A 54166-nucleotide genomic window follows, 5' to 3' on the forward strand; every position below is an offset into this window, starting at 1 on the left:
CGACTGGAACGCCCTGACGCTCGCCTGCCTGCTCCTCTTCATGGGCGCCATGGGCAAGTCGGCGCAGTTCCTGCTGCACACGTGGTTGCCGGACGCGATGGAGGGCCCGACCCCGGTCTCCGCCCTCATCCACGCCGCCACCATGGTGACGGCGGGCGTGTTCATGGTCGCCCGGCTCTCGCCGCTCTTCGAGCTGGCGCCCAACGCGCTGATCGTCGTCACCGTGATCGGCGGCATCACCGCCTTCTTCGCGGCCACCGTCGGCCTCGTGCAGAACGACATCAAGCGCGTGATCGCGTATTCGACCTGCTCGCAGCTCGGCTACATGTTCGTGGCGCTCGGCGTCGGCGCCTACTCGGCGGGCGTATTCCACCTGTTCACCCACGCCTTCTTCAAGGCGCTGCTGTTCCTTGGGGCCGGCTCGGTCATCCACGCGATGCACCACGAGCAGGACATGCGGAACATGGGGGCGCTGCGCCGCTACATCCCCTTCACCTGCGCGATGATGGCGATCGGCACCCTGGCGCTGATCGGCTTCCCCTTCACCGCCGGCTACTACTCGAAGGACGCGATCATCGAGGCGGCCTACGCCTCGACCCGGCCGGGCCACACCCTGGCCTTCCTGTGCACGGTGATCGCGGCCTTCTTCACCTCGTTCTACTCCTGGCGCCTGTTCTTCCTGACCTTCGAGGGTCCGGCGCGCTGGGGCGTGCACGCCCACCACGGGCACCACGACGACCACGCCCATCCCGCGGTCGTCCATTCCACGATGGCCCACGAGGCGGACGGCGCGCCGGGCCACACCGAGGGCGTCGCCCACGACGACAAGGGCTCGGACATCGAGCCCGCGCACCACAGCGACCTCGTGGCGGACGACCATCACGGCCACGGCCATCACGGCGATCACACGCCGCACGAGAGCCCGCTGGTGATGACGATCCCGCTCGCGGTGCTCGCCTTCGGCGCGCTCTTCGCCGGCCTGATCTTCAAGAACCGGTTCATCGGCGAGGGCATGGAGGCGTTCTGGGGCCACGCCCTGGCGCACGGCCCCGAGAACCACATCATGCACGACATCCACCACGTGCCGGCGCTGGTGTCCTACCTGCCGTTCATCATGCTGGTCGGCGGATTCGTCGTCGCCTTCTGGATGTATATCTCGCAGCCGAAGCTGCCGGGCGAGCTCGCCGCGCAACAGCCGACGCTGTACCGCTTCCTGCTCAACAAGTGGTACGTCGACGAGATCTACGACACGATCTTCGTGAAGCCCGCCAAGAAGTTCGGCCTCTTCCTGTGGAAGGAGGGCGACGGGCGGATCATCGACGGGTTCGGGCCCAACGGCGTGGCCGCCCGCGTGGTGGACGTCACCCGCGGCGTGGTCCGCCTCCAGACCGGCTACGTCTACCACTACGCCTTCGTCATGCTCATCGGTGTCGCCGGCTTCATCAGCTGGTACCTGATGTCCGGCCTTCCCAAGGGTGGCCACTGATGCGTCGGACTCGGACGGATCGGCCTTCCCTGCGGCAGGCAGAGGGGAATACCAAGTAAATGTTCGGCCTCGGCATCCTCTCCGGTCTGCTGATCGTGCCCCTGTGCGGGGCGGCTTTCATCCTCACGCTGAACGGCGACGAGGAGGCGGTGGCGCGCAACAGCCGCTGGGCCGCGCTGGCAACCACGATCGTCACCTTCCTCCTCTCCCTGGTGGCGTGGTCGCGCTACGATGCCACCTCGTCGAGCTTCCAGCTCGTGGAGAGCCACGTGTGGCTCGCCGAGACCATCCGCTTCAAGCTCGGCGTCGACGGCTTCTCCATGCCGCTCGTGCTGCTGACCACCTTCCTGATGCCGTTCTGCATCGGCGCCTCCTGGCACTCGATCCACACCCGCGTGAAGGAATACTTCGTCGCCTTCCTGGTCCTCGAGACCACGATGATCGGCGTGTTCCAGGCGCTGGACCTCGTGCTGTTCTACCTGTTCTTCGAGGCTGGCCTGATCCCGATGTTCCTCATCATCGGCATCTGGGGCGGTCAGCGCCGGATCTACGCCAGCTTCAAGTTCTTCCTGTACACGCTGCTCGGCTCGGTGCTGATGCTGCTCGCCATCATGGCGATGTACTGGGAGGCCGGCACGACCGACATCCCGACCCTGCTCCAGCACCGCTTCCCGGTGGGGATGCAGTGGTGGCTGTGGCTCGCCTTCTTCGCCTCATTCGCGGTGAAGATGCCGATGTGGCCTGTCCACACCTGGCTGCCCGACGCTCACGTGGAGGCGCCCACCGCAGGCTCTGTGATCCTGGCCGGCATCCTCCTCAAGCTCGGCGGCTACGGCTTCATCCGGGTGTCGATCCCGATGTTCCCGGAGGCGAGCCACGAGTTCGCCCCGCTGGTCTTCGCCCTTTCGGTGATCGCGATCATCTTCACCTCGCTCACCGCGATGATGCAGACCGACATCAAGAAGCTGATCGCCTACTCGTCGGTCGCCCATATGGGCTTCGTGACCCTCGGCCTGTTCACCCTGAACGAGCAGGGCATCCAGGGCGCGATGTTCCTGATGATCTCGCACGGGATCGTCTCCGGCGCGCTCTTCCTCTGCGTCGGCGTGGTCTACGACCGGATCCACACCCGCGAGATCGCGGCCTATGGCGGCCTCGTGAAGCGGATGCCACTCTACGCCGTAGCGATGATGGTGTTCACCATGGCCAATGTCGGCCTGCCGGGCACGTCCGGCTTCGTCGGTGAGTTCCTGTCGATGATGGGGGCGTTCAAGGCCAACCCGACGGTCGCCTTCTTCTCGACCTTCGGCATCATCCTGTCGGCGGGCTACGCCCTGTGGCTCTACGCCCGGGTGATCTACGGGAAGCTGGAGAAGCCCAATCTCCAGGGCATCATGGATCTCGACAACCGCGAGAAGCTCATCCTCGCCCCCCTCGTCGCCCTGACAATCTATTACGGCGTGCATCCTGCGCCCGTGCTCGACGTGTTCGCGCCCTCCACCGAGGCGCTGATGGCGAGCATGAAGGCCGCGCTCGCCAACACCCAGACCGCGGCGGCCGCGCTGCCGGTCCCGCGCTGAAGGCCGCCCCGATGCCGACCGTCCACGCCGCCCTCCCGTCCCTCTCGCCGCTGATGCCCGAGTTGATCCTCGGCATCGGGGTGCTGCTCCTCATCCTCTACGGGGCGTGGCGCGGCGAGCGCTCCGCCGAGAGCGTGAGCGTCGGGGCGCTGGTGCTCCTCCTCGTCGCCCTGTTCGCGGTGCTGTCGCAGCCGGCGAGCGGCCGGGTCACGACCCTGTCCGGCGCCTTCGTGTCGGACCCGTTCTCGAAGGTGATGAAGTCGCTGGTGCTGCTCGGCTCCTCGGCGACGATCCTGCTCGCCCACGACTACTTCAAGCGCGAGCGCATCGACCGGTTCGAGTTCCCGGTGCTGATCGTGCTGTGCACCATCGGCATGATGGTGATGGTCTCGGCCAACGACCTCATCGCCCTCTATCTCGGCCTGGAGCTGCAATCGCTCGCGGCCTACGTCATCGCCGCCTTCCACCGGGACGACGCCCGCTCCACCGAGGCGGGGCTGAAGTACTTCGTGCTCGGCGCCCTCTCCTCGGGGATGCTGCTCTACGGCTCGTCGCTGATCTACGGCTTCACCGGCACGGTCTCCTTCCCCGGCATCGTCTCGGCCCTGAACGACCAGGCGGGCGCGGGCATCGTGCTCGGCATCGTGTTCGTGGCGGCGGGCGTGTGCTTCAAGATGTCGGCGGTGCCGTTCCACATGTGGACGCCCGACGTCTACGAGGGCTCGCCGACGCCGGTGACGGCCTTCTTCGCCGCCGCACCGAAGATGGCGGCGGTCTCCATGACGGTGCGGGTGTTCATCGGCGCCCTGCCGGACGTCACGGCGGTCTGGCAGCAGATCTTCGTGTTCGTCTCCATCGTCTCGATGGCGCTCGGCTCCTTCGCGGCCATCGGCCAGCGGTCGATCAAGCGGCTGATGGCCTATTCCTCGATCGCCAACATCGGCTACGCGCTGATCGGCCTTGCCTCGGGCTCGCAGGAGGGGATCCAGGGCCTCGTCCTGTACATGATCATCTACCTCGCGATGACGCTCGGCACCTTCGCGATCATCCTGTCGCTCCGGCGCCGGAACGTGATGTTCGAGTCCATCGACGACCTCTCGGGCCTGTCGCGGACCCATCCCTGGCTCGCCTTCTGCCTCGCGGCGATGATGTTCTCGCTGGCCGGCATCCCGCCGCTCGCCGGGTTCTTCGCGAAGTTCTACGTCTTCGCGGCGGCCATCAAGGCGGGGCTGGTGACGCTGGCGGTGATCGGCGTCGTGACCAGCGTGGTGGGCGCCTACTACTACCTGCGCATCGTCAAGATCATGTACTTCGACGAGCCGAAGGAGCGCTACGAGGCCATGGCGCCGGGCCTGCGGGTGGTGCTGGCCCTGTCGAGCCTGGTGGTGATCCTGTTCGTGGTGATCCCGGACCCGCTGCGGGCCGCCGCCGCGAACGCCGCGAAGTCGTTGTTCTGAAAACGGGGATCCCAAAGGGCGTCACGCCCTTTGGCGGGTGCAGGGCAGAGTCCTGCGGAAGCCAGGGACCTCGCCCCTGGACCCCACTAAAGGACGTGTCCTTTGGGATCCTGGTATAGGATTGAGAGTGGCCTATCGCCTCGGGGAGGCGGCGCGGGCGGCGGGGCACCGGCTCCACGTCCATGATCGTCTCGGTTCCACCAACACCGAAGCCCTGGAACGGGCGCGCGCCGGGGAAACCGGGCCGCTCTGGGTCGTCGCGCACCGGCAGGAGGCCGGCCGCGGCCGCCGGGGCAACGTCTGGGCGTCCCTGCCCGGCAACCTCACTGCCAGTGTCCTGTGGCCGGTGGCGGGGGTGGCGCCGGACCATCTGGCGGAGCTCGGCTTCGTGGCGGGGGTGGCGCTGGCGGACGCGGTGGAGGCGACCTGCGGCACCCTGCCGGGCTGGGATCGCCGGGATCCCACCCGATCTGTGCGCCTCAAGTGGCCGAACGACCTGCTGCGCGGCGGCGCCAAGCTCGCGGGGCTCCTGCTGGAGGCGGAGGTCCTGCCGGGCGGGCGACGGGCGGTGGTGATCGGGTTCGGCGTCAACGTCGCCGCCGCACCGGAGGGCTTGCCCGTCAAGGGGATACCCCCCACGAGTCTCGCCGCGGCGGGTTACGTCGGCGGCCCGGAAGCGCTACTGAACCATCTCTCCGACCAGATGGCGGCGCAGGCGCGCGCCTGGAACGGAGGCACGGATTTCACCCGCATCCGCGAGCGCTGGCTCGCGCGGGCCGCCGGTCTCGGCTGCGAGATCGCCGTGGCCAGCGGGGAACGGGTCCTGCGGGGCCGGTTCGACACGATCGACGAGGGGGGGCGGCTCGTGATCCTCGGCCCCGACGAGGCCCGGCACGTCGTGACCGCCGGGGACGTACATTTTGGAACGGCCGCGACGGCGGCCTGAGTTTGGACGACGACAGATGGCATCAGGACAGGAGGAGCTCGTCTTCCTGCCGCTCGGCGGCGTGGGCGAGATCGGGATGAACGCGGCCCTCTACGGCTTCGGGCCGGCGAAGGGCCGCAAATGGATCATGGTCGATTGCGGGATGGGGTTCGCGGGTGAAGAGGCGATGCCCGGCGTCGACCTCATGTTCCCCGATCTCTCCTTCATCGAGGAGCGGCGGAAGGATCTGCTCGGCATCTTCATCACCCACGCGCACGAGGACCATATCGGCGCCATCGCGGAATTGTGGCCGCGCCTGCGGGTGCCGGTCTACGCCACGCGCTTCGCCAAGAGCCTGATCGAGACCCGGCGCCTCTCGGAGCCGGGCGCCCCGAAGGTCGACCTGCGGGAGATCAAGCCGGGCCGCCGCCAGACCGTCGGCCCCTTCGAGATCGAGTTCGTGCCGGTGGCCCACTCGATCCCCGAATCGAACGCGGTGGCGATCCGCACGGCGGCGGGCCTCGTGGTCCACACGGGCGACTGGAAGGTCGATCCGTCGCCGGTGGCGGGCAACGTCACCTCGCCGGAGGCCTTCACCGCGCTCGGCGACGAGGGCATCCTGGCGCTGGTCTGCGATTCGACCAACGTGGTCCGCGAGGGCTTCTCGCCGAGCGAGACCGAGGTCGCCGCCACCCTCAAGGACCTGGTCGCGAACGCCCCCCACCGGGTGGCCGTGACCACCTTCGCCTCGAACGTCGCCCGCATCCGGGCCGTGGCCGAGGCGGCTCAGGCCTGCGGCCGCGAGGTCATCGCGGTGGGCCGGGCCATGGACCGGGTGATCGACGTGGCGCGCGAGTGCGGCTACCTCGACGGCCTGCCCGAGTTCCGCCGGGCGGATTCGTGGAAGAGCCTGCCGCGCGAGCGGGTGGTGGCGCTCCTCACCGGCTCCCAGGGCGAGCCCCGGGCGGCCCTGGCCCGCGTCTCCCGCCGCGACCACCCGGACATCTCGCTCGCCGACGGCGACCGGGTGATCTTCTCCTCGCGGGCGATCCCCGGCAACGAGCGCGACGTCGGCGCCATCATCAACGACCTGATCGAGCAGGGCGTGGAGGTCGTCACCGACCGCACCGCCCTGGTCCACGTCTCCGGCCACCCGCGCCGGGACGAGATGGTCGAGATGTACAAGTGGACCCGGCCGCAGACGGCGATCCCGGTCCACGGCGAGGCGCTCCACCTCGACGAGCACGCCCGCTTCGCCCGCGCCCAGGGCGTCGGCAACGTGGTGAAGGCCCGCAACGGCACGCTGGTGCGCCTCTCCCCCGGCAAGCCGGAGGTGGTGGAGCACGTGAAGTCCGGGCGCCTCTACAAGGACGGCAACGTCCTGATCGACGACAAGGACCGGGCGATCCCGGAGCGGCGCAAGCTGATGCAGGCCGGGCTGGTCTCGGTGGCCATCGCCATCGACGAGGACGGCGTGGTGCTGGGCGAGCCGGCGGTGGACATCATCGGCCTGCCGAATCGCGGACGCGGCGGCGACGCGATGATCGACACCGTTGTCGATGCCGTCTCGCAGACCCTGCGCGGCCTCTCGCGGGGCAAGCTCAAGGACTCCGAGGGCGTCGAGAAGAGCGTCGACCGGGCCGTGCGCCAAGCGGTCAACGAGGTGTGGGGCAAGAAGCCCGCCTGCCACGTGCAGGTTGTGGAGGTGTGATAGGCTCGCGCTTCTCCCCTCCCCCTTGTGGGGAGGGGCGGGGGTGGGGGTGGTGCCGGACGAAGCTCGGCGGTGCCGCCTGAACCACCCCCACCCCTAACCCCTCCCCACAAGGGGGAGGGGAAGAGGAACCGACAGGGAGGCAAATGGAATGATCGGCCGGCTCAACCATGTGGCCATCGCGGTGAAGGACCTCGACGCCGCCACCGCGACCTACCGCGACACGCTGGGCGCCACGGTATCCGAGGCGCTGCCGCAGCCGGATCACGGCGTCACCGTGGTGTTCGTGGAACTGCCGAACAGCAAGGTCGAGCTGATGGCGCCGCTGGGCGAGGGCTCGCCCATCGCGGCCTTCGTGGAGCGGAACCCGAACGGGGGCGTCCACCACGTCTGCTACGAGGTCGACGACATCATCGCCGCCCGGGACAAGCTGAAGGCGCAGGGTGCGCGGGTGCTCGGCACCGGCGAGCCGAAGATTGGCGCCCACGGGAAGCCGGTCCTGTTCCTGCACCCGAAGGACTTCCTCGGCACCCTGGTGGAGCTGGAGCAGGTGTGAGCGGGCTGATGCAGGTGTTCGGGCGCTCGACGCCGGCGACCCTGGGGGCGATGACGGTGCTCGTCGCCGCCTTCGTCGCCGTGGGGGTGAGCCTGTTCAAGCTCACGGTGGCGGGCGGCGTCGCCCTCTACTTCGTGATCTGGTGGACGCTGCTCTTCGCGATCCTGCCGATCCGCAACCAAGCGGAGACGAGGCCCGAGCACATCGTGCCCGGGCAGGATCCCGGCGCCCCGGCCCGCCCCAGGCTGCGCGAGAAGGCGATCTGGACGACCCTGCTGGCGGGCGTGGTGTTCCTCGGGGCGCTGGCCGTGTTCCCCCTGGCGGGTCTGTGAATCGGCCGCGTTGACGGCGCCCTCGCCCTCCCACACCCTCGGCGGAAACCTCCCCGCGGCGGGAGGGCAGGGGAGGCAGGGATGGTCGCTCTCGGGGGGGCGCGGACCGGCGCCGCGACGGCGCGGCCGCACGGATCGGCGCAAGGGTCGGTGACGGAAACGAGGGCGGGCTGGCTCCTGCCCCTGATGCTGGCCCTGTTCTTCACCTGGGGCCTCGCCACCGTCCTCGTCGACATCATCACGCCCAAGCTGAAGAGCCTGTTCGCCCTGAGCTATGCCGAGGCGACGCTCACGCAGTTCTGCTTCTTCCTCGCCTACGCGGTCATCTCCCTGCCGGCCGGGGCGCTGGTCGCGCGGATCGGCTATCTCCGGGGGCTGGTGCTCGGCCTGCTCGTCATGGCGGCGGGCAGCCTGATGTTCACCCCGGCCGCGAGGATCGGCGTCTATCCCCTGTTCTTGGCTGCGTTGTTCGTGATGGCCTCCGGCATCGCGGTGCTGCAGGTGGCGGCCAATCCCCTGGTGACCGGCCTCGGGGCGCCCGAGAGCGCGCCGAGCCGCCTGACCCTGGCGCAGACCTTCAATTCCCTCGGCACCACCGTCGGCCCGGCCGTCGGCGCCTGGGCGATCCTGTCCCGGGGCCCGGCGGCGCCCGCCGACCCCGCCTCCCTGACGCCGCAGGCCCTGGAGGCCGCGCGGCTCGCCGAGGCGGCGGTGCTTCAGACCCCGTTCCTGGTGATCGCGGGCGGCCTCGCCGTGCTCGCGGGCGTGTTCTGGGCCCTGCGCCACCGGATGGGGCAGGAGGGCGGACCGGACGGCGCCGAACGCTCCGGCTCCGGCATCGGGCTCGATCTGTTGCGGCGACCGCGCCTCGCCTTCGGGGCGCTGGCGATCTTCCTGTATGTCGGCGCCGAGGTCTCGATCGGCACGCTGATGGTGAGCTACCTGGAGCAGAGGCAGGTGCTGGCGGCGAGCCCCGAGACCGCCGGACATCTCCTCAGCTTCTACTGGGGCGGCGCGCTGGTCGGGCGGATCGTCGGCAGCCTCGCCCTCCGGCGGGTGAGGGGCGCGGCGGCGCTCGCGGCCTGCGCCCTGGCGGCGGGCGGTCTCGCCACCCTCTCGGCGCTCACCGGGGGCGTGGTCTCCGGCTGGAGCCTGCTGGCGGTCGGCCTCGCCAACGCGATCCTGTTCCCGACGATCTTCGCCATGGCGATCGAGGGGCTCGGGCCGCGCACGGCACAGGGCGCGGGCATCGTCTGCGTCGCCATCGTCGGCGGGGCGGTGGTGCCCGTGATCACCGGGGCGCTGGCCGACCGGGTCGGCCTCCAGGCGGCCCTGGCGGCGCCCATCGCCTGCTACGCCTGCATCGCGCTCTACGGGTTCGTGTCGCTGCGGGGGGCGAAGCCGGAGGTCGCCACGGCGTGAGCGTCTGGCCGGACAGGGCACGACGGTCTCTCAGTCGCACGCCGTCCTTGCAAGCGCAGCGAAGCAATCCAGGGATCCGCCAACTCTGGAAGCGTCCCGCTGCCCTGGATTGCTTGGCTTCGCTCGCAAGGACGGTAAGTGAGACGCGTCGTCGTGACCTTTCCGGCCAAGCTCTCAGGACGAGGGGAGAGGGAGGGGCGCGGCGTTTCGCTCAGCCCTCCACGAATTCCCGCATCAGGAAGTGCGCGATGGCCATGGGCGGGGGCGACTGGATGCCCTCGGGATGGGTCCCGGCGAGCATCCCCGCCACCGCCGCGCGGTCGAACCAGCGGGCATCCTCCAGCTCCGCAGGATCGGTGACGATGTCCTCGTCCAGCGCCTCGGCGACGCAGCCGAGCATCAGGGAGGAGGGGAAGGGCCAGGGCTGCGAGGTCCGGTAGGAGACGGCGCCGACGCGGATCCGCGTCTCCTCGAACACCTCGCGCCGCACCGCCCCCTCGATGGTCTCGCCGGGTTCGAGGAAACCCGCGAGGCAGGAGAACATGTGCGGCCGGAAATGCGGGCCGCGCCCGAGGAGGCAGCGGTCGCCCCGGCGCACGAGCATGATCACCACGGGATCGACCCGGGGAAAGTGGTGGGCGGAGCAGGAGGGGCATTCCCGCCGGAAGCCCCCCGCCTTGGCCGCCGTCGCCGTCCCGCATTGGGCGCAGAAGCGATGACGGCCGTGCCAGTCGAGCATCGACTTGGCCACCGCGAGCAGGCCCAGTTCCTCCGGCTCCACCACCCCGTCGGTGGCGATGCTGCGCAGGTCGAGGAGGCGGTCGCCCGCCGTCTCGGCCGAGGCGGCGGCGTCCGCGGGCAGCGCGGCGGCGAAGACCGGGCGCCCGTCCCAGCGGCCGAGGAAGATGGTCTCGGTGCGGTCCCCGGCCGCCGGCAGCGCCGCCGCCGCATCGAGGAGGGCCGTACCGCCCGCCAGAACGAGCTTGTCGCCGGCCATCAGGACGAGGGCGGTGCCCGGCGCGTCGAGGGAGGGCACCGCCTCCTCGGGCTGCTCGGACGAATGCCGCTCGAGCCGGTTGCGGGTGAAACCGAGGGTCAGCAGGGGATCGGTCATCGGGATCAGGCCGCCGCGAACAGGGCGCCGGCGCGCTCGGCGAGCTGGGCGCGGGCGTGGAGGGGGTAGGGGGTCCGGGTGCCGAAGCCCCAGACCGGGCCGGGCCATGCCGGATCGGACCGGAACCGGCCGATCACGTGGACATGGAGCTGGGCCACCATGTTGCCCAGCGCCCCGACGTTGATCTTGTCGGGCTTGGCCAGCGCCTGCATCACCCCGGCCGCCATCCGGATCTCCCGCCACAGGGTCGCGGCCTCGTCCTCGGGGAGGTCGGTGATCTCGCTGGCGCCCGCCACGCGCGGGACGAGGATCAGCCAGGGGAAGCGGGCGTCGTCCATCAGAAGCACCCGCGACAGGGCGAGGTCACCGAGATGGACGGTGTCGGCGGACAGGCGCGGATCGAGGGCGAAATCGGGCTCGGGACAGGCGGGATCGGTCATCCCGCCTGTATAGAGCATTTTCGGCGGAGGGAGGTCCCTCCGCTCCCGCCCTCACAGGGTCGGCACGGTGCCCTGGCGGCCGACGATCACCGTGCCCGCCTCCAGGCCGCCGTCCTTCGCGGAGGTGGTGAAAACCGAGACCGGCGCGCCGGGGACGAGCAGCGCCTTCTCGCCGGGGGCCACCTGCGTCACCGGCGTCCCCTTGGGGATCTCGAAGGCGGTGCGGTCGCCGCTCTGATCGCTCTTGAAGGTCAGGCTGACGCGGCGGTCCTCCGTGCCCGACAGGTCGGTGACCCAGCCGCCGGTGAGGGTCGCGCCGGGCTCCGTGTCCCAGGGCTGCCGCCCCGCCGCGAAGCCGCGCTCGGAGGGGGAGAACAGCGTCACCCGCTGGGCCTTCCCCGTGCCGGGGACATCGATGACGGTGAGATAGCTCTCCGGCTTGATGTCCCGCAGGCGGGCTCCGGTGGCGGTGAAGACCTGGGTCAGGGGGTCCATCGCCACCGTGATGGTGCTGCCGCTGCGCCGCCGGACCGTGAGCATGTCGCCGTCGCGGGATTCCACCGTGCCCCGAAACCGCTGGGTGGAGGGGGCGGGCTTGCCCGGCTGCGCCAGGGCCGGCGTCACGGCGGGGGCGGCGACGAGGAGCGCGGCGACGACGGAGAGAGTGCGGATCACGGTGATTCCTCGGCCTGATCTGGCGGGGCCCGCCGGCTCCCGAACGTGGCCGTCGGCGGGGGGTTCCTCCAGAACGAACGGGGAGCCTGCCTCCGCAATCCCGCCTGCCCTTCGCCCGCCGCCCTCCTGCGACGCGCGCGCCCGCTCAATGCGCCATCAGCACCGGCATGTCCGCCTGGGCCAGGACGTGGCTCGTCACGCCGCCAAAAATCATCTGGCGCAGGCGGCTCTGGGTGTAGGCGCCCTTGATCAGCAGGTCGCAGCCGAACTCCTTGGCCTCGCTGAGGAAGGTCTCGCCGGGGGTGCGCCGCCCGGTGGGCAGGGCGCGGTGGGTGGTGGCGACGCCCTCGCAGGCGAGCGACTGGGCGAGATCCTGGGCGCTCGGGCCCGGCACCATGCCGCCCTCGACGCTGAGCACCAGCACCCGCGAGGCCCGGCGCAGGAAGGGCATGGCGAAGGCCACCGCGCGGGCGGTCTCGGTGGAGCCGTTCCAGGCGATCAGCACGGCGTCGCCGAGGCTGGTCGGCGGGGTCGGCGGGGCCAGCAGGATCGGCTTGCCGCTCTCGAACAGGGCGGTCTCGAAGGTGGTCATCCGGGGGGCGTCGTCCCCCGATCCGGGACGGCCGACGATGGTCGCGGAGAACAGGCGGGCGTACTGCCCGAGGAAGGCGTCGCCGGTGGGCACGTCCTGCCGCCATCGGTAGCGGGGGCCCGCCTCCATCACCTTCTCCGGGTTGCATTGCCCGTCCCGGGGGTGGCGGGGGATGCCGGCGGCGTCCATCGCCGCGATGAAGCGCGAGCCCGCCTCCTCGGCCTCGGCGAGGTCGGCCTCCTCGTCGCGCAGCCACGTCATGCCGCCGACCATGTCGACGGGGACGTATTCGGCCAGCGCCGGACGGAGGGAGACGCCCTCGATCAGGCTGCCGAACCGGCTCGCGGCGAGGCGGGTGGTCTCGAAGACGGAGGGCAGCGCGGCGTGCATCGCCACGGGTACGAGCAGGGTCTTCATCGCGTCGGCCTCCGGCCTGCCATCTCGGGTCGAGTCGTGGTCGGACGCTAGCGATCCCCGGTTCCCATGGGAACTGCCCCGGGCCTTGCCCCCACACGGTTTTGCGGCGGCGCCAGCCGGGCGCGGAGATGGCGGGTGAGGGGCGCCTCGACGACGCGGTGGACCGCCAGCGCGGCGACCACGGCGGCCAGCACCAGCCCGAGGAGGCTGCCCCAGGGATGGAGCGGCCCGGCGAGGCCGAGACGGACCAGCCCCTCCCGTCCGGCCCGCAGGGCGAAGGGGTGGACGAGATACAGGGCGTAGGACGCATCGCCGAGCCGCGCGAGCGCCCGCATGGGGACGGGGAGGGCGGTCTCGGCGGCCGGGGACCGGGCGGGGCCCAGCGCGGCGGCGGCCACGAGGGCGAGGGCCGGCAGGCCGGCGAGCAGCGGCCGGGCGAACCCCGGCACCTCGGCCGCGCCGTCGAGATGCCAGGCCGCCAGGGCGAACCCGGCGAGGCCGAGCCCGGCGAGCCCCAGCCTCACGGGGCCGGGCAGGCGCAGGCCCGCCGCCCGCGCGAGACCGAGCCCGGCGCCGAGGGCGAATTCGAGCACGATCGGGTCGGCCCAGAAGGCCAGGGGCAAGGGGAGGGGAACCATGAGGCCGAGGGCCACGAGCCCTGCGAGCGCGGCCACCAGCCAGCCCACCGCGCCCCGAAGCCCGAAGCCGAGGCCCAGGACGAACAGGACATAGAAGAAGAACTCGGCATTGAGCGTCCAGCCGAGACCGTAGAGGGGCTGCACGCTGCCGTCCGGCCGGGCCATCGGCCAGAACAGGAAGGAGGCCGCCACGAAGGCCGGATCGCGCACCAGCGCCCCCGCCTCGCTGAGCAGACCCGGCGCCGCGAGCGCGAGGCCGCCGTAGAGGAGGGTCGCGAGCCAGTAGAGCGGCACCACGCGGGCGATGCGGTGCGAGAGGAAGCGCCACCGCCCGCCAGGCCGCCCGGCCAGGCTCCGGCTCGCATGGACGATCACGAAGCCGGAGATCACGAAGAACAGGTCCACCCCCGCCCACCACGGCAGGAGAGTCCCCGGCGCGAGGGCGTCACCCGCCCCCCGCGCGGCCATCAGGTCGACCTCGTGCCGCGCGTGGTGCCACACCACCATCAGCGCGGCGACGGCCCGCAGGATCTGGATGGGGACGAGCATGGGGAACGGGGGCCGGACTCCGGGACGGACGGCCCTTGTGGGACGCCGCCCCCGGCCCCGCAAGCCGCCCCGAGACGGTGCCCGCAAGGATGGTGGCGCCCTCGGCCCGGCCCCGTCCTGAGCGTCCGGCCGGAAGGGTCGTCGCTCGCAAAGACGAGGAGGGCTTCCTGGGCCGCCAGGACCTTTCCGGCCAGACACTCAGGATGACGGAGGGGGACGGGGGGACTGACGTGCGGGGCCTTGCCGTAGGTGTGGGACGTCGGCGCCCCGCGACGCTGCCAGACCATCTCATGCGTTGGGAATGCTCATCTTTTTGTCATTCAACTGGCGATTGGGAGAGGAACAATCTCCGATAGGCCCCGTTGACAGGGCATATCCGGCGCCGCGTGCCGGGGACCGCTCGGTTCCGCACGCCCCTCTACCGTCTTGCGCCGGTCCTCTCATACGATGAGGTCTCTTGATGCTCAGGAATACACTCGCCGCCTCCGCGATGGTGCTCGCCATCTCGTCTCCCGCCTTCGCCCAGCAGAGCGATTTCCGGATGGACGCGATGCAGGCGAACGCCTTCGAGGTGCAGTCGGCGCAGATCGCCCTGCAGAAGTCGCGCAACCCGAAGATCCGCACCTACGCCCAGGAGTCCCTGCGTGACCACCGCGCGGCGAACGTCGCCCTCTCCGGCGGCGCCACCGGCGCGATGGCGGACGGCGGCCCGATCGGCGGCCTGATCACGGCGCCCCTCGCGGTGGCCGGCGGTGCGGTCGGCGCGGGCGTCGGCGCGGCGACGGGCGTCGTGGGCGGCACGCTCCAGGGTGGCCCGGTCGGCGGCCTCCAGGGCCTCGGCAACGGCGCGGCGCAGGGCGCGGCGGCAGGGAGCCAGCTCGGTGGCGCGGGCGTGATGAGCACGGGTGCCAGCACGATGGTGGCGCCGAACGCGCAGCAGCAGGCGATGCTCGCCGAGTTGCAGGCGGCTCCGGCCGGTGCCCGGTTCGACCGGCTCTACGTCCAGCAGCAGCTGCAGGCGCACCAGATGGTGATCGGCATGACCCAGGCCTACGCCCAGGGCGGCCCCAACCCGGCCCTGCGGACCTACGCCCAGCAGGCCCTGCCGTCCCTGGAGCACCACTACTCCATGCTGCAGCGGATGCCGCGCTCGATGTAATCGGGCGGTCTCGCTGAAAAACGAGGGCGGCGGGTCGAGGGACCCGCCGCCCTTTTTCCATCGGCCCTTCACCGGAGGAACGGGGGGCGGCGCGCGCCGCCCACCGCCGACCTTTTCGGCCTCAGTTGCAGGAAATGGTGTCGGAGGGGCGCAGCGCCCGGCCGGCCGCGTCCGTCGCCGGGCCGAAATCGCCGGTCTCGGGGTTGCGAACCAGGAGCTGCCCGTTGGCGATGCCGAAATGCGCGCCGTGGAGGTGCAGCTCGCCCGCGTCCATCGCCTCCTTCACGAAGGGGAAGGTGGTGAGGTTCTCCAGGCTCTGGCTCACCATCGCGTGCTCCAAGCGGGTCAGGTAGTCCGGCGCGCTGGAATCACCCGCCTTGGCCTCGGCCGGGGCGACGAGGGAGGTCCACTTGCCGATGAAGTTGCCCTTCGACAGGGGCTCGGCCTTGGTGGCGTAGGCCTTGATGCCACCGCAGGTGGCGTGGCCGAGCACCACGATGTGCTTCACCTTCAGGCCGACCACCGCGAACTCGATGGCCGCCGAGGTGCCGTGGTAGTCGCCGCCGGTCTCGTAGACGGGCACGATGTTGGCCACGTTGCGGATCACGAACAATTCGCCCGGCCCCGCGTCGAAGATCGCCTCCGGCGCCACGCGGCTGTCGCAGCAGCTGATCACCAGCACCTCTGGGGCTTGGCTGGTCGCCAGATCCTGGAAGCGGCGGCTTTCCTCGGGGAAGCGGCCGGACAGGAACGAGCGGTATCCGTCGGTGAGCGCGGTCGGAAACATTGTCTCTCCTCTTGGACGCAGCGTGTGCTGCAGTGCGAATTAGGGGTTGTGCCAGTTCAGAACGGTTGGAGCCGCTTGCGTCATCCCGGAGACGACGTGCGCGACGACACCGGCGAGCCCGGCGGGCTCGATCCGGGCCTGCGTCGCCTGCAATTCGGCCAGGGTCCACCAGCGGGTGCCGACGAGGGGGTTGTCCTCGGTGGCCGCGAGCTGGCTCGTGTCGATCCGGTCGTCGGGCAGGCGGACGAGGAAGTAGCGCTCCCGGGCGTCGCGGGATTGCTTGAACAGGTGGAAGGGCCCGTCGCAGGACGCGACCTGCGGGCCGATCACCGCGTCGCCCCGCCCGATCTCCTCGCCGAGTTCCCGGGCGCAGGCGGTGACGTGATCCTCCCCCGGCTCCAGCCCGCCCCCCGGCATGAACCAGAAATGGAGCGGGCCGCCGTCCGGGCGCGTGGCGTGGACCGAGACGTACTCGATCAGCAGCAGCCGGTCGGCGGGGTCGAGGACGATGGCGCGGGCGATGTGGCGGACGGGCAGGCTCATGGCCGGAATGTAGGGCGGCGGCGGGCGAGGGAAGACACCGTGTCGCGGCCCGCGCGGCGCTTTTTTCACAGGCCCCCGCTCAGGGGGGAAGGCCGCGCGGCGCCGGGGCCCAGATGACGACGGGCAGGCCGTGGCCGTCCCGCTCCGGGGGATCGGGCAGGGCCTGCGCCCGGCCGAGCAGGATGTCCCGGGCGGTGACGAGGCCCGCGAGCGCGTCGAGATGGTCGTCGGCGGGAATGCCGGGCGTCCGCGTGGCGATCAGCGCCGCCGGCAGGCCGGCCCCGGCGAGCAGGTCCCGCCGCAGGGCGAGACCCTCCCGGCGGCGCGGCCCCTTCTTCGGCAGGCCCAGCGGCTTCAGACCGTTGAGCGCGTGGAAGGCGACCTCCGGGTGGATCTCGTGCAGGCGCTCCCGCAGGTCCGGCCTCTCCCGTAGGAGGGTGTCGGCCTCGCGGACGTAGCGGAAGATGTTGAACCCCTGGATCGAGGGCGCGAAGGGCGGCGCGCTCGCGGCGCGCGACAGGGCCTTCGCCCCGTCGTAGTCGGCGGCGTAGACGGCCGCCCGGGGCGGCATCGGGAAGACGCTGGACCGGGCGGGCCCGAGGCGCGCCCGCGCGGCCCGGTCGGCGGCCCGGCCGCCGCCAAGGACGCGGTCGGGCAGGCCGATCGGCACGTCGATGCCGACGATCAGCGGCGCCTCCGGCCCGTCGAGGAGGGCGGCGACCGACTCGAACCGGGCGCAGCGGAAGCGTGCGGGATCGTCGAGGTCGAGGAGCGCCCCCGCCCAGGCGCCCCGGCATCCGTCGAGACCCGCGATCCAGCGCGTCATTCCCGCCTGCTCCTCCTTGCCCGAACCCGGCGCGCCGGGTATGCGCCCGGCGGGACGGGACCAGCCCGTCCGGGAGATCGGTGATGAGCGAGATCCGTCCGCGCCGCAGCGTCCTCGCCATGCCCGGCTCCAACGCACGGGCGCTGGAGAAGGCCCGCAGCCTCCCCGCCGACGTGGTCCTGATCGACCTCGAGGACGGCACCGCCCCTGCCGCCAAGGCCGCCGCCCGCGCGGGCGTCGCGGCCGCCGTCGCGGCCCGGGGCTTCGGCGCCCGCGAGGTGGTGGTGCGGATCAACCCGCCCGAGACCGAGGACGGCGAGGCCGACCTCGCCGCCCTGGCCCCCGCCGGCCCCGACGCGGTGCTGGTGCCGAAGGTGCGCAGCTCCGATGCCCTGATCGCCGTGGGCTCCCGCCTGCGCCGCCTCGGAGCGCCCCCCGCCACCCGCGTCTGGGCGATGATCGAGACGCCGATGGCCGTGGTGAACGCCGCCGAGATCGCCAGCGCCGCCCGCGACGTCGATGCCCGCCTCTCGGCCCTCGTCGTCGGGCCCAACGACCTTCTGAAGGCCGGGCGCATCCCGCCGCCGGGCCGGGCCGCCCTGGTGCCGTGGCTGATGCAGGTGCTCGCCGCCGCCCGCGCCTACGAGATCGAGGCCATCGACGGCGTCTACACGAACTTCAAGGACGAGGCCGGTTTCGCGGCCGAGTGCCGCCAGGGCCGGGAGTTCGGCTTCGACGGCAAGATGCTGATCCACCCGAGCCAGATCGGCCCGGCGAACGCCGCCTTCGGCCCCGGCGAGGACGAGGTGGCCGAGGCCCGCGCCATCGCCACCGCCTTCGACGCGCCGGAGACCCGCGAGTTGGGGGTCATCGCCGTCGCGGGGCGGATGGTGGAGCGGCTCCACGTGGAGGCCGCCCGGCGGACGCTGGCCATGGCCGAGGCCATCGAACGGCTCGGCGGCTGAGGCGATGGAGGACCTGCCCTCGGTCGGGATCCGGCTCCTCGACGAGCGCCTGACCGGCTGGGGCTTTCCGCGATGGGGCTCGGCCGCCGCCGCCGGCCTCGACCTCCATGCCTGCCTCGACGCCCCCCTCACCCTCGAACCCGGCGCGCCCGCCGCGCTGATCCCGGCGGGCTTCTGCGTGCTCATCCGGGACCCGGCGTGGTGCGGCCTCGTCTTCCCCCGCTCCGGGCGGGGCCACCGGGACGGGCTGATCCTCGGCAACGGCACCGGGGTGATCGACGCCGACTACGAGGGGCCGCTGATGATCTCGGCCTGGAACCGCTCGGACCGGCCGGCGCGGATCGAGCCCGGCGAGCGCATCGCCCAACTCGTCTTCACCCGCGTCACGCGGCCGACCCTCACGGTGCTCGACACGGACGAACCGGCCGGCTCCGGGCGAGGCCAAGGCGGCTTCGGCTCCAGCGGCCGATAAGGGATCCTAAGGGACAAGTCCCTTGCCTCGTCCCAGGGGCAGGGCTCAGCCCTGCGGCCCTCCGGACACCCCGTGTCACTCCATCGTCCGGCCCAGGCGACCGGCGAGGTCCTGGATGTATTGGAAGGCTGTGCGGCCGGAGCGGGAGCCCCGGGTGGTCGCCCATTCCAGCGCCTCGGCGCGCAGGCGCTCGGGGGCGATCTCCAGACCGTAGCGGGCCACGTAGGCGTCGATCATCGCCAGGTACTCGTCCTGGCTGCACTTGTGGAAGCCGAGCCAGAGGCCGAACCGGTCGGAGAGGGAGACCTTCTCCTCCACCGCCTCGCCGGGGTTGATCGCCGTGGAGCGCTCGTTCTCCATCATGTCGCGGGCGAGCAGGTGGCGCCGGTTCGAGGTGGCGTAGAACAGCACGTTGGCGGGCCGACCCTCGATGCCGCCGTCCAGCGCCGTCTTCAGCGACTTGTAGGACGTGTCGTCCCCGTCGAAGGAGAGGTCGTCGCAGTAGACCAGCCAGCGGTGCGGGTCGGGCCGCAGCAGCGCCATCAGGTCCGGCAGGGCCTCGATGTCCTCCCGGTGGATCTCCACGAGCTTCATCGGCCGGCTGCCCGCCGGGCGCCTCGCGTTGATGTCGGCATGGGCGGCCTTCACCAGGGACGACTTGCCCATGCCCCGCGCGCCCCAGAGCAGGGCGTTGTTGGCGGGCAACCCTCGAGCGAAGCGCTCCGTGTTCTCCACGAGGGTGTCGCGGGCCCGGTCGATGCCCGTGAGCAGCCGCATCTCCACGTGGGCCACCTGCGGCACCGGCACCAGCCGCCGCTCGGGGCCCCACAGGAAGGCGTCGGCGGCCGCCGGGTCGAAGGGCGGCGGGGCCGGGGGGGCCGCCCGCTCCAGGGCGGCGGCGATGCGCTCCAGCAGGGGGAGCACCGTGTCGAGGCTGGTCATAACGTCCTGGGAATCGGGGGCCGGGCGAGGGGCGGATACGGTCCGGCAGTAAGAGCCGCGCCCCGCCGAGGGCAAGCCCCGCGAAGGCCGCCCGGTCCGCCACCGCGGCGCGGACGGGCCGCAATTAACCACGGGACCGCACCGAACCTTCCCGGCCGGCCGGGGTTCACCCTGCAAGCCCCCCCTGATACTCCACCCCAGTATACCGAGGGGGAGCTTCCCGTCGCTTCCGCGAGGAGAGCCACCCATGTTCTACGTCGACAAGCGCCTTCAGTATCCGGTGAAGGTCGAGAACCCGGATCCCATCTTCGCCCGCATGCTCCAGCAGGCGATCGGCGGCATCGAAGGCGAGATCCGGGTCTGCATGCAGTACTTCTTCCAGGGCTGGGGCGCCCGGGGGCCGACGACCAAGTACCGCGACATGCTGCTGAACACCGCCACGGAGGAAATGGGCCACATCGAGATGCTGGCCACGGCGGTCGCGCTCAACCTCGAGAACGCGCCGACCACCCTTCAGGAGGAGGGCGCGGCCGACGGCGTCGTCGGGGCGGTGATGGGCGGCGGCAACCCGCGGCACACGATCGAGGGCATGCTGCACCGGCACGTCCTGTCGACCGGGCTGGCGGCCTTCCCCGCCAACTGCGAAGGCATCCCCTTCGACATGAGCCACATCTACGCCAGCGGCAACCTCGCGGCGGACATGTACTGCAACGTCGCCGCCGAGAGCACCGGCCGGGTCCTGGCGGTGCGCCTCTACAACGCCGCCCACGATGCCGGCATGAAGGACATGCTGCACTTCATGATCGCCCGCGACACGATGCACCAGCAGCAGTGGCTGGCGGTGATCGAGGAGATGGGCGGGCACGCGGGCACCCTGCCGATCCCGAACTCCTTCCCGCAGGAGAAGGAGGACGGCGAGAACAATTACAACTTCTACGTCAGCACGGTGGACGGCACCCCGCCGGAGGGCGGACGGTGGACCGAGGGGCCGTCCCTCGACGGCAAGGGCACCTTCAGCATGGTCCGCAACCGCCCGATGGGCGAGGAGCCGGTCCTGGGTCCGGCCCGGCCGGACAGCGGGGCGCAGACCGACCAGATCGCCTGAGCCGCCGGGCGTCGCTCCGCCCTGTCCGTGGGCCCAACCCATGATAGGGGAGGACCGGGACACAGGACGGAGCGGCCGACGGTGGCGGGCGAGGACCAGATCGAGGGCCGGGTCGACGGAGACAAGATCCTGCTCACGCGCGACGAGGCGGCCAAACGCCCCCTCGTGCAGCGCCTGAACCGGATCGAGGGTCAGGTCCGGGGCCTGCGCGGCATGATCGAGGAGGACCGCTACTGCCTCGACGAGATCCAGCAGATCAACGCCATCACCGCCGCCCTGCGGGAGGTGGCGCTGACCATCATCGGCCAGCACGTCGCCGCCGGCGTGAGGCTCGCCGCCCGGCCGGACGCCCCGGAAGAGGCGGCCATCGACGACGTGATGCGCGTCCTGCGCGCCGCCATGCGGCGGGAGTGACACCTCGCCGTCATGGCTCGGCCGCACTCGCAATGGCGGGTCGGCCGATGCAATGATCCCCCGGAGGACACCGGGGGCGGACATGGCGGATGCGACGGGGGCGGGGACGGGGGCGGCGGCACGGGCGGAGAGGCCGGGTCTCCTCGCCCCGCTCTTCACCGACATCCGCGTGGCGGCGGTGCTCGGGCTCGGCTTCGCGCAGGGGATGCCGTTCCTGCTCGTCTACTCCACCCAGTCCGCGTGGCTGAGCGAGGCGAAGGTGCCACTGGCGACCATCGGCCTGATGAGCGAATTGACCATCGCCTACAAGTTCAAGTTCCTGTGGGCGCCCTTCCTCGACCGCTACGATCCGCCCCTGCTGGGCCGCCTCCTCGGGCGGCGGAGGGGCTGGATCGTGGCCGCGCAGATCGCGGTGGCGGCGGCGCTCGCGGGCGTGGCCTTCGGCGATCCCGCCCATTGGCTCGCCTGGACGGTGGCCTTCTCCCTGGCGCTCGGCGTCGCGGGGGCGACGCAGGACGTCGTGGTCGATGGCTGGCGCATCGCCGTGGCCCCCGCCGAGCGTCAGGCGCTGATGTCGTCCTGGGCCGAGATCGGCTACCGCTGCGGCAACCTCGCGGCGGGGGCGGGCGCCCTCTACCTCGCCGATGCCTACGGCTGGCGCGCCGCCTACCTGTGCATGGCCGTGCTGATGGCGCCCGGCACCATCGCCGCCCTCCTGGCGCCGGAGCCCTCCGCGGTGGGGCTGCCGGCCCGCGCGGGCCTCGTGGAGACGATCTGGGCGCCGATCCGCGACCTCGTGGGCCGCCTCGGGCCCCTGGCCCTGCCGGTGCTGCTCCTCGTCGCGGGGTTCCGGATGCCGGGCTACGTGTCGAGCGCCATGGCGATCCCGCTGTTCAAGCAGCTCGGCTTCTCGAACACCGACATCGCCACGGTCACGAAGCTGTTCGGCTTCTGGATCGCGCTGGGCGCCACCTTCCTGGCAAGCGCCATCATCCCCCGGATCGGCATGATGGCGAGCCTTCTCGTGGGCACGGTGGCGGGCTCGGCCTCCCACCTCTCGCTTGCCTACCTCGCGTGGCACGGCGGCCATGGCGGCGCCGCCTTCTGGACCTTCGCGCTGAGCGTCGGGATCGAGGGGTTCGCCTACGCCTTCGCCTCGATCGTGCTGATCACCTACATGTCGCGCCTGGCCGATTCGCAGCACGCGGCGAGCCAATACGCCCTGCTCACCTCCCTCTGCGCCCTGCCGGGAAGCCTGCTCGCGGGCTTCTCCGGCTTCGTGATCGAGGCGACGGGATTCCCGCTCTTCTTCGTCGGCACGTCCCTGATCGGGCTGCCGGTGGCGGCCCTCTGCCTGTACGTCGCCCACCGGCACGGGCCGATGGACGGGTAAGGATGTCGGAACGTTTCCTCCAATCCCCGCGACGGCCTTAGGCGGAGATTAACCCTGTTCACCGCTTACTCGGGGCGGTTGAATCCCCCGCATGGGACATCCGGCCCGCCCGGCCGACGACCGCGACCCCATGGCCGCGGCGGAGGAGGGCGGCTGGCCGCGCGGGGCAGCGCAGGGCCCTGTCAGACATGTCCAGCCTCGCCCGAGCCCACACCCAGGCCCGTCGCGCCCGCCGTCGGCGCTCGCCCCTGCCGGCGCTTCTCTCCCTGTCGGCCCTCGCGGCGGCCGGCTGGGCGATCCTGGATCGCCCGCACGGCGTCGCGCTGCTGAGCCCGGGCCAGGAGCACGCCGGGACGGCCGCGGTGGCGTCCCGCCCCGCCCCGGCGCGGCCCGACCTCGCCTGGATGTTCGAGCCCGCGCCCGTCCTGCGGGGGGCGAACGCCCCGACCTTCGCCCCCGACGTCCCGGTCCTCGCCCTGAACACGACGGCGCCCGAGGCGGCCCCGGACGCGGCCCCCGCCCCGGTTCTCGCCGCCGCCCTCTCCGCGCCCGCCGCGACGCCCGCCGCAGCCGCATCCGCCGCCGCGAGCCCGCGGATCCGGGTGGCCTCGGTGGAGCCGACGCTGGTGCCCCTGCCGGTGTCGCGCCCAGCCAACCTCCTCGCGGCGGCCCCCGTGCCGCCGGCCATCGCCCCCCGGCTCGCCGCCCGCCAGACCCAGCCGCGCACCCGCGACGTGTTCCGCGCGGCGATCAAGGAGGAGCCGTCCTTCCTCGACCGCCTCTTCGGCGGCGGCGCCGCCCCGGCCGCCGCCCCTCCGCAGCAGGCCCTCGCCTACGCCAACCCCGACGCGGTGGCCACGCCCCGCCCGAGCCTCGGCCCGGCCCCGACGGTGGACGCGGCGGGCGGCACGGCGGTCTACGACATCAGCGCCGGCAGCGTGACGCTGCCGAACGGCGAGGTGCTGGAGGCCCATTCGGGCTACGGCGAGCTGATGGACGATCCCCGCTACGTCCACGTGCGGATGCGCGGGGCGACCCCGCCCGGCACCTACGACATGCGCGAGCGCGAGGCCCCGTTCCACGGCGTCCGGGCGATCCGTCTCACGCCCATTGGCGGCAGTGCGGCGATCCACGGCCGCGACGGCATCCTCGCCCACACCTACATGCTGCGCCGCCAGCCCGGTGCCTCGAACGGCTGCGTCGTGTTCCGCGACTACGACCGCTTCCTCCGGGCCTACCTGCGCGGCGAGGTCCGGCGCCTCGTCGTCGTCGCCGGGAACCGCGGCAGCCGCCTCGATCTCGCCTCCCGCTCGGGCCGCGGCGGCTGGTAGGACCGGGAAGCCCGGACGTGCGGGTCCGCCTGGGGACATCCTGTACGCCAGTCATCGAATTGAGATGCGATTAAGGAGAAAAACTGAATTGATTTTGCGATTGCTGGAATAGTGCCAGCCGTTACGCTATTCGCTCTGAGGTCCGAACGTCGAGTGCTGCTCCCGTTCGCCCTGCCCGACCAACCGGGGTCTTCGGAGCCGCTCGTGAAGAAGAGAATCCTCGCCTCCGCCGTCCTCGTGCTGGCCGCCACCGGCGCCATCGCGGAAATCCGCACCTATCAGGAGGGCCGCGACTTCTCGAGCACCTCGATCCGCCCCGGGCAGGCCAGTTTCAGCCCGGCGCCCATCCCGAAGGAGTGGGTGCTGAAGGGCGAGCCGGTCACCGAATCCGTGGCCGTGTCGCAGACCGATGACGGCTCGACCCAGGTCCATCTCTGGCGCACCACGGCGAGCACCTTCCGCTGGACCCACCGGGCCGACGAGATCATCACCATCCTCGAGGGCGAGGTGACGATCACCGAGGCGGACGGCACGCGGCACCACCTCACGCCCGGCGACGTGGCGCATTTCCCCGTCGGATCGACCCAGACCTGGGAAGTACCCAAGACCCTCCTGAAATCCGCGATCCTGAAATACCCGGCGCCCCAGCTCGTCGATGCGCCCCTGCGCTGGCTGCGCCGCGCCCGCACGATGATCGTGGGCTGATCGGAACGGCCCGCCGCCCCGCCCGGGAAACCTGCGGCATCGGCGGCTTCGTGCGGGATCGCGCGGCGGTGGCCGTTGCTTTCGGGAGGTCGCTGGCTATAGTCCGCGCGCTTTTGGCCGAGCCCCGGCCGGTTCCGGCGATGCCGGCCGGCGGCGGCTGGCCGTGTCGTTCGCAGGAGATGCACGTTGATCACCCCCGCTCTCGCGCAAGGGGCCGGCGCGACCGCCGGCGGCGCGGAGATCGCCTTCCAGGTGGTCCCCTTCGTCCTGATCTTCGTGATCATGTACTTCCTGATCCTCCGGCCGCAGCAGCAGCGGGCCAAGACCCATCAGGCGATGATCAAGGCCGTGCGCCGGGACGACACGGTCGTCACCACCGGCGGGATCATCGGCCGGGTGTCCAAGGCGCAGGACGATTCCCCCGAGGTCGAGGTGGAGATCGCACCGAACGTGCGCGTCAGGATCCTCCGCTCCATGATCTCGGAAGTCCGCCCCAAGGGTGCCCCCGTCAAGGCGGCCTGATCGCGATCCGCATGACCCCGGCTGCCTGACCGAGGCAGCCCACACGGGGCCGGCGCGCTCCGCCGGCCGTCAAAGAGAAACAAGACCCCGATGCTGCGCTTCTCCCGTGCGAAGATCATCGCGACCCTCGCGATCATCCTGGTGGGGCTGGCGCTCGCCGTGCCGAGCTTCTTCTCTCCCGAGCAGCGGAAGGCGTTCGTCGCGGGTCTGCCCTCCTGGGTGCCGCACTGGATCGTGCCGCAGCGGGCGATCGTGCTCGGCCTCGACCTGCAGGGCGGATCGCAGCTGCTCCTCGAGGTCGATCAGAACGACCTCACCGCCACGCAGGCCAAGACCCTGCGCGACGAGGTCCGCCGGGTGCTCCAGCAGGAGGGCGTGCGGGCCGACGGCGGCATCCAGCTGCTCCAGCGCGGCGTGCAGGTGAAGATCGCCGACGACGCGGCCCGCGCCAAGGCCTTGCCGAAGCTGCGCGACCTCGCCCAGCCGATCACCACGGCCATCGGCCAGACCGGCGCGCGCACCCTCGACGTGACCGAGCAGCCCGGCGGCGTCGTCCGCCTGACCATGACCGATGCGGGCCTGACCGAGCGGACCCGCCGGGCCGTGAGCCAGGGCATCGAGGTCATCCGCCGCCGCCTCGACTCCACGGGCACCACCGAACCCTCGATCCAGCAGCAGGGCGCGGACCGGATCCTGATCCAGGTGCCGGGCGAGCAGAACCCGGAGCGGCTGGAGAAGATCCTCGGCTCCACCGCCAAGCTCGAATTCCGCATGCTGGCCGACAGCCCCTCGGGGGACGTCGACCTGCTGCCCTCGAAGGACGAGAAGGGCGCCAAGGTGCCCGTCGAGCGCCGGGTCATGGCCGACGGCAGCGAACTGACCGACGCGCAGCCGACCTTCGACCCGCAGACCCACGAGCCGCTGGTGAGCTTCAAGTTCAACCTGCGCGGCGCCCAGCGCTTCGGCCAGGCGACGAGCGAGAACGTGGGCCGCCGCATGGCCATCGTCCTCGACAACGAGGTGGTCTCGGCCCCCGTCATCCGCTCGGCCATCACCGGCGGCTCGGGCGTGATCTCCGGCAGCTTCACCGTCCAGGGCGCGAACGACCTCGCCGTGCTGCTGCGCGCGGGCGCCCTGCCGGCCAAGTTCACCGTGGTGGAGCGCCGGGTGGTCGGACCGGGACTCGGGCGCGACTCCATCGAGGCGGGCAAGCTCGCGACCCTGGTGGCCGCCGGCCTCGTCGTCTGCTTCATGTTCGCGACCTACGGGACCTTCGGCTTCATCGCCAACATCGCCCTCATCGTCCACGTCGGCCTGATCCTCGGCCTGATGTCGGTGCTGGAGGCCACGATGACCCTGCCGGGCATCGCGGGCATCGTCCTCACCATCGGCACCGCCGTCGATTCGAACGTGCTGATCTACGAGCGCATGCGCGAGGAGAGCCGCGCCGGCCGGTCCCTGATCTCGGCCCTCCAGGCCGGGTTCGACCGAGCCTTCGCGACGATCATCGATTCGAACTCGACCATGGCGATCGCCGCCCTGATCCTGTTCTTCATGGGCTCCGGCCCGGTGAAGGGCTTCGCCGTGGTGTTCATCCTCGGCATCCTCACCACCGTCATCACCGCCGTGACCCTCACGCGGATGATGATCGCGGTGTGGTACAAGTCCTTCCGGCCCAAAGCCCTGCCGTTCTAGGGGAGGCCGGAAGCCCTCGCCGTCATTGCGAGCGTGAGCGAAGCAATCCAGGGCAGCGGGACGTCCGGATGCGTGGCGGATCCCTGGATTGCTTCGCTCACGCTCGCAATGACGGTGCGGATGGAAGGGTTCGACGGGTGGCCTGGGAAGCCCGCCGGATGTCAGACGTTGCCCGGACAGGGGGAGGGAATGCGCGCCCGGCCGGTGCCCGCATCCCTCACCGCTTAGAAAGTCTTGTTGCCCGTGCGGGAGAGAGGTCCTCCGTCGCGGCCTCCGTGGATTGAGATACGACCATGCGCCTGCTCCGCCTCTGGCCCGACGAATCGCATTTCGACTTCATGCGCTTTCGCCGCTTCACCTTCCCGCTCTCGGCGGTGCTGTCCCTCGTGACGGTGGTGCTGTTCCTCACCGTCGGGCTGAACTTCGGCATCGACTTCAAGGGCGGCACGCTGGTCGAGCTGCAGGCGAAGTCCGGCAAGGCCGACGTCGCCGCGATCCGCCACACGGCGGCGGGCTTCGGCTACGGCGAGCCGGAGGTGCAGGAACTCGGCAACCAAGGCACCGTGCTGGTGCGCCTGCCGCTCCAGAGCGGCGAGCAGGGCCAGACGGCGGTGATGAACAAGGCGCACGCCGCCTTCGACCAGGATTACGACTTCCGCCGCACGGAGACGGTGGGCCCCCGCGTCTCGGGCGAGTTGGTGCAGTCGGGCACCATCGGCGTCGTCCTGTCGGTGATCGCGGTCCTGCTCTACCTCTGGTTCCGGTTCGAGCGGGAGCTGGCGCTCGGCGCCATCGTCGGCACCCTGCACGACATCGTGCTGACGGTGGGCGTGTTCATCATCACCCGGATCGAGTTCAACATGACCTCGATCGCCGCGATCCTCACCATCGTCGGCTATTCGCTCAACGAGACGGTGGTGGTGTTCGACCGGACCCGCGAATTGATGCGCCGGTACAAGACCATCCCCACGGTCGAACTGCTCAACCTGTCGATCAACTCGACCATGTCGCGCACGGTGATGACCTCGATCTCCTCGGCCCTGTCGCTGCTGGCGCTGGTGCTGTTCGGCGGCGAGGCGATCAACGGCTTCGCCGTGGTGATGCTCTGCGGCGTTTTGATCTGCACCTACTCGGCGATCTTCGTCTCGACGCCGGTGTTGATCTATCTCGGGCTGATGCTCTCGGGCGCCCGCGCCGCCTCCGAGAAGTCCGGCCTCCCGCAACCGGCGGAGTAGTCCTTTCAGACGATGGCAGAGCAGGAGCCTCCGAAGACCTTCGAGTCCGGCTTCGTGCCGGGCCGCCACATCATCGACACCTACGGCAACGGCGGCTTCCGCTTCGCCGGGATGTCGCACCGGGGCTCGCTCCTGCTCCTGCCCTCGGGGGTGAGGGCGTGGCCGGTCACGGCGCCCGGCGCCATCGACCGGACCTCCCTCCGGCCGGTCCAGGCCGAGGCCGGGACGATCGAGCTGCTGCTCGTCGGCACGGGCCTCGACATCGCGGCCATCGACCCCGCCCTGCGCGGCTGGCTGAAGGAGGCCGGCGTCGGCCTCGACGTGATGCAGACGGGCGCCGCCGCGCGGACCTACAACATCCTCGTGGGCGAAAACCGCAAGGTCGCCGCCGCCCTGATCGCGGTGGAGTGATGGCGGACACCGCCCGGGACCGGACCGCCGCCGAGACGGGGTTGGCCTTCGCGCAGAGCCATTGCGAGGCGCTGGTGCGCGAGGGCGACCCGGACCGCTATCTCGCGACCCTGTTCGCGCCCGCCGCCGCCCGGCCGCACCTCTTCGCCCTCTACGCCTTCAGCCTCACCGTGGCCCGGGTGCGCGAGGCCGCCTCGAACCCGATGGCGGGCGAGATCCGCCTGCAATGGTGGCGCGACGCCCTCCAGGGCGAGGCGCGGGGCGACGTGAAGGCCAACCCCGTGGCGGCGGCGCTGGAGGAGGCGATCAAGGCGAACCGCCTGAGCCGCCAGCCTTTCGTCGACCTGATCGATGCCCGCGTCTTCGACCTCTACGAGGATCCGATGCCGCGGGTGAACGACCTGGAGGGCTATTGCGGCGAGACCGCCTCGGCCCTCTTCCGCATCGCGAGCCTGATCATCGGCGGGGGGGCCGAGCCGGGCGGCGCGGCGGCGGCGGGCCATGCGGGCGTGGCCTACGGCATCACCGGCCTGCTGCGCGCCCTGCCGTGGCACGCCAGGGCCGGGCAGGTCTACTTGCCGGCGGAGGTGCTCTCGCGCCACGGCGTCACCCGCGAGGACATCGTCACCGGCCGGGGCGGCCCCGGCCTGCGCGGCGCCTGCGCCGACTTGCGCGACCTCGCCCGCCGCCACCTCGCCGCCTACGAGGCCGGCCGCCCGACCATCGCGCCCGCCGCCCGCACGGCCTTCCTGCCGGTGGCCCTGGTCGCGCCCTATCTCGCGCAGATGGATCGGGCTGCCTACGACCCGCTCAACACGCCCGCGGACCTGCCCCGCTGGCGCCGCGTCTGGCGTTTGTGGCGGGCTTCAAAGGGACCGTAAGAGGATCCCAAAGGACAAGTCCTTTGGTGGGGTCCAGGGGCAAGGCCCGTGGGTCTTCGCAGGGCGCCGCCCTGCACCCGCCAGAGGGCTCGCCCTCTGGAGACCGGTGACAATGTCACAGCACCCGCGCGAGCCCCGGCACCAGCTCCGGCAGGCGCAACGCCGGCCCCGTCTCGCAGGCGCCGTCCGGCGTGAAGGTGGCGATGTGGCCGATGGCGAGCCCCGTGACGAGGCGCCCGTCCGGCTCCAGGGCCGCGAGCCAGTGCTCCGGCACCGAAGCGACGCAGCCGTTGACGAGGATGCGGTCGAACCCGCCGTCCGGCAGGGCCGGGGCGAGGGCGTCGGCGTGGACGATGCGGACCTCCTCCCGCCCGCCGAGCCGGGCGGTGGCGTCCTCCGCGAGCGTGCGGTAGCGCTCGAGGCTGAGCACCGCCCCGGCGCCCAGTTGGTCGAGGAGGGCGGTGACGTAGCCGGAGCCGGTGCCGATCTCCAGCACCCTCTGCCCGGCCCCGACCTTGAGGCGGGAGAGCATGATCGCCACGGTGGAGGGCGCGGTCATCGTCGCGCCGCAGGGCAGGGGGAGGGCAATGTCCCGCCAAGCCTGCTCCCGGAGGCCGGGGGCGGCGAAGGCCTCCCGGGGCACCCGTTCCATCGCCCGCAGCACGCCCGTGTCCCGCAGGCCCTTCTCGCGCAGCGCCAGGACGAAGGCGGCGTTGCCGATCGCGTGATCGGACCCGTCGGCCGTCACGCCTCGAAGGCCTGGGCGAAGCGCGTCAGCGTGGGCTCGTCGGTGAGGTCGAGGCGAAGCGGCGTGACGCTGATGCGATGCTCGGCGATGGCCTTGAGGTCGGAGCCGTGGCCCGGCTCGAACCGGGCCTTCGCGAAGGCCAGCCAGAAATACGGGTTGCCGCGGCCATCGGTGCGGGCGTCGATGGAGAGCAACGCCTGATTGCGGAAGCCCTGCGCGGCCACCGCGATGCCCTTCACCGCGTCGGGCTCGCAATCGGGGAAGTTCACGTTCACGAGGATGCCGGGCTCGATGCCGGTGTCGAGGATCTTGCGGATCACGCTCGGTCCGTGGGTCCGGGCGCAGTCCCACTTGAGGGCGTGGCGCCCGCCCGCGCCGTAGGCTTGGCTCAACGCAATGGAGCGCACGCCGAGGATCGTCCCCTCCATCGCCGCCGCGATGGTGCCGGAATAGGTCACGTCCTCGGCGACGTTCTGGCCGCGGTTGACGCCCGAGAGGACGAGGTCCGGCCCCTTCTCCGCGAGGATGTGGCGGATGCCGAGGATCACGCAATCGGAGGGCGTGCCCTTCACGGCGAAGCGGGTCTCGCCCGCCTGCCGCAGGCGCAGGGGATCGTTGAGCGAGAGCGAGTGCGACACGCCGGACTGGTCGCTCTCGGGCGCCACCACCCAGACGTCGTCCGAGAGCTCCCGGGCGATCTCCTCCAGGGTGGCGAGGCCGGGGGCGTGGATGCCGTCGTCGTTGGTGACGAGGATGCGCATCAGCGGGGTCCTTCGATCCGGTGGAGGCCGCCCATATAGGGCGCGAGCACGGACGGGACCGTGACGCTCCCGTCGGGGTTCTGGTAGTTCTCCAAGACGGCGATGAGGGCGCGACCCACCGCCACGCCCGAGCCGTTGAGGGTATGCACGAAGGCGGGCTTGCCGTCCTTGCCCCGGTAGCGGGCGTTCATCCGCCGGGCCTGGAAATCGCCGCAGACCGAGCAGGAGGAGATCTCCCGGTGGGTCTTCTGGCCCGGCACCCAGACCTCGATGTCGTAGGTCTTCTGGCTCGCGAAGCCCATGTCGCCGGTGCAGAGCGTCATGACGCGGTAGGGCAGGTCGAGCTTTTTGAGGACCGCCTCGGCGCTGGTGAGCATCCGCTCGTGCTCGTCGGCGGAATTCTCGGGCGTGGTGATCGAAACGAGCTCGACCTTGTTGAACTGGTGCTGGCGCAGCATCCCGCGGGTGTCGCGGCCCGCCGCCCCGGCCTCGGCGCGGAAGCAGGGGGTGAGGGCGGTGAAGCGGAGCGGCAGTTCCTCCTCGCGCAGGATCGCCTCGCGGACGAGGTTGGTCAGGGGCACCTCGGCGGTGGGGACGAGCCAGCGGCGGGGCTGCTCGGTCCCGGCGGTACCGCGCAGGGCCTCGCCGTCGAGGACGGCGAACTGGTCGTCCTCGAACTTCGGCAGCTGCGCCGTGCCGAACATCGCCTCGTCGCGGACCATGATCGGCGGGGCGACCTCGGTGTAGCCGTGCTCCTGCGTGTGCAGGTCGAGCATGAACTGGCCGAGCGCCCGCTCCAGCCGGGCGAGCTGGCCTTTCAGCACCACGAAGCGGGAACCGGAGAGCTTGGCCGCCGTCTCGAAATCCATGAGGCCCATGGCCTCGCCGATCTCGAAATGCTCCTTGCCCTCGGTCAGGCGCTCGCGGGTGGAGGCGTGGCTGCGGTACTCGACGTTGCCGTGCTCGTCGGCCCCCTCGGGCACGTCCGCCTTGGGGCGGTTGGGGATGGCGGCGAGCCGGGCGTCGAGGGCCTTGGCGGCCTCCGCTTGCGCCTGCTCCAGGCCGGGGCCGGCCTCCTTGAGGGCGGCGACCTCGGCCATCAGGGCGGCGGCGCGGGCCTCGTCCTTGGCCTTCTTGGCGCCGCCGATCTCCTTGGCGAGGGCGTTGCGCCGCTCCTGATTGGCCTGCGCGGCCGAGACCGCGCCTTTCCGCGCCTCGTCGAGGGCGATCAGCTCGGACGACAGGGGCGCGAGGCCCCGGCGGGCGAGGTCGCGGTCGAAGGCGTCCGGGTTCTCCCGGATGGCGCGGATGTCGTGCATCGAATCGGCTCGGCTGGGGCCGCGGAGGCGCGGCCCATGCGCGGTTGCCTTTGCCGCATCGGGCGCACGCGGACAAGCGCGGAAGCTCCCCACCGTCTTTGCGAGCGCAGCGAAGCAATCCAGGGTAGCGGGACGCTTCCGGACGTAGCGTATCCCTGGATTGCTTCGCTGCGCTCGCAATGACTGCAGGGTGTCGGGTCCGCGGTCTACGAATGAATCGGCGCGTCGTGCCGGTGGAAGTCGCGCAGGCGGCGCCAGACGGGGGTGTCGTAGTTCGAGGGCGTCTCGGCCTCGCCGGTGAGCCACTTGAACAGGTCCCGGTCTGGCACCTCGATCAGCGCCTCGAAGTCGTTCAGTTCGTCCTCGGAGAGGGAGCCGATCTCGGCGTCGGCGAAGCGGCCCATGATCAGGTCCATCTCGCGGATGCCCCGGTGCCACGCCCGGAAGAGGGTGCGGCGGCGGCGGGGATCGAGGTCGGCGCTCGAACGGGTGGTTCCGGTCATGGTCGCGGGTGTCCGTCGAAAGGAATGACGGTGAGATACGCCTGCCGGGCCTCGGGTTCCAGGGCGACGGGTCCGCGCGCTTTCCAGGGCTCCGTCCCGTGGTCTAAAGCGGCCTTCGGATCATTGAGACGCGCCCGCTTCCTCGTCATGGCGCGCGCAGCGAAGCCAACCGGGGCAGCGGGCCGCCTCAGGACGTGGCGCATCCCGGGATGGCTTCGCTCCGCTCGCAATGACGGCGAGGGTCGGTGATCCGACGGTTTCGAACGGCGCTCGCGGACGGGCGCCGTCAGGGGGAGAATGGGTATGGCCGCAGGGCTCACGACCGGCCAGGCCGAGGGCGGCGCGCGCAGCGTCGATCTCCGGCTCTACGGCCTGCTCGACGTCGGTGTGCTGGGCACCGACGGGACGGCGCTCGGCCGCCTCGGCGCCGAGGCGGTGGCGGGAGGCTGCACGCTCCTCCAGTACCGGGAGAAGACCATCGCGGATTGCCGCGCAACCCTCGACAGGCTGCGGGCGATCCAGGCGGCGGTGGGCGGCCGGGTGCCGCTCCTCGTCAACGACAGGGTCGATCTCGCGCTGGCCGCCGGGGCGGACGGCGTCCATCTCGGCCAGTCGGACATGCACCCGGCCGACGCCCGGCGGCTGCTCGGGCGCGAGGCGATCATCGGGCTCACCGTGAAGACCGCCGCGCAGGCGGACGAACTCTACCGGCTCCCCATCGACTACGCCTGCATCGGCGGCGTCTTCGCCACCTCCAGCAAGGACAACCCCGACCCGCCCGTGGGCCTCGTCGGGCTGACGCGCATCCTGTTCCGGGCGCGGCTCGCCCGGGGCCAGAGCCTGCCGGTGGGCGCCATCGCCGGGATCGGCCTCGACAACGTGGCCGAGGTGATCGCCGCCGGGGCCGACGGCGTGGCGGTGATCTCCTCCCTGTTCAAGGCGGAGTCCGTGGCCGGGCGCGCCCGCGCCCTGCGGGACCGCATCGATGCGGGGCTGGCCGCGCGGAGCACGGCCCGATGACCGCCATCGCCCTGACCATCGCCGGCTCCGATTCCGGCGGCGGCGCCGGCATCCAGGCCGACCTGAAGACCTTCTCGGCGCTCAAGGTCTACGGCGCCAGCGTGATCACCGCCCTGACGGCCCAGAACACCCGCGGCGTCCAGGCGATCCACGACGTGCCGGCGGCCTTCGTGGCGAGCCAGCTCGACAGCGTGTTCTCCGACCTCACGGTCGGCGCGGTGAAGATCGGGATGCTGTCCCGGCCGGACGTGATCGCGGCGGTCGCGGACGGGCTCGCCCGGCACGCCGCGCGCATCCCGGTGGTGCTCGACCCGGTGATGGTCGCCACCAGCGGCGACCGGCTCATCGCGGAGGAGGCGGTGGCCGTGCTGCGGCAGCGGCTGCTGCCGCAGGTCGATCTCATCACCCCCAACCTGCCCGAGGCGGCGGTCCTGCTCGGCGGGGAGGGGATCCCCGACGAGGCCGAGGCGGAGAGCCTCGCCCGCCGCCTCCTGGCGCTGGGCGCCCGCGCGGTGCTGGTGAAGGGCGGACACGGCACCGGACCCGAGAGCGTGGACCACTTGGTCACGGCCTCGGGCGAGGGGCGGCGCCTCGCGGCACCCCGGATCGCCACCCGCAACACCCACGGCACCGGTTGCACCCTCTCGGCCGCCATCGCCGCCGGGCTCGCCCGGGGGCTGCCCCTCGACGAGGCCGTGACGGCCGCGAAGGACTACCTCACCGCCGCGCTGCGCGCCGCCGACAGGCTGGCGATCGGGCAGGGGCACGGCCCGGTGCACCACTTCCACGCGGTGTGGGCCTAGGGCATCGATCCAGTCGGAGGCGTCAGCCGAGACTGTAAAAATTGTTGATAAAACAATCAGCTAGGTAAGTCACGCATGAACGAAGTGAGTGCGTCACTGCACGAGCTCGCCGCGTCATTGCGAGCGGAGCGAAGCAATCCAGGGATCCGCCACGTTCTGGAGCGTCCCGCTGTCCTGGATTGCTTCGCTCCGCTCGCAATGACGGTGCGGTCCCGCAGGACCATGCGGACCGAGACGGAGCGCGCTTCGCCGGATCCCGCCCCCATCACCTTGCGTCCGTCACCGGTTTGCGTTTGAAGAAGCGTACGATCGTTCGATGAACGGAACGACCGGACGGACCGAAGGATCATGCGGGAACAGCCGGAACGGGGCAGGACGCGGGACCTGCTGACGGGCGCCCAGGCGCTGTCGGGGCAACTCGGCAAGACGATCCAGCGCCTGCGCAAGGCCTACAACCTGTCGCTGTCGGACCTCGCGGAGCAGTCGGGCGTCGCCAAGTCGATCATCAGCCAGATCGAGCGCAACGAGACCAACCCGACGCTGGCCACGATCTGGCGCCTGTCCCAGGCGCTGGACGTGTCGATCGAGCGGGTGCTGGCCACCGGCGACGAGGAGCCCTTCATCGAGAAGAGCTCCCGCGCCGACACGCCGATCCTCGTCTCGGACGACGGCAAGGTCCGTCTCGCCATCGTCGGCTGGATCAAGACCGTCGAGTGGCTGCAATGGTACGAGGTCGGCGCCGACCCCGGCGGGGTGCTCGACTCGGATCCGCACCAGCGCGGCTCGGTGGAATCCCTCTCGGTGACGGAGGGGGCCTTCGAGGTCGAGGTCGGCGGCGCGATCCAGCGCGCCCGCGCGGGCGAGACCTTGCGCTACCGCTGCGACCGGCCCCACCGGGTCCGCTGCACCGAGGGGCCCGGCCGGGCGATGATGGTCGTCATCATGAAGGCGGCGGTGATGGAGTAATCGGAGCCTCGAAAGGGCGAGCCCTTTCGCGGGTGCAGGGCGGAGCCCTGCGAAAGCCCAGGGGCGTCGCCCCTGGGCCCCACCGAAGGACTTGTCCTCCGGGATCCTCGGTTTACCGCCCCGTATTCACCCAGCGCACGATGTCGCCGAGCACCGTGACCAGCGCCCGGTCGAGGGCCTGGGCGCCCGCGCCGGCATCGATGGAGGCCACCGGCACCCGCGCGGTGAAGATGCGCGCCGCCGTGACGCGGCCGGTGCCGTCGGCCACGAGCTTCACCGACAGGTCGACCACCGCCTCGCCCGTGGCGGTCTGGATGTCGAAGGCCCGGATCTCGCTGATGAGCTGGTAGTCGGCCACCACCTTGTCGCCGGGGCGGCTCACGGAGCGCAGGCGCCCGGCATTCTCCAGGCTCTGGATCATCCGCGTCTGGATCAGGCGGGGCAGCCGGTCGGCCCATTGGCCGCCGCCGAGGAAGGAGAGGGAACCACCCGCCTGCCGCACGATGATCCGGTCCGCCTCGAAGGGCTGGATGCCGACCGGTTCCGCGACGACGATGGCCCGGCCCGTCACGGCGGGGCGCCCGCCCACGGGCAGGGCCGCGAGGTCGAAGGTGAGGGGCGCCGAGCCGCCGCAACCGCCGAGGGCGGCGGCGAGCAGCAGCGCCGCCGGAAAGGAGACGAGACGGTTCATACGCACAACCTGTCACGTCCCGCCGCAGGGCGACGGGACTCCGAAGCTATGCCGGCGAAAGTAGTCCATACCGGCAACCGTGCCGTGCGGCCTCACACAAAGACAAGCTTGCCGCGACTTTCATCGGCCACCGTTGTATTCCGGCAACGACGGCTTGCCGCCGAACAGGACCTGCGACGGGTCCTTCTCCAGGCTGCGCACGGTCCGGTTGAGGGTGCCCAGCGTCCGCTGTCCGTCGCCGGACAGGGCCTCCACCTCCCGGCGCCCGCTGCCGGAGAGGCGGCCGACGCTGGTGGTGATGCTGGCGGTGCGCTTGTCGAGGTTCTCGGACATGGCGCGGAAGGCCCGGCCCGCGTCGCGCACCGAGATCGCCGCCTCGCGGATCTCCGCGAAGGTGCTCGATCCCTCCTTGCCCGAGGCGGAGCCGAGGAAGCCCTCGGCGCCCTTCAGCACCCCGTCGATGCGGTCGGCGGAGGCATTGAGCTTGGCGGCGAGCGTCCGGGCGTCGTGGAGGCCGGCCTCGATGTCGGGGCTCGACTGCGCCATCGCGGTGGAGAACTTGTCGACGTTGTCGACCATGTGGGCGAGGCGGTTGCCGTCCACCGCCTTCACCAGGGTCACGATGGAGGGGCCGGCATCCGCCAGCGTCTTCGAGAAGGTCTCGACGTTGGCCATCGCCCGGTTGATCGCCCCCTCGTTGCCGGCGACCACCCGGTCGAGGCGCGAGAGCATCTCGTCCGCCCGCTGGGCGATCTGCCGGGCGAGGCCCATCATGTCCTGGATGTCGGAGGCCTGGGCGAAGATCGTCGCGGGTTCGCCGTTGGCGCCCGGCTTCAGGGGCGGCGCGTCGGCGTCGCCGCCGGTGAGCGCGATCACCGAGACGCCCGTCAGCATCGCCGAGTCGAGCCGGGCGCGGGTGTCGGCCTTGAGGGGCGTCGAGGGCTCGACCCTAACCATGGCCAGCACCCGGCGGGGATCCTGCGGCGCGAGGTGGATGTCGGTGACCTCGCCGACCTTGATGCCGTTGAAGGTCACGCTCGACCCGCGCGACAGGCCGCCGACGGAGCCCGAGAACACGATCCGCACGCTCTCGCTCACCTGCCGGGACGAGCCGCCGGCGAGCCACAGGGTGAAGCCGAATCCGGCCAGGATGACGGCGAGGGTGAAGGCCCCGATCAGGGCGTAGTTCGCGCGGGTTTCCATGAGGTCAGCCTCCGGTCGCTGCGGCGAAGGGGTCCCGGTGCGTCTCCCGCACGGCGGAAGGTCCGCCCGCGATGGCGCGGGCGCGCTTGCCGTGGAAGTAGGAGCGCAACCAGGGGTGAGGGTTCTCCAGCATCTCCTCCACCGTGCCGGCGGCGATGATCTGGCCGTCGCCCAGGGCCGCGATGCGGTCGCAGGCGGTGTAGAGGCTGTCGAGGTCGTGGGTGACCATGAACACGGTCAGGCCCAGCGTCTCCTTGAGGGTGGAGACGAGGTCGTCGAACTCGCCCGCGCCGATCGGGTCGAGGCCCGAGGTCGGCTCGTCGAGGAACAGGATCTCCGGGTCGAGCGCCAGGGAGCGGGCCAGCGCGGCGCGCTTGATCATGCCGCCGGAGAGTTCGGAGGGCAGCTTGTCGGCGGCGTCCGGCTTGAGGCCGACCATCTCGATCTTCAGCCGGGCGAACTCGTCGAGCAGCCGCTCGGAGAGCTTCAGGTGCTCGCGCATCGGCACCTGGATGTTCTGCTTCACGGTGAGCGAAGAGAACAGGGCGCCCTGCTGGAACAGCACGCCCCAGCGCGTCTCCATCCGCCGCCGCTCGGCGTAGGTGAGCCCGTCCACGTCGCGGCCGAAGACCTCGATCAGACCTGAGCGCTTCGGCACGAGGCCGAGGATGGTGCGCGTCAGCACCGACTTGCCCTGGCCCGAGGGGCCGACGAAGCCCAGGATCTCGCCCCGGCGGATGTCGAGGGAGAGGCCCTTCAGGATGGTCTTGTCGCGGAAGCCGACCACGAGGTCGCGCACCCGGATGATGTTGTCTTCGGACTCGGTCACCGGCCCTCCTCCACGGCCCCACCCGTCCTGGCGAGCGCGGCGAAGCAATCCAGGGAAGCGGGCCGCTTCCCTCCATGGCGCCGCCCTGGGTCGCTTCGCTGCGCTCGCGATGACGGAGTGGATGGCATCGAGGAGGCGGGTCTCAAAAGTCGATGGCGGCGAAGAACACCGCGAAGAGGCCATCGAGGACGATGACCATGAAGATGGACTTCACGACTGAGGCCGTGACGTGGCGCCCGAGGGATTCCGCCGATCCCTCCACGGCGAAGCCCTCGATGGTGGCGATGAGCCCGATGATTAGCGCCATGAACGGCGCCTTGATCAGGCCCACAGTGACGTGATGCACGCCCACCGCGGCCTGGAGGCGGGCGAGGAACTGGTCGAGGGTCAGCCCGCCATAGACCATCGCCGTCAGGCCGCCGCCGGCCAGCGCCGCGAGGTCGCCGATGAGGGTCAGCATCGGCAGGCCGATCATCAGGGCGAGGATGCGGGGGACGATCAGGATCTCCGTGGCGTCGAGGCCCATGACCTTCAGGGCGTCCACCTCCTCGCGCATCCGCATGGAGCCGATCTCGGCGGTGATGGCCGAGCCGGAGCGGCCCGCCACCATGATCGCCGTGAGCAGCACCCCGAGTTCCCGCAGGATCAGCAGGCCGATCAGGTTCACGACGAAGGTCTGGGCGCCGAAGCGCTGCAACTGGAAGATGCCCTGCTGGGCGACGATGCCACCGACGAGGAAGGAGATCAGGACGATGATGGGCGCCCCGTTGAGGGCCATCTGCTGGAGCTGGTTGACGAGCGCCGTTCCCCGGAAGCTGCCCGGCCGCAGGGCGACCCGGCCGCAGGCGGCGACCACCTCGCCGAGGAAGGCGGTGGCGACGACGAACTGGCGCCCGGCGCTGGCGGTCTGCCGCCCGAGCCCGTCGAGGAGGGCGATGGGCGGGGACAGGCGCCGGGGCGGGGGAGGGGCCGCCCCGCGCATCGTCACCTCCCCGAGGAGGGTGCGGTGCTCCGGCCGGACCCTGGCATAGGCGAGGCGCCCGCCCGCCGCCTCGACCTCGGCGCGGGTCCGCTCCAGCACCCAGGCGCCGAGGGTGTCGAGCCGCTCCACGGCGCCGAGATCGACGGTGACGTCCGCCCGCGCGCCCGAGGCCGCGATCCGCGCGGCGGCGGCCTCGACGGAGGGCGCCTGGTCGGCGGTCCAGCGCCCGCCGAGCTGCAGCACGCCGCCCCCCGCCTCGTCCAGCGAAGCGGGAGCGGGGGCCGGGACCCGGGCTTGGGCGTGTACTTGGGCGAGCCCTTCGGTCAGCACGGGCCGGTGTCCTTCACGGGTGGATTCCGCTTCCCAGGGGTGCCGCGTTCCGGCCGGCGAAGGGCGCGACACGCCTCAAGCGTGACGTTCCCGTCCGTGCGGCCGGACACCGCGCGATCGCGGCGACTCTGGTCCGAGGTTATGACCACATTAGGGTTGACGAATCTCTTCACCCGCGCGCCCGGCCAGAAAGGCCAGGGCGAGGCCGCAGGCGGCGAGCGGTGCCATGGCGAGGAACACCCCCGCGCCGGCGTGCCTGTAGATCAGCCCGCTCGCCAGCGTCGCGGCGACCGCGATCCCGGCATTCACCGCCGACAGGGTGCCCTGCGCCCGCCCCCGCGCGCCCTCGGGCGACAGGGCGGAGACGGCGGCCATGGCCCCGAGCTGCGTCGCGCCGAAGGTGAGGCCGTGGAGCGCCTGGAGCGGAACCAGGGTCTCCAGCCGGTCGCCCACGAGGAACAGGCCCACCGCCCGGAGGAGGGCGGCCCCGCCCCCGAGGGCGAGGAGGGACACCGGCCCCCGCCACGCCGCCGGCAGGCGGGGCGCGAGGGCGAACAGGACGATCTCCGACAGCACGCCCGTCGCCCACAGGGCGCCGATGGCGGTGGGGCCGATCCCGTGGGCCGTCCAGCTGATGCTGCCGAAGCCGTAGATCGCGGCATGGCTCGCCTGGATCGTCCCGGCGGCGGCGATGCACAGCCACAGCCGCCGGGGCAGGGCCGGGGAGGGGCCGGCGGCGGCGCGCCGGGGCGGCTCGGCGGGGGTCGGGTCGAGGCGGGCGACGGCGCTCGCGATCAGGGCGAGGCCGGTGAGCAGGAGCGGGACGGCGAGGCGCTCGCCGAGGAGCGCCAGCAGGCCCCCGCCCGCGAGGTTGGCGATGAGGAAGGCGATGGAGCCCGCCATGCGGATGCGGGAATAGGCGAGCCGCGGGTCCCGCCGGGAGGCGGCCAGCGTCAGGTAGTCGATGGAGGGCACCATCGGCGCCGCCGCCACGGCGTTGAGCACGGTGAGGACGGCGAGCATGGGCCAGCCGAAGCCCGAAGCGGGGGCCATCGCGGCGTAGGTCAGCGCCACGCCGAGGCTGCCGCGCACGATCAGCCGCCGCGCGCCGAGGCCCCGGTCGATCAGGGCCATCAGCGGGGCCGTGGCGGCGATCCGCGTGGCGATCGGCAGGGCGAGCAACAGGCCGATCACGCCCGCATCGAGCCCGAGGGTGGCGAGCCAAACGGGCATGAACGGCATGGCGATGCCGATCTCGGTGAAGACGACGGCGTAGAGCAGCGACAGGCGCCACGCGCCGGGGGAGGCTCGCACGGGGATGCCGGGGATGAGGGCGGGGAGGAGTGGGCGTCCCGTCGTAAGCCGGTGTTAAGCCCGATGTGTCAATCTCGGGCTTCGTCGGAAACCCTGGGTCGCCCCGCGGGTCCCGAGCCCGGAACCCGAGCCCGAAAGGGCCGAGGCGGAAACGGAGACGATGGCCGGTTTGCCTGTCGCGAGCGTGATCGACGATGCCGAGTACGCGGCCATCGAATCGACGATCTCCGCCAGCGAGCGGGGTCGCTGGTTCCTGGCCGAGCACGGCCGCCGCTCCCGCGTGGAGGAAACCCGCACCGTCCTGAGCGCCATCGAGCGGCTGGAGCAGGCCGTCACCAGCGAGCGTCCCGCCGCCCTCTCCGGCAGCCTGCGCGGCGGCCTCGTGGAGATGGCCGAGGCGATCAGCCGGACCAAAGCCGAGATCGCGGCCATCCGCGACGAGAATGCCGAGCGGACGCGCCTCGCCTCCGCCTCGGAGGCTCTGGACGCCATCGTCCGCTCCACCGAGCAGGCCACCTCCGAGATTTTGAGCGCCGCCGAATCCGTGCAGGAGGCGGCCTGGACGCTCCGCGAGCGCCATGTCGAGCCCGAGCTCTGCGAGACCCTCGACCGTCACGCCACCACGATCTACACCGCCTGCTCCTTCCAGGACCTCACCGCCCAGCGCACCGCGCGGATCATCGACACCCTCCGCTACCTGGAGGAGCGGATCGCGGCGATGATCGGGATCTGGGGCCGGGAAGGGGACGGCGTGCCCCCGCCGCCGAACGCGGCCAAGGCGCGCCTGCCCGGTGACGGCCCGTCCGCCGCCGAACTCGACCAGTCCGACGTCGACCGCTACATCGCCATGGGGGTTCCCGCCGTGACGGCGGCCGCCCTCACCGCCCGCCCGGGCAGCCCCGCCCTCCACGAGGACATCGTCTTCGTGCCCGTGACGAGCCCGGTGACGGACACCCTCGCCGACGCCGCAGAGGACGGGGCCGACGCGGTGGAGTGGAACGTGGACGCGCCGGGCGAGGAGGGCGTCACCCTGGAGGCGATGCTCTCCGGCGATCACCCCGAGGATCTGTTGCCCGAGGAACCGCTCCCGGAGGAACCGTTGCCCGAGGCGGCGGCGCCGGAGGACGACGGGGCCGGGGTGCCGGCGGGGACGGACACGCTCGACTTCATCCTCACCGATCCCCCCGCCCTCACCATCGCCGCCCTCGACGCCATGTCGCCGGAGGCGCGCCTCGCCGCCTTCGTCTGAAGCCGGAGCCGATCGGGTTCAGCCGCACCCGTCGATGGATCCCTGGTCGCCTCTGCGAGCCACGTGAGCCATCCCGATCGGCCATGGCTCCAGGAGCGTGTCACGGACCTCGCCGCGGCCAGGAAGCTTCCCGGAACCTCCCGGCGCGAAATGCTCTAAGAGGAGGCCCCTGCCGCTCGCCCCCTCCCTGCCGTGGTGCTGCATCTCATCAAGCTCAGCGTCGGCCCGGCCTCGATCGCCGATCTCGCCGACCGTCACGCCGCCTTTCGGGAGCGCGCCCTGCGCGAGGGCCAGCGCCCGAACCCGGTCCATGTCACCCGCACCCTGCCGAAACGGCACCGCGAGATCGCGGGCAAGGGATCGATCTACTGGGTGATCCGCGGCAGCTTGTGCTGCCGCCAGGCGATCCTCGCCCTGGAGCCGCTCACCGGCGAGGACGGGATTCCCCGCTGCCGGATCGTGCTGGGCGAGGGCTTGGTGCCGGTGGTCCCCCGGCCCTGCCGCCCCTTCCAGGGCTGGCGCTACCTGACGGCGAAGGACGCCCCGGCCGACCTCGGGGAGGGCAGCGCCGAGGTGGGCGAGATGCCGGAAACGCTCCGCCGCGAACTCGCCTCCCTCGGATTGCTCTGACAATCCAGGATCCCAAAGGACGAGTCCTTTGGTGGGGTCCAGGGGCAAAGCCCCTGGGTCCGTGCGGGGCGCCGCCCTGCACCCGCGAAGGGGCTTGCCCTTTCGAAACCCCTTATCGTCCCATCGCGGCGGCGGCGGCCTTGAGGCCCCAGGCGACGATCTCCTGCGCTGCGGCGGCGGTCTTGGCCTCCGCGTAGCAGCGCAGTTCCGGGGCGTTGCCGGAGGCCCGGAAGTGGATGGTCCGGCCCCCGCCCAGCTCGATCCGGACGCCGTCGCGCTGGTCCACCGCCTGCGGCGCACCGAGGGGCGCGAGGAAGTCGCGGGCGAAGGCGTCGTCGGTGAGGCGCCGGAGGAAGGCGGAGCTGAGGTCCGAGGGCGTCTCCGGCAGGCGGTCGCTCGCCATCTCGCCCGCGTCGAGGGAGGCGACGAGGGCGGCGAGGCTGGTACCGGCCGCCTTGGCTGCGGCGAGCGTCGCCACGATCGGCAGAACCGCGTCGCGGGTCGGCAGGGCGGGCAGGGTGCCGCCGGGGAGCGTGACGTCGGAGCCCAGGAGGAAGCCGCCATTGGCCTCGAACCCCGCCACCACCCGCGCACCGTCGCGGCGGGCCTCCTCCATGCCCGCGATGACGAAGGGCGAGCCGACCTTCGTGCGGATGACCCGGCCGAAGCCGCCCGCGCTCTCCAGCGCCGAGCCCGCCGTGACCGGCACCACGACCGCGTCCGCGCCGAGGAAGCGGGCGGTGATCAGGCCGAGGATGTCGCCGCGCAGGATCCGGCCGGTGCCGTCCGCCACGAGGGGCCGGTCGGCATCGCCATCGGTGGTGACGAGGGCGTCGTAGGCGCCCGCCGCCATGGCGTCGCGGATATAGGCCACGTCCTCGGGGCGGTGCGCCTCGGTGTCGATGGGCACGAAGCGGTCCGCCCGGCCGATGGGCTCGGCCGTGGCGCCGAGACCGGCCAGGAGGTCGGCCAGCACGTCGCGGGCCACCGAGCTCTGCTGGTAGACGGCGATGCGCAACCCGGCCAGGAGATCCGCCGGGAAGGCCCCGCCGTAGCGGCTGCGGTAGCGGGCGATGGCATCGGGCTCCCGCGCGGCCGGGGGCGTGGCGGGAACCTCGCCGCCGCCCGCCACGTCGCCCAGGGCGGCCAGGATCGCCGCCTCGTCCGCCTTGGTGATCTCGCCGTCGGGCCGGTAGAACTTCAGGCCGTTGCGGTCCTCCGGGATGTGGCTGCCCGTGACCATCACGGCGAAGGCGCCGCGCCGCATCGCCTCCAGCGCCAGGGCCGGGGTCGGCAGGGCGCCGCAATCCACCGGCGTGAGTCCCGCAGAGGTGGCCGCCGCCGCGACCGTGGCGGCGATGCCCTCGCTGCTGTCGCGCAGGTCGCGGCCGATCACGACCTCACGGCTCGCGCCCCCGGCGGCCACCGAGCGGAAGAAGGCGCCGGCATAGGCGTAGCTCGGCCAGCCCACGAGTTCCGTCACCAGACCGCGGAGGCCGCTCGTTCCGAATTTTAGACTGTTCACGGCGTTCCCATCGGCGTCGAAGAGGCAGTGTGCACTGCGCAAATCATGCCGCGAAACCGCGCCTCGCTCAACGCCGGCGGACGAAGCGGCTCCCAACAGGATGAACGGGACCGCCGCACCGGGCGCCCGTCCCGTGATCGAAGGATCACGGGAGGTTCGGCTCTCGGAGCCCGGGCTCAGAGCCGCCCGATCCCATCCCCTCACCCCTCATCCTGAGAGACTGGCCGAGAAGGTCCTGGCGGCCCATGAAGCCCTCCTCGTCTTTGCGAGCGGAGCGAAGCACTCCAGGGTAACGGGCCGTTTCCGACCGTGGCGCATCCCTGGATTGCTTCGCTCCGCTCGCAAAGACGGAGGGGAAGCGGCCTTTCCGGCCAGACGATGAGGTGCGGCGAAGCCGCCTCGAAGGAGGACTCCAGAGGACGCTGCGCCTTCTGGAGGTCTCCTTCGAGGCCTCCGCCGCGCTCCGGCGCCTCAGGATGAGGTCGCGGGGGAAACGAGGCGACTTTCGAGACCGATGCTCACGCGCCCTCGAACCGCCCGCTCGCGTGGGCGAGCATGGTGTAGACCTTGCCGGTCTCCGAGGTGAGGTAGGCGTCGGTCCGCTTGGCGTCGGGGTCGTTCTTGACCACGTCGGCGAGCAGGCGCTCGAACTCGCTGACGTAGCGGTCCACGCTCCGGCGGAACTCCTGGTCCGACCGGTACCGGCGCTGGATCTCGGCGAAGGTCGCCTGCCCCTGCGCCGTGTAGATCTTCGTCGTGAACAGGTTCGGCTCGCCCCGGCGGTACCGGTCCCACAGATCGACGGCGGTCCGGTGCTCGATCATCCGCGCGATGTCGGTGGAGATCGTGTCGAGGGCGATCCGCCCGGTCTCGGCGGCGGGCTTGGGCCCCGCCGCCCCGGTGGAGGCGGCGCCCTGCCCGGCGGGCCGGGCCTGCGCGCTGCGGGCCGGGGTGGCCGGGGCCGCAGGAGCGGCGGGCGCCCCCTGCGTCGGGTTCTCGGCCTCGTCGTCGAGGGAGACGCGCGTCAGCAGGTCGGAGAGCCAGCCCCGCTTGTTGGCGTTGCCGCCGGAGGACGCCGGGGGCGGAGGCGGGGCCGAACTCGCCGTGCGCGGCTCGAACCGGGCCGGAGCCGCCGTGCGGGCCGGCGCGGGGGCGGCGGGCAAGGAAGCCGCCGACGGTGCCGCCACCAGAGCGGGAGCGGCCACCGGGGCGGCCGCAGGCGCGGCCGTCGCGGTGACGGGCGCAGGCGTGGCCGGGGGCGCCGCGGCCGGCGCCGACGACAGGGCAGTGGAGCGCCCCCCCGTCTCCGCCACCCGGCGCTGCGGCTGGGCGACGGGCTGCGCCACGTCCACCGCGCGCCCGCTGCGGGCGACGAGGGACGACAGCTCGTTCAGCGCCTTGATCTGGTCGCTGACGACCCGCCGCATCTCGCCCGCCGCATCCTGGGTCTTGCGCGGCAGTTCGAGCACGCCCCGGGCGAGGTCCGCCCGCGTCGCGTCGAGTTCCGTGCGGATCGAGGCCGCCATCTCACGCAGGCCGGTGACGGATTCACCGAACTGGCTCTGCGCCTCGGTCAGGCCGTCGCGCATCTCCCGCGCGGCGGTGTCGAGGGCGGCGCGGACGCTCGCGGCGACCCGTTCCGCCTCGGCGTCGGCATCGCCCTTGAGACCGTCGAAGGCCCCGGCAACCTGCGCCCCCGCCCCTTCGGCGGACCGGGCGAGGGACTCGCCCAGCGCCCGCGCCCGCATCTCGGCGTCCCGCAGGATCCGGTCGAGGGTCCCGGCGAAGGTCGTCCCGCGGCTCTCCAGGGTCTCCGCCCGGGCCTCGAAGTCGGCGAGCGTGGCGGCGAGCGCCCGCTCCCGCTCGGCCAGCACGGTGGACAGCCGGGACTCGACCGCGCCGAGGGACTCCGCCGCCCCGTCGAGGGCCGCCACGTGGCGCTGGGTGAGTTCGCCCAGCGACCGGCCGCGCTCGTCCAGCGTCCGCGCGAGGCTGGCGGCCTCGCGCAGGGCGCCCTGGGAGACGTCCTGCAGGGCGACGACCTGCGCCGACACCGCGGAGCCGGCGCGCCCGGCCTCGTCGGCCACCTGCACCAGCGCCGTCTGGATCGACTCCACCCGGCCCGCGAGGCTGTGCTCGATGGCGCCGAAATTGGCGTCCGCCCCGGCCACGAGGTCGGTGAGCGCCGCGTTGGCGCCCTCGACCCGGGCGAGCACGCCGCCGAGTTCCCGGGCGAGGCGGTCGTTGGTCTCGGCGAGGTCGCCGAGCGTCCGGCCGGCACCCTCGTCCACGGCTGCCCGCAGGATCTCGGCGGAGGCGCGGGCCTGAATGGCGAGCCGCTCGGTGTTGATGCGCAGGGTCTCGGCGAGGGGCAGGCCGGTCTCGGCCAGCGCGTGCTCGATGGCCCCGGCCCGGTCGGACAGGGCATCGGCGAGGCTGCGCATCGGCCCGTCGACGGCCTCGCGGAACCGCGCCACATGGCCTTCGACTTCGCTGGAGATCGTGCGCCCGTTGGCGGTGAAGCCCGCCAGCAGGTCCCCGCCGCGCTCCTCGATCGCCCGGACGAGGATCTCGGCGCTCTCCGCGAGGCGGCGCGCCAGGGCCTCGCCGCGGGCGTCCACCAGGGCACCCAGCGCCTCGGCCCGGCGCTCGAAGCTGACGCCCATGGCCTCCGCGCGCCGGTCCATGAGGGCGGCGAGCGTCGCCTCGCGCGTCGCCAGGATCGCGGCGATGGCGCCCGTATGGGCCTCGACCTGCTCGGCGTAGAGCCGCGCGCGGTCGTCGAGGAAGGTCCCGAGCCCGCTGGTGCGCTCGTCCATGAGCCCGGCGAAGGCGTCGTGCCGCTCGTCGAAGGCCGTGGCGAGGGCGTCGGCGCGCTGGCCCACGAGGGTGGCGAACAGGCGCATCCGCCCGTCGATGCGCTGGCTGAAGGCCTCGGCCCGGGCCTCGACCTCGCGGGTGAGGTCGGCGGTGCGGCCCTCCACCACGCTCTCGAGGTCGCGGACCCGCGCGTCGAACACCTCCGCGATGGCGCCGGTGCGCTCCTCGGCGGCGTCGATCAGGCCGCGGCTGCGGGAGTCGAGCAGACCCTCGATGGCCGCCCGCGCCTCGTCGAAGGTCGTCTGCAGGCTGGCGATCCGGGTGTCGAACAGGCCCGCGACGCCGGCGGGCGCCTCATCGAGGAGGCTGCGCATGGCGTCGGCCTGGGTCTTGATCTGGTCGGCGATCTCGCCGCCCCGGGCCTCCACGAGGTCGCGCAGGCCGTCCTGGGCCTCCTCGAACAGGGCGCGCAGGCGCTGTGTGCGCGTGTCGAGGGTGGCGGCGAGCTGGCGCTCCCGGCCCTCCACCAGCGCGGCGACGGCGGCGGGCGCCTCCTCCAGCAGGGTGCGCAGGGCCTGCAGCCTGGCATCCACGGAGGTGGCGAACCGGCCGCTGCCGTCCTCCACCGCCGCGTCGAGGGTGGCCTGGGCCTCCTCGAACAGGCTGCGCAGGCCCTGGGCGCGGGCGTCCAGGGTTTCCGCGAGGCGGGTGCCCCGGCCCTCCACCAGTTCCTCCAGGCGCCCGAGGCGCGAGTCGAACAGGTTGCCGAGGGCCTCGGTGCGGGACTCCAGGGCGCCGGCCGCCGTGCCGAGGGAGCGCTCGAGGGTCTCCACGAGATCGCGGCCACGGCCGTCGAGGGCCTCGCTGAGGGGGCCCGTGCGCCCGTCGAGGGTCTCGACGAGGGTCTGCGCGTGCCCGTCCAGCATCGTACGGATCTGGCTGGTGCGGTCGTCGAGGAGGGTGTGGACGGAGCGCACGCCCTCGTCCAGCATCCCGCTGATGTCGGCGGTGCGGGTGGCCAGCGTGTGCCCGAGGCGGCCCTCGCCCTCGCCCAGCATCCGCTCGGCGTCGGCGATGGTCTGCTGCAGCTTGGCGAGGACGCTCTCGCCCCGGCCGCCGATGAGGTCGGCGAGTGAGGTGCTGCCGCTGTCGAACAGGCGGGCGAGCTCGGTGATCCGGTCGCCGATGACGCCGAACACCGCCCGGCCCTTCTCGTCGAGCTCCCTGGCCATCACGGCCGTCCGCTCGTCGATCAGGCGGCCCAGCAGGTCCGACCGCTCGCTGAAGGCGAGGCGCACCTCCTCCGTCCGGGCCACCAGGGCCGCGTCGGCGGTGGCGGCGCGCTCGGCCACGAGGCGGGCGATCTCCTCGCCCCGCTCCGCCAGGGAGGAATCGAGGGCGCGGGTGTGCTCCGCGACGGCCCCGGTCAGGGCCGCCACGCGCTCGCCCATGGCGGCGTCGATGCCGCCGGTGCGGTCCTCGATCGCCTGCACGAGGTCGCGGGTGCGCTGCGCCAACTCGGCATCGACGGCGCGGGTGCGCGCCTCGATGAGGCGGATCGCCTCGAAGGCCTGCGAGCCGAAGCTCTCGTCCACGAGGCGGGCGCGCTCGTCGAGGTTGGCGCTGATCTCGTCCAGGCGCCGCAGCACGGTGCCGTCGAAGCGTTCGGCCCCCGCGTCGAGGGCGGTGGCGATCGCCGCCGTGCGGCGCTCCAGCTCGGCGTTGAAGCCGGAGGACCGGGCGTCGAGGTCGCGGGCGGCCTCGGCGAGGCGCGCCTCCACGGCCTGGACGAGGTCGCGGCTGCCCTCGCTCATGATGCGGGCCATTTCCCCGGCGCGGGCGGCCAGCGCCTCGCTCAGGGCGGTCGCCCGGGTGCCGAGCTGGCCGTCCACGTGGCCGACCAGGGTGGCGAAGGTTTCGGCCACCTCGCTCGTGCGCTTGGCGGAACGCTCCTCCAGGGTGCCGAGATGGGTCTCGATGAGCGCCCCGGCCTCCCGGGCGCGGTCGGCGATGGTCTCCGCCACGGCCTGCCCCCGGTCGGTGAGGAGGCGGTTCACCTCGTCGAGCTGGGCGCCCACGGTGTCGCCCAGCGCGGTGGTGTCGCGGCTGATCCGGTCGGCGAGGATGTCGCCGCGGGCGATCACGTCCTGGAGGGCGGCGAGGCGGCTGCCCATCACCTCCTCGATCGCCCGGACACGCCCGTCGGCGGTCTCGGTCAGGCTCTCGCCGGTGCGGTCGAGGGTCTCGGCGATCTTGGCGCCCTGGCTCGCCACGGCGAGCACGATGTCGCGGCCGGTGCCGGCGATGCGGGCGTGCGTCTCCTCCGCATGGGTGGAGAGCAGCTGCGACACGTCGCGGCCATGGGCACCGAAGGTCGCCTCGATCTCGCCGAGGCGGGTGGAGAGGTCGGCGGCCACCTGGGCGGCGGCGCGCTCCAGGGCGCCCGTGGTCTCGTCCGTGCGGGTCGCGAGCTCCCGGCCGAGCCCGTCGAGGGCGCGGCGCAGGTCGGCGGCGGCGGACTCGCCCCGGACGCCGAATTCGCGGCCCGCCTCGTCGGCGGCCTCGCGGAAGCGGGTGAGCAGGGCCGTGGCCTCGGCCTCGACGGCGCCCGTGGTCTCGGTGGAGGCGAGCCGCAGGGCGACGAGCCCCTCGGTGAGCCGCGCGGCGGCTTCGGCCGCCCGGCCGTCGATCTCCCCGGACAGGTGCTCCACCGTGTCGCGCAGGGTGCGCACGGCGTCGCCGGCCCCGGTCTCGAAGCCCCGGCCGAGGGCGGCGAAGGCGGATTCCAGCCCCTCGGCCGCCTCGCGGGTACGGCCCGCGAGCAGGCCGCCGGCCCGCTCGGCCGCCGCGTCGAGGCGCGACTCGAGGGCGGCGCCGTCGATGGCGATGGTCTCGTGCAGGCGGCCGGCGATGCCCTCGATCCGCTCGGTCAGCTCGCCGCCGCGCCCGGCGACGGTCTCGCCCAGGCGCTCGGCGGCGGCGATCAGTTCGTCGCGCACCGCGTCCGCGCGGCTTGCGAGGGCCACGGCCGCCCCGTCGGCGGCCTGGGTCAGGCCCTCCTGGGCGTTGCGCCCGCTCGCCGCGATGGTGCCGGCGATGTCGCGCCCGGCGCCCTCGATCTCGGTGCGCAGGGCCGCGCCCCGGTCGGCGAGGTCGGCCGTGAAGGCGGTGCCGGCCTGCACGAACCGCTCGGTGATGTCGGCGCCGGTGGCCGCGAAGCGGTCCGTCAACTCGGTGCCGCGGGAGAGGAACGCCCCCTCCAGGGTGCTCGCGGACCGCTCGAAGCTCTCGCGCACGGCGAGGCTCTGGCGCTCGATGACGGCGCCCACTTCGGAGCCCGTGGCGGTGAGGGCCTCGGAGACCCGACCCGCGCTCTCGGCGAGGCTGCCGGTGAGGCTCCGGCCGGTGGTCTCGAAGGCGTCGGTCAGGCCCCGGCCGGTGGTCTCGAAGCTGCCGGTCAGGTCGGCCGTCTGCGCCCGGAAGGTCTCGATCAGGTCGGAGCCGACGCCCCGGAGCCCCTCTCGGACCTCCGTGCCCGTGGCGGCCAGCCGTTCGATCAGCGCCTCGCCGCGCCCGTCCATCTTGTCCACGACCCGGTCGCCGACCTCGCCGAGGGTGGCGGTGAGGGCCGCGCCCCGCGCGTCGAGGGCGCCGGTCACGCGCTCGCCCGCGCCGTCGAGGGCCGACACGATGCGCTGGGCCGCCCCGTCGAGTTCTTGGCTGAGGTTCTGGTGCGAGCCCGCGATGGCCCCGCGGACCCGCTCGGCGTTGGTGACGATCGCCTCGCGCTGGGCGACTAGTTCCTCCACCAGGGAGCGAATGCGGATCTCGTTGTCGGAATAGGCCCGCTCCAGGGTGGCGATCTCGCCCCGGACCAGGGTCTCCAGCTCGCCGGCGCGGGCCAGCGCCCGCTCCACCCCGTCGCCCACGGCGGCGACCTCGCGGCGGACGGTCTGCGACATGGTCAGGACCGCGTCCGTGGAGAAGCCCTCCGGCTCCGCGAGGCGCACGGCGACCTCGCCCACCGCGCGGGCGACGAGACGCATCTCGTGGGCGCGCACGGCGAGCATGGCCGCCACCACGAACAGGATGACCGGGCCCGCCAGCGCCGAGGCGACGCCCATCGCCTGCAGGGGCGAGAGGCTGGTCACGAAGGCGCGTAGATCGCCGTCGGACTGGGCCCAGGCGGCGGCGGTGAGGCCCCCAATCCAGGCGAGGCCGAGGACGAGGGCGACGAGGTAGGGCTTGCGCGAGGGGCGGGCGCGCAGGGTCTGCTGGAGGATGCCGATGTTGCGCCGGTCGTCGTTCGCCACGAGGGAACGGTCGGGCGGCAGCAGGCCGCCCTCGCGCCGGGGCCGGTCGAGGTCGGGGGAGGGGACGTCGGAGGCGAGGGGCGGATCCTGGGGACCGCCGGCCGGGCCGCCGAGTTCGAGGCGGGGAGGGGCCTGACGTCCCGACGGATCGCGGGCGATGCCCGCCTCCTGCATCGTGTCGCCGACTTCGGGCAGGCGCGGCTCCGCCCGAGCCCCGCCCTCCCGGATCAGGGAGTCGAGGCTCAGGGCCTGCTCGATGGCTGAGAGAGCGGCCTCGGCCGGGTCCTTCAGCTTCTTGTCGGTCGCCATCCAACGCCTCGCACGCACGGGTTCGGCGCTCGCACGCCGAAGACGCAACACCCCGTTTACCACTCGAGCCTACCGGCCGGCACCGTACCCCGATACCGGGCCGGGCGGCCGACCCCAGGAAACCTTAACGGAATGGTTACCGTGACCGATCCGAGGGGCCTCCCCATGGTGACAGGGACCGGCCCGAAGTGCGAGGCACGGACAGGGCCGTGCCGGCGCTTGAGATGTGGATTGCGGGGTCGCCGATGGATGAAATCGACCGGAGCGCCCTCGATGCGCAGACCGGCGGGGATCGGGAGCTCGCCCGCGAGGTGCTCGGCCTCTTCGCCGCCGAGTGCCGCTCGCTCCTGCACGCCGCCGCGGACGTCCGGGCCGGGCCCGTCGCGCGGGCCGATGCGGCCCATACCCTGAAGGGTGCGGCCGCCGGCATCGGCGCGGCGCGGGTCCGGGCGCTGGCCGACGTGGCCGAGGCCCGCCTGCGCAGCGGCGACCCGGGCTCCGAGGAGGCCGTCGCCGCCCTCGCCCGCGCCGCCGAGGCCGCCCTGGACGAGATCGCCCGCGAGGGGTGATGCGGAGACGGAGGCGGGTTCCGGACGGGGCAGGCTTCGAAAGGTCTCACTCGCCGGGCGTCGATCCGCTTGCTTTCCGCCCTCCGAGCCTCCAAGCAGTGGCCGCCGCCCGCCGAGCCGCCACTTAGGTATCGCCGCCCGGTGCGCGCGGAGGAGCCCTGAGCATGCCGAAGATCACCTACGTCGATCACGCCGGAACGGAGCGGACGGTCGAGGGCAGCGTCGGCGCCACCGTGATGGAGACGGCGCTGCGCAACAGCGTGCCCGGCATCGACGCGGAATGCGGCGGCGCCTGCGCCTGCGCCACCTGCCACGTCTATGTCGACGACGCCTGGATCGACACGGTCGGCAAGGCTCAGGACATGGAGCAGGACATGCTCGATTTCGCCACCGACGTGCGCGAGAATTCTCGCCTGTCCTGCCAGATCAAGATCACCCCCGAGCTCGACGGCCTCAAGGTCGCGACCCCCGCCCAGCAGGGGTGAAGTCGGGGTTCCCAAAGGGCGAGTCCTTTGGTGGGGTCCAGGGGCAAGGCCCCTGGAACGCAGGGCTCCGCCCTGGACCCGCCAAAGGGATGATCCCTTTGGAAACCCGGGGCTCTCAGCGCACCAGCGTCCTGGCGGCGCTGTCGAGCCCTTCCAGGGTGAGCGGGAACATCCGGCCGGCCATCAGGCGCTGCACCATGCTGATCGACTGCGTGTAGGCCCAGTGGGTCTCGGGCACGGGGTTGAGCCACGCCGCCTTGGGGAAGTGGTCGAGGAGACGCCCGAGCCACGCGGCGCCGGGCTCCTCGTTCCAGTGCTCCACCGAGCCCCCCGGCACGGCGATCTCATAGGGGCTCATGGACGCGTCGCCCACGAACACCACCCGGTAATCGCTGCCGTAGGTGCGGATCACCTCCTGCACCGGCGTGCGGGCGTCGTGGCGCCGCGCGTTCTGCGTCCAGACGCCCTCGTAGACGCAATTGTGGAAGTAGAAGTGGACGAGGTGCTTGAACTCCGAGCGTGCGGCGGAGAACAGGGCCTGCGCCTGCTCGATGTGCCAGTCCATCGAGCCGCCGACGTCGAGGAAGAGCAGCACCTTCACCGCGTTGCGCCGCTCGGGGCGCATCTTCACGTCGATATAGCCCTGGCGGGCGCTCGCCCGGATGGTGCCGTCGAGGTCGAGTTCGTCCGCCGCCCCGGTGCGGGCGAAGCGGCGCAGGCGGCGCAGGGCGAGGCGCATGGTGCGGGCGCCGATCTCGGCGGTATCGTCGAAATCGCGGAAATCGCGCCGGTCCCAGACCTTCACCGCCCGGAAGTTCCGGTTGCCGTCCTGGCCGATGCGGATGCCCTCCGGGTTGTAGCCGTAGGCGCCGAAGGGGGAGGTGCCCCCGGTGCCGATCCATTTCGAGCCGCCCTGGTGGCGGCCCTTCTGCTCCGCGAGGCGCTGCTTCAGGGTCTCGAACAGCTTGTCCCAGCCGAGCGCCTTCAGCTGCGCCTTCTCCTCCTCGGTGAGGTATTTCTCCGCGAGCTTGCGCAGCCACTCCTCGGGGATCGGCACCGCGTCCACCGCCTCGCCGACGGTCTCCAGCCCCTTGAACACGCTGCCGAACACCCGGTCGAACCGGTCGAGATGCGCCTCGTCCTTCACCAGCGCCGTGCGGGAGAGGAAGTAGAACTCCTCGACGCTCTTGCCCGGCAGATCGCGCTCCATCGCCCCGAGGAGCACGAGGTACTCCTTGAGGGTGACGGGAACCTTCGCCTCGCGCAGGGCGGTGAAGAACTGAAGCAGCATGGGCCGACAACGCGCGAGGGCGGGGCAGGGGTCAAGTCACCCGCCGATCATTCGGCGCCGACCCGGCGGCCGTGGAGGGTCCCGTCACGCCGCGCCGCACCATTCCGGCGCCGTCGAATCCTGCGCGAATCACCCCGCGACGCCGCAGAGTCTTCCCGGCTTGGCCTTAAGTGTTGCGTCGCCCGGAGATTAACTCTTCCTCCGAGCGACGCAACACTTAAGGCCA

At 72.2% G+C, this 54166-nt stretch carries 49 protein-coding genes (1 of these 49 cut by a window edge); 28 read left to right on the forward strand and 21 right to left on the reverse strand.

Going from position 1 to position 54166, the window contains the following annotated elements; translation table 11 throughout:
- The 8 genes from nuoL to MFF06_RS17140 form a co-directional block, all read left to right on the forward strand.
- On the forward strand, nucleotides 1-1486 hold the 3' portion of the coding sequence (gene nuoL, locus MFF06_RS17105) for an NADH-quinone oxidoreductase subunit L (protein WP_238206113.1). Its footprint begins 632 nt before the window's first position; 1486 of the gene's 2118 nt are visible here — the last part of the coding sequence; its start codon lies off the left edge, out of view; the stop codon is at nucleotides 1484-1486.
- Between the two features lie 59 nt (nucleotides 1487-1545).
- Nucleotides 1546-3066: an NADH-quinone oxidoreductase subunit M gene (locus MFF06_RS17110; RefSeq protein WP_238206115.1), complete on the forward strand. Its 1521-nt coding sequence runs from the start codon at nucleotides 1546-1548 to the stop codon at nucleotides 3064-3066.
- 11 nt (nucleotides 3067-3077) lie between these two features.
- Nucleotides 3078-4523, forward strand: a complete 1446-nt coding sequence (nuoN, locus tag MFF06_RS17115; protein WP_238206117.1) for an NADH-quinone oxidoreductase subunit NuoN — start codon at nucleotides 3078-3080, stop codon at nucleotides 4521-4523.
- Nucleotides 4524-4650: 127 nt separating this feature from the next.
- Nucleotides 4651-5469: a biotin--[acetyl-CoA-carboxylase] ligase gene (locus MFF06_RS17120; protein ID WP_238206119.1), complete on the forward strand. Its 819-nt coding sequence runs from the start codon at nucleotides 4651-4653 to the stop codon at nucleotides 5467-5469.
- Nucleotides 5470-5485: 16 nt separating this feature from the next.
- On the forward strand, nucleotides 5486-7159 hold the full coding sequence (locus MFF06_RS17125) for a ribonuclease J (protein ID WP_238206121.1): 1674 nt from the start codon (nucleotides 5486-5488) through the stop codon (nucleotides 7157-7159).
- A gap of 151 nt (nucleotides 7160-7310) precedes the next feature.
- A complete protein-coding gene (gene mce, locus MFF06_RS17130) occupies nucleotides 7311-7715 on the forward strand; it encodes a methylmalonyl-CoA epimerase (RefSeq protein WP_238206123.1) in 405 nt (134 codons plus the stop codon).
- Between the two features lie 8 nt (nucleotides 7716-7723).
- On the forward strand, nucleotides 7724-8047 hold the full coding sequence (locus MFF06_RS17135; RefSeq protein WP_370876646.1) for a DUF1467 family protein: 324 nt from the start codon (nucleotides 7724-7726) through the stop codon (nucleotides 8045-8047).
- An 81-nt stretch (nucleotides 8048-8128) separates the two neighbouring features.
- The gene (locus tag MFF06_RS17140; RefSeq protein ID WP_238206125.1) at nucleotides 8129-9469 is read left to right on the forward strand and encodes a sugar MFS transporter; all 1341 of its coding nucleotides are present in this window, start codon (nucleotides 8129-8131) and stop codon (nucleotides 9467-9469) included.
- Between the two features lie 211 nt (nucleotides 9470-9680).
- On the opposite strand, the gene nudC is transcribed toward MFF06_RS17140, so the two are convergent.
- From nudC to MFF06_RS17165, 5 genes are all read right to left on the reverse strand, one after another.
- Nucleotides 9681-10583 carry an NAD(+) diphosphatase gene (nudC, locus tag MFF06_RS17145; protein WP_238206127.1) on the reverse strand — a complete coding sequence of 301 codons (903 nt, stop codon included), beginning with the start codon at nucleotides 10581-10583 and terminating at the stop codon, nucleotides 9681-9683.
- 5 nt (nucleotides 10584-10588) lie between these two features.
- Nucleotides 10589-11041: an HIT domain-containing protein gene (locus MFF06_RS17150; protein ID WP_238206128.1), complete on the reverse strand. Its 453-nt coding sequence runs from the start codon at nucleotides 11039-11041 to the stop codon at nucleotides 10589-10591.
- 33 nt (nucleotides 11042-11074) lie between these two features.
- Nucleotides 11075-11698, reverse strand: coding sequence for a hypothetical protein (locus MFF06_RS17155; RefSeq protein ID WP_238206129.1), 624 nt, complete (start codon nucleotides 11696-11698; stop codon nucleotides 11075-11077).
- A 145-nt stretch (nucleotides 11699-11843) separates the two neighbouring features.
- The gene (locus MFF06_RS17160) at nucleotides 11844-12707 is read right to left on the reverse strand and encodes a universal stress protein (RefSeq protein WP_238206130.1); all 864 of its coding nucleotides are present in this window, start codon (nucleotides 12705-12707) and stop codon (nucleotides 11844-11846) included.
- A gap of 47 nt (nucleotides 12708-12754) precedes the next feature.
- Complete coding sequence (locus MFF06_RS17165; RefSeq protein WP_238206150.1) at nucleotides 12755-13894, reverse strand: acyltransferase family protein; 1140 nt, start codon at nucleotides 13892-13894, stop codon at nucleotides 12755-12757.
- A gap of 460 nt (nucleotides 13895-14354) precedes the next feature.
- Here MFF06_RS17165 and MFF06_RS17170 point away from each other — a divergent pair, with 460 nt between their 5' ends.
- Nucleotides 14355-15053 (forward strand): DUF4142 domain-containing protein, encoded by a 699-nt coding sequence (locus tag MFF06_RS17170; protein WP_238206151.1) that lies wholly within the window; start codon nucleotides 14355-14357, stop codon nucleotides 15051-15053.
- 121 nt (nucleotides 15054-15174) lie between these two features.
- Here MFF06_RS17170 and MFF06_RS17175 read toward each other — a convergent pair whose 3' ends face one another.
- The 3 genes from MFF06_RS17175 to MFF06_RS17185 form a co-directional block, all read right to left on the reverse strand.
- Nucleotides 15175-15840, reverse strand: coding sequence for a carbonic anhydrase (locus MFF06_RS17175; protein ID WP_238206152.1), 666 nt, complete (start codon nucleotides 15838-15840; stop codon nucleotides 15175-15177).
- A gap of 39 nt (nucleotides 15841-15879) precedes the next feature.
- A complete protein-coding gene (locus tag MFF06_RS17180; RefSeq protein ID WP_238206153.1) occupies nucleotides 15880-16383 on the reverse strand; it encodes an NUDIX hydrolase in 504 nt (167 codons plus the stop codon).
- A 79-nt stretch (nucleotides 16384-16462) separates the two neighbouring features.
- Nucleotides 16463-17209 carry a DUF429 domain-containing protein gene (locus tag MFF06_RS17185; protein WP_238206154.1) on the reverse strand — a complete coding sequence of 249 codons (747 nt, stop codon included), beginning with the start codon at nucleotides 17207-17209 and terminating at the stop codon, nucleotides 16463-16465.
- A gap of 83 nt (nucleotides 17210-17292) precedes the next feature.
- Between MFF06_RS17185 and MFF06_RS17190 the strand changes: the two genes are divergently transcribed.
- Complete coding sequence (locus MFF06_RS17190) at nucleotides 17293-18174, forward strand: HpcH/HpaI aldolase/citrate lyase family protein (protein ID WP_238206156.1); 882 nt, start codon at nucleotides 17293-17295, stop codon at nucleotides 18172-18174.
- A gap of 4 nt (nucleotides 18175-18178) precedes the next feature.
- Nucleotides 18179-18646, forward strand: a complete 468-nt coding sequence (gene dut, locus MFF06_RS17195; RefSeq protein ID WP_238206158.1) for a dUTP diphosphatase — start codon at nucleotides 18179-18181, stop codon at nucleotides 18644-18646.
- Between the two features lie 75 nt (nucleotides 18647-18721).
- Here dut and MFF06_RS17200 read toward each other — a convergent pair whose 3' ends face one another.
- Nucleotides 18722-19588, reverse strand: coding sequence for an ATP-binding protein (locus MFF06_RS17200; RefSeq protein ID WP_238206160.1), 867 nt, complete (start codon nucleotides 19586-19588; stop codon nucleotides 18722-18724).
- Nucleotides 19589-19835: 247 nt separating this feature from the next.
- On the opposite strand from MFF06_RS17200, the gene MFF06_RS17205 reads away from it, so the two are divergent.
- The 10 genes from MFF06_RS17205 (at nucleotide 19836) to MFF06_RS17250 (ending at nucleotide 29280) form a co-directional block, all read left to right on the forward strand.
- Nucleotides 19836-20693 (forward strand): manganese catalase family protein, encoded by an 858-nt coding sequence (locus MFF06_RS17205; RefSeq protein ID WP_238206162.1) that lies wholly within the window; start codon nucleotides 19836-19838, stop codon nucleotides 20691-20693.
- Between the two features lie 81 nt (nucleotides 20694-20774).
- Entirely contained in the window at nucleotides 20775-21107 is a 333-nt protein-coding gene (locus MFF06_RS17210; protein WP_238206164.1) for a metal-sensitive transcriptional regulator, read from the forward strand.
- An 82-nt stretch (nucleotides 21108-21189) separates the two neighbouring features.
- Complete coding sequence (locus MFF06_RS17215) at nucleotides 21190-22500, forward strand: AmpG family muropeptide MFS transporter (protein ID WP_238206166.1); 1311 nt, start codon at nucleotides 21190-21192, stop codon at nucleotides 22498-22500.
- Between the two features lie 188 nt (nucleotides 22501-22688).
- A complete protein-coding gene (locus MFF06_RS17220) occupies nucleotides 22689-23831 on the forward strand; it encodes a DUF2778 domain-containing protein (protein WP_238206168.1) in 1143 nt (380 codons plus the stop codon).
- Between the two features lie 204 nt (nucleotides 23832-24035).
- Complete coding sequence (locus MFF06_RS17225; RefSeq protein ID WP_238206170.1) at nucleotides 24036-24536, forward strand: cupin domain-containing protein; 501 nt, start codon at nucleotides 24036-24038, stop codon at nucleotides 24534-24536.
- Between the two features lie 186 nt (nucleotides 24537-24722).
- Entirely contained in the window at nucleotides 24723-25058 is a 336-nt protein-coding gene (gene yajC, locus MFF06_RS17230) for a preprotein translocase subunit YajC (RefSeq protein ID WP_238206172.1), read from the forward strand.
- Between the two features lie 90 nt (nucleotides 25059-25148).
- On the forward strand, nucleotides 25149-26753 hold the full coding sequence (gene secD / locus MFF06_RS17235; RefSeq protein ID WP_238206174.1) for a protein translocase subunit SecD: 1605 nt from the start codon (nucleotides 25149-25151) through the stop codon (nucleotides 26751-26753).
- A gap of 293 nt (nucleotides 26754-27046) precedes the next feature.
- Complete coding sequence (gene secF / locus MFF06_RS17240) at nucleotides 27047-27988, forward strand: protein translocase subunit SecF (protein ID WP_238206176.1); 942 nt, start codon at nucleotides 27047-27049, stop codon at nucleotides 27986-27988.
- Between the two features lie 12 nt (nucleotides 27989-28000).
- Complete coding sequence (locus tag MFF06_RS17245; RefSeq protein WP_238206178.1) at nucleotides 28001-28399, forward strand: Mth938-like domain-containing protein; 399 nt, start codon at nucleotides 28001-28003, stop codon at nucleotides 28397-28399.
- Nucleotides 28399-29280, forward strand: coding sequence for a phytoene/squalene synthase family protein (locus MFF06_RS17250; protein WP_238206180.1), 882 nt, complete (start codon nucleotides 28399-28401; stop codon nucleotides 29278-29280). Before MFF06_RS17245 ends, MFF06_RS17250 begins: the two co-directional genes overlap by 1 nt.
- 115 nt (nucleotides 29281-29395) lie before the next feature.
- Here the strand turns inward: MFF06_RS17250 and MFF06_RS17255 are convergent, their stop codons facing one another.
- From MFF06_RS17255 to MFF06_RS17270, 4 genes are all read right to left on the reverse strand, one after another.
- Nucleotides 29396-30028 carry a protein-L-isoaspartate O-methyltransferase family protein gene (locus MFF06_RS17255; protein ID WP_238206182.1) on the reverse strand — a complete coding sequence of 211 codons (633 nt, stop codon included), beginning with the start codon at nucleotides 30026-30028 and terminating at the stop codon, nucleotides 29396-29398.
- Nucleotides 30025-30789, reverse strand: coding sequence for a 5'/3'-nucleotidase SurE (gene surE / locus MFF06_RS17260; RefSeq protein ID WP_238206184.1), 765 nt, complete (start codon nucleotides 30787-30789; stop codon nucleotides 30025-30027). The genes MFF06_RS17255 and surE overlap by 4 nt, the downstream gene beginning before the upstream one ends.
- On the reverse strand, nucleotides 30789-32108 hold the full coding sequence (gene serS, locus MFF06_RS17265; protein WP_238206186.1) for a serine--tRNA ligase: 1320 nt from the start codon (nucleotides 32106-32108) through the stop codon (nucleotides 30789-30791). Before serS ends, surE begins: the two co-directional genes overlap by 1 nt.
- A gap of 206 nt (nucleotides 32109-32314) precedes the next feature.
- On the reverse strand, nucleotides 32315-32611 hold the full coding sequence (locus tag MFF06_RS17270; protein ID WP_238206187.1) for an FAD assembly factor SdhE: 297 nt from the start codon (nucleotides 32609-32611) through the stop codon (nucleotides 32315-32317).
- A gap of 297 nt (nucleotides 32612-32908) precedes the next feature.
- Between MFF06_RS17270 and thiE the strand changes: the two genes are divergently transcribed.
- From thiE to MFF06_RS17285, 3 genes are all read left to right on the forward strand, one after another.
- Complete coding sequence (gene thiE / locus MFF06_RS17275) at nucleotides 32909-33631, forward strand: thiamine phosphate synthase (protein WP_370876645.1); 723 nt, start codon at nucleotides 32909-32911, stop codon at nucleotides 33629-33631.
- Complete coding sequence (gene thiD / locus MFF06_RS17280; protein ID WP_238206189.1) at nucleotides 33628-34434, forward strand: bifunctional hydroxymethylpyrimidine kinase/phosphomethylpyrimidine kinase; 807 nt, start codon at nucleotides 33628-33630, stop codon at nucleotides 34432-34434. Before thiE ends, thiD begins: the two co-directional genes overlap by 4 nt.
- A gap of 348 nt (nucleotides 34435-34782) precedes the next feature.
- Nucleotides 34783-35400 (forward strand): helix-turn-helix domain-containing protein, encoded by a 618-nt coding sequence (locus tag MFF06_RS17285; protein WP_238206190.1) that lies wholly within the window; start codon nucleotides 34783-34785, stop codon nucleotides 35398-35400.
- Nucleotides 35401-35512: 112 nt separating this feature from the next.
- Here the strand turns inward: MFF06_RS17285 and MFF06_RS17290 are convergent, their stop codons facing one another.
- From MFF06_RS17290 to MFF06_RS17310, 5 genes are all read right to left on the reverse strand, one after another.
- On the reverse strand, nucleotides 35513-36091 hold the full coding sequence (locus tag MFF06_RS17290) for an ABC-type transport auxiliary lipoprotein family protein (RefSeq protein ID WP_238206196.1): 579 nt from the start codon (nucleotides 36089-36091) through the stop codon (nucleotides 35513-35515).
- Nucleotides 36092-36211: 120 nt separating this feature from the next.
- Nucleotides 36212-37294, reverse strand: coding sequence for an MlaD family protein (locus MFF06_RS17295; RefSeq protein ID WP_238206198.1), 1083 nt, complete (start codon nucleotides 37292-37294; stop codon nucleotides 36212-36214).
- 4 nt (nucleotides 37295-37298) lie between these two features.
- Nucleotides 37299-38123: an ABC transporter ATP-binding protein gene (locus MFF06_RS17300; RefSeq protein WP_238206200.1), complete on the reverse strand. Its 825-nt coding sequence runs from the start codon at nucleotides 38121-38123 to the stop codon at nucleotides 37299-37301.
- Between the two features lie 142 nt (nucleotides 38124-38265).
- The gene (locus MFF06_RS17305) at nucleotides 38266-39435 is read right to left on the reverse strand and encodes an ABC transporter permease (RefSeq protein ID WP_370876644.1); all 1170 of its coding nucleotides are present in this window, start codon (nucleotides 39433-39435) and stop codon (nucleotides 38266-38268) included.
- A 150-nt stretch (nucleotides 39436-39585) separates the two neighbouring features.
- On the reverse strand, nucleotides 39586-40749 hold the full coding sequence (locus MFF06_RS17310; protein WP_238206202.1) for an MFS transporter: 1164 nt from the start codon (nucleotides 40747-40749) through the stop codon (nucleotides 39586-39588).
- Between the two features lie 160 nt (nucleotides 40750-40909).
- Between MFF06_RS17310 and MFF06_RS17315 the strand changes: the two genes are divergently transcribed.
- On the forward strand, nucleotides 40910-41998 hold the full coding sequence (locus MFF06_RS17315; protein ID WP_238206204.1) for a hypothetical protein: 1089 nt from the start codon (nucleotides 40910-40912) through the stop codon (nucleotides 41996-41998).
- A 192-nt stretch (nucleotides 41999-42190) separates the two neighbouring features.
- On the forward strand, nucleotides 42191-42628 hold the full coding sequence (locus MFF06_RS17320) for a DUF1489 family protein (protein ID WP_238206206.1): 438 nt from the start codon (nucleotides 42191-42193) through the stop codon (nucleotides 42626-42628).
- A 112-nt stretch (nucleotides 42629-42740) separates the two neighbouring features.
- Here the strand turns inward: MFF06_RS17320 and MFF06_RS17325 are convergent, their stop codons facing one another.
- A complete protein-coding gene (locus MFF06_RS17325) occupies nucleotides 42741-44153 on the reverse strand; it encodes a phosphohexomutase domain-containing protein (RefSeq protein ID WP_238206208.1) in 1413 nt (470 codons plus the stop codon).
- 518 nt (nucleotides 44154-44671) lie between these two features.
- Complete coding sequence (locus MFF06_RS17330; RefSeq protein ID WP_238206210.1) at nucleotides 44672-51595, reverse strand: apolipoprotein A-IV repeat region-like domain-containing protein; 6924 nt, start codon at nucleotides 51593-51595, stop codon at nucleotides 44672-44674.
- A gap of 245 nt (nucleotides 51596-51840) precedes the next feature.
- Here MFF06_RS17330 and MFF06_RS17335 point away from each other — a divergent pair, with 245 nt between their 5' ends.
- Together MFF06_RS17335 and MFF06_RS17340 are read left to right on the forward strand one after the other, a co-directional pair.
- Nucleotides 51841-52164 carry an Hpt domain-containing protein gene (locus MFF06_RS17335; protein ID WP_238206211.1) on the forward strand — a complete coding sequence of 108 codons (324 nt, stop codon included), beginning with the start codon at nucleotides 51841-51843 and terminating at the stop codon, nucleotides 52162-52164.
- 164 nt (nucleotides 52165-52328) lie between these two features.
- Nucleotides 52329-52649 (forward strand): 2Fe-2S iron-sulfur cluster-binding protein, encoded by a 321-nt coding sequence (locus tag MFF06_RS17340; RefSeq protein ID WP_238206213.1) that lies wholly within the window; start codon nucleotides 52329-52331, stop codon nucleotides 52647-52649.
- 115 nt (nucleotides 52650-52764) lie between these two features.
- Here the strand turns inward: MFF06_RS17340 and MFF06_RS17345 are convergent, their stop codons facing one another.
- Nucleotides 52765-53940 carry a vWA domain-containing protein gene (locus MFF06_RS17345; RefSeq protein ID WP_238206216.1) on the reverse strand — a complete coding sequence of 392 codons (1176 nt, stop codon included), beginning with the start codon at nucleotides 53938-53940 and terminating at the stop codon, nucleotides 52765-52767.
- Nucleotides 53941-54166 lie beyond the last annotated feature (226 nt).

Origin of the sequence: Methylobacterium aerolatum (genome assembly GCF_022179085.1) — a bacterium.
Taxonomy (GTDB): Bacteria; Pseudomonadota; Alphaproteobacteria; order Rhizobiales; family Beijerinckiaceae; genus Methylobacterium; species Methylobacterium aerolatum.

Bases quoted from the DNA above. Each gene is read 5' to 3' on its own strand.
- MFF06_RS17110 (WP_238206115.1), top strand. From the start codon at position 1,546: ATGTTCGGCCTCGGCATCCTCTCCGGTCTGCTGATCGTGCCCCTGTGC.
- nuoN (WP_238206117.1), top strand. From the start codon at position 3,078: ATGCCGACCGTCCACGCCGCCCTCCCGTCCCTCTCGCCGCTGATGCCC.
- MFF06_RS17125 (WP_238206121.1), top strand. From the start codon at position 5,486: ATGGCATCAGGACAGGAGGAGCTCGTCTTCCTGCCGCTCGGCGGCGTG.
- mce (WP_238206123.1), top strand. From the start codon at position 7,311: ATGATCGGCCGGCTCAACCATGTGGCCATCGCGGTGAAGGACCTCGAC.
- MFF06_RS17135 (WP_370876646.1), top strand. From the start codon at position 7,724: ATGCAGGTGTTCGGGCGCTCGACGCCGGCGACCCTGGGGGCGATGACG.
- MFF06_RS17140 (WP_238206125.1), top strand. From the start codon at position 8,129: ATGGTCGCTCTCGGGGGGGCGCGGACCGGCGCCGCGACGGCGCGGCCG.
- nudC (WP_238206127.1), bottom strand. From the start codon at position 10,583: ATGACCGATCCCCTGCTGACCCTCGGTTTCACCCGCAACCGGCTCGAG.
- MFF06_RS17150 (WP_238206128.1), bottom strand. From the start codon at position 11,041: ATGCTCTATACAGGCGGGATGACCGATCCCGCCTGTCCCGAGCCCGAT.
- MFF06_RS17160 (WP_238206130.1), bottom strand. From the start codon at position 12,707: ATGAAGACCCTGCTCGTACCCGTGGCGATGCACGCCGCGCTGCCCTCC.
- MFF06_RS17165 (WP_238206150.1), bottom strand. From the start codon at position 13,894: ATGCTCGTCCCCATCCAGATCCTGCGGGCCGTCGCCGCGCTGATGGTG.
- MFF06_RS17170 (WP_238206151.1), top strand. From the start codon at position 14,355: ATGCTCAGGAATACACTCGCCGCCTCCGCGATGGTGCTCGCCATCTCG.
- MFF06_RS17175 (WP_238206152.1), bottom strand. From the start codon at position 15,840: ATGTTTCCGACCGCGCTCACCGACGGATACCGCTCGTTCCTGTCCGGC.
- MFF06_RS17180 (WP_238206153.1), bottom strand. From the start codon at position 16,383: ATGAGCCTGCCCGTCCGCCACATCGCCCGCGCCATCGTCCTCGACCCC.
- MFF06_RS17185 (WP_238206154.1), bottom strand. From the start codon at position 17,209: ATGACGCGCTGGATCGCGGGTCTCGACGGATGCCGGGGCGCCTGGGCG.
- MFF06_RS17190 (WP_238206156.1), top strand. From the start codon at position 17,293: ATGAGCGAGATCCGTCCGCGCCGCAGCGTCCTCGCCATGCCCGGCTCC.
- dut (WP_238206158.1), top strand. From the start codon at position 18,179: ATGGAGGACCTGCCCTCGGTCGGGATCCGGCTCCTCGACGAGCGCCTG.
- MFF06_RS17200 (WP_238206160.1), bottom strand. From the start codon at position 19,588: ATGACCAGCCTCGACACGGTGCTCCCCCTGCTGGAGCGCATCGCCGCC.
- MFF06_RS17205 (WP_238206162.1), top strand. From the start codon at position 19,836: ATGTTCTACGTCGACAAGCGCCTTCAGTATCCGGTGAAGGTCGAGAAC.
- MFF06_RS17215 (WP_238206166.1), top strand. From the start codon at position 21,190: ATGGCGGATGCGACGGGGGCGGGGACGGGGGCGGCGGCACGGGCGGAG.
- MFF06_RS17220 (WP_238206168.1), top strand. From the start codon at position 22,689: ATGTCCAGCCTCGCCCGAGCCCACACCCAGGCCCGTCGCGCCCGCCGT.
- secD (WP_238206174.1), top strand. From the start codon at position 25,149: ATGCTGCGCTTCTCCCGTGCGAAGATCATCGCGACCCTCGCGATCATC.
- secF (WP_238206176.1), top strand. From the start codon at position 27,047: ATGCGCCTGCTCCGCCTCTGGCCCGACGAATCGCATTTCGACTTCATG.
- MFF06_RS17245 (WP_238206178.1), top strand. From the start codon at position 28,001: ATGGCAGAGCAGGAGCCTCCGAAGACCTTCGAGTCCGGCTTCGTGCCG.
- MFF06_RS17250 (WP_238206180.1), top strand. From the start codon at position 28,399: ATGGCGGACACCGCCCGGGACCGGACCGCCGCCGAGACGGGGTTGGCC.
- surE (WP_238206184.1), bottom strand. From the start codon at position 30,789: ATGCGCATCCTCGTCACCAACGACGACGGCATCCACGCCCCCGGCCTC.
- serS (WP_238206186.1), bottom strand. From the start codon at position 32,108: ATGCACGACATCCGCGCCATCCGGGAGAACCCGGACGCCTTCGACCGC.
- MFF06_RS17270 (WP_238206187.1), bottom strand. From the start codon at position 32,611: ATGACCGGAACCACCCGTTCGAGCGCCGACCTCGATCCCCGCCGCCGC.
- thiE (WP_370876645.1), top strand. From the start codon at position 32,909: ATGGGTATGGCCGCAGGGCTCACGACCGGCCAGGCCGAGGGCGGCGCG.
- thiD (WP_238206189.1), top strand. From the start codon at position 33,628: ATGACCGCCATCGCCCTGACCATCGCCGGCTCCGATTCCGGCGGCGGC.
- MFF06_RS17285 (WP_238206190.1), top strand. From the start codon at position 34,783: ATGCGGGAACAGCCGGAACGGGGCAGGACGCGGGACCTGCTGACGGGC.
- MFF06_RS17290 (WP_238206196.1), bottom strand. From the start codon at position 36,091: ATGAACCGTCTCGTCTCCTTTCCGGCGGCGCTGCTGCTCGCCGCCGCC.
- MFF06_RS17295 (WP_238206198.1), bottom strand. From the start codon at position 37,294: ATGGAAACCCGCGCGAACTACGCCCTGATCGGGGCCTTCACCCTCGCC.
- MFF06_RS17315 (WP_238206204.1), top strand. From the start codon at position 40,910: ATGGCCGGTTTGCCTGTCGCGAGCGTGATCGACGATGCCGAGTACGCG.
- MFF06_RS17330 (WP_238206210.1), bottom strand. From the start codon at position 51,595: ATGGCGACCGACAAGAAGCTGAAGGACCCGGCCGAGGCCGCTCTCTCA.
- MFF06_RS17335 (WP_238206211.1), top strand. From the start codon at position 51,841: ATGGATGAAATCGACCGGAGCGCCCTCGATGCGCAGACCGGCGGGGAT.
- MFF06_RS17340 (WP_238206213.1), top strand. From the start codon at position 52,329: ATGCCGAAGATCACCTACGTCGATCACGCCGGAACGGAGCGGACGGTC.
- MFF06_RS17345 (WP_238206216.1), bottom strand. From the start codon at position 53,940: ATGCTGCTTCAGTTCTTCACCGCCCTGCGCGAGGCGAAGGTTCCCGTC.